The sequence below is a fragment of the Oceanispirochaeta sp. M1 genome (genome assembly GCF_003346715.1).
GTDB lineage: Bacteria > Spirochaetota > Spirochaetia > DSM-2461 > DSM-2461 > Oceanispirochaeta.
Genome location: NZ_QQPQ01000021.1, coordinates 57,672 through 100,035 on the forward strand (window position 1 = coordinate 57,672; position 42,364 = coordinate 100,035).

Here is a 42,364-nt window from a genome sequence, read left to right on the forward strand (position 1 = left end):
TGCGGGATGTTCTTGATCAGACGGGAACAAAGAATGGATGTGAAGAGGGTACCTGCGGAGCCTGCACGGTTCTAGTAGATCATAAGGCCGTTCGTTCATGCCGCTATAAGCTGAGCAGGGCCTTTGACTGTGAAGTTACCACAATTGAAGGGCTTCTCCGTGAAGACGGCAGCCTGCATCCTGTTCAGCAGGCATTTATCGATGCCGGTGCAGTGCAGTGCGGATTCTGTACCCCCGGAATGATCATGCAGACACTGGATCTGCTGCATAAAAATCCCGAACCCGACAGAGAGACTATCCGTAAGGCTCTAAAGGGAAATCTCTGCCGCTGTACGGGATATCAAAGTATTGTGGATGCTGTGGAACTGGCCTCAAAGAGGATGATGACTCCCCATATTACAAGGCAGTACGGGCAGTAATCAGGCTGCCGCCGTCAGTTCAGCAGGAGGCAATCCTGTAAAGATATGGCCAGGCGGACTTTCTCTCCAGTTATCCGTCTGCTTAGATCCCTGCTTTTTATCTTGATTATCTGATTCCCGCAGGCAATCTCCATATAGTGAAAATCTCCCCCGAATTCACTGTAGTGAAGTTTTCCACTGCAGCTGAGTTCCATATCTTTTTTTAAACTGTCTTCATCTCCCAAAACCCTGCAGCATTCAGGACGGAAAAAGAGCTTTGGATTATCCCTCTCTATGGTCTCTTTTATCCCTTTCACTGATGAGGGAATTTCATGCAGATCAAATTTTCCAAGCATACTGAAGCTCTGCTCCAGAGAAAGGATATTGGCATTGCCGAAAAAGTCCCCGGCAAAACTGTTTACGGGAGTTCTGTAAATCTCTTCGGGAGAGTCTGTCTGTATCACCCTGCCGCCGTTCATCAGAACAACAAGATCCGATATGGCCATGGCCTCTTCCTGATCGTGGGTGACATAGACAGTTGTGATGCCGGTACGTTTCTGTATCTCTTTTATCTGTCTTCTCAGGATTTTACGGAGTCGTGCATCCAATGCGCTGAGGGGCTCATCAAGGAGAAGCAGCTCGGGCTCTGAAGCCAGGGCTCTTGCCAGAGCAATCCTCTGTTTTTCTCCCCCTGAAAGCTCTTCTATTCTCCGTTCTTCAAAGCCTTTCAATTCCACCATCTCAAGAAGTTCAGCACAGCGGATATGGGCTTTTTCACCCTTGTGAGGCATCCCATAACAGATGTTTTTCTGAACATTCATATGGGGGAATAAAGCATAATCCTGAAAAACCATTCCAATTTTTCTGAACCGGGGATCTAGATTCGTTATATCTTTTTCACCCAGTATGATCTTTCCTTTTCCGGGACTGTATAATCCGGCAATGGATTTTAACAGACTTGTCTTGCCGCAGCCGCTTGGCCCCAGCAGTGTGGTCAGCTTAGCTGAGGGGAGATCCAGAGAACACTGGAGATTAAAATCTCCAAGAGTCAGTTTCAGCTTATCTATGGTAAGTTTCATATCAGTTCTCCCAGCCTTCAAAGGCATCTATCAGGATAAAAGCAGCAAGGCATATCAGGATCAGAATGGTTCCCAGAGCACAGGCGCTGTAGAATTTATATGTTCCGATCAGCCTTAGAATGGCAATGGGTATTGTGGGGATTCCCGCATCTGAGAGGATCAGAGTTGCATTGATTTCTCCAAGAGAAATTGCAAGTGCGAAGGCGCCGCCTGTAATGAGTCCCGGCTTGACCAGGGGCAGCTCAATACTCAGAAACTGCCTGACTCCACCGGCACCCATAAGACGGGAGGCGTCCAGCAGGTTCTGTCTTATCCGTTTCATGGCGGGTGTCAGAGCCCGCAGGACAAAGGGGAGGGCAATAACCGTGTGGGCAAGAATGATGGTCAGTACCGGAGGTACTGCTCCCAGCCGGCCTCCCCGCAGGAGCCAGAGATAACCCATTCCCAGAACAACCGATGAAACCCCCATGGGCATCATGATCACTGTTTCAACCATCCCGGAAAAGCGGAAGTTGAAACGCGCAAGAACCCAGGATGTATAGGAGCCGATGATCAGGGTCAGAATGAGTGTGGAGAATCCCAGAAAGAGACTGTTTCTCATGGACTGAGCCAGAAGGTGGGCATTGTTTCCTCTCAGTGATCCCGGTGCTGCCAGAATTTCTCTGTACCAGCGCAGTGAGAGTTCTACCGGGCCGGTTCTGGTTGTCTGAACCAGAAAAGACTGAGCCATTACCGTAAGAATCGGTCCGAAGATGATAAAGAGGATCAGAACAAAATAGGCGGCTGTAAAAAGCTTTGTCCTGAGGCGCAGATCCTTCCAGTGCATCTTGCTGCGTATCAGACTCTCCCTGTGAATGTTTCTGCCCTCCCTTCTTATATAGAACCAGGTCAGAAAGAGGGTCGCCGCTGTTTCAACAAGGGCAAGTGCACCGCCCTTACCGAAATCAAGAGAGTATTTAATCAGTCTGTATACTTCCACTTCTAGAGTGGAGTAACGGGGGCCCCCTCCCAGTACAAGAACTACCGCAAAACTCATAAAGCAGTAGAGGAAGATCAGAGATCCCGCACTGATCATCCCCGGGAGCAGCTGGGGCAGGGTTATTGTTGAAAAAATTCTCCCCTCAGAAGCTCCCAGAGTTCTGGCGGCCTGGTGCTGATTCTCTCCCAGACCTTCCCACCAGGCGGCAATAAGACGCAGGGCAATGGGGAAGTTGTAAAAGACATGTGCCAGCAGTATGGCTTTAAAAGAGTAGAGAATATCCAGAACAGGTTTATCCTGTCCTGTGAGTGTCATAAGTACTGAATTGACCACACCCTGACGTCCCCAGAAGAGGATGAAACCCAGCACCACAAGAATTGAGGGCAGTATAAAGGGAATCGTTGTCAAAGCTTTGAGGAATTTCTTTCCCGGAAAATCAAGGTGTGAAAGTATCCAGCCCCCCGGCAGGCCCAGAATCAGAGACAGGACTGTGCTCAGCAGTGCCTGGCCGAAGGTAAAGATAAAGATCCGCCTGTAGTAGGGGCTGAGGATAATCTCAGCCAGCCAGTCGGCGGTCCATCCGCCTTCCGACTGCAGTCCTTTTAGTAGAAGAACCGTCACCGGAAGGTAGAAGGTCAGAAAGAGGAAGAAAATTACAGGCAGAAGACGTATCTCACCCGATCTTTTAAGTCCCTCTTTCATCATTTTGAATCGATTCATCAGAGTCCTGATTTCTCAACCCATGACTGTACCCACTCTTGTTCACCTGCAGCAATCTCTTCCTTGTCCAGAAGGAGGGGATTGGCAGAGATAAAGGCCATATCAAAGGCTTCGGGGAGCTCTGTGGAGCTGACAGCAGGCATCATGATATTGTTTGTTGCAATGATAGCCTGTCCTTCGGCGGAGAGCATGTAGTCGATAAACATGCGGGCTGCTTCGGGGTGGGCTGCACCCTTGATAACACCTACACCTTCAACCTGAAGATAGTTTCCTTCTGCAAAATCGAGAGCCTTGTAACGCTCAGTCTCTTCCCACATTTTGTGGTAGACAGGAGAGGTGGAATAACTCAGCACAAGGGAAGCCTCACCACTTGTGAAAAGACCGTATCCGTTGCTCCAGCTTTCGGTAACTGTCAGAACTGAAGGAGCAAGTCTGTTCCAGTATTCCAGGTAGTCATCACCATAAACGGCACGGGTCCAGAGAAGAAATCCCATTCCGGGACTGGACGTTCTGGGGTCCATGAGTACCAGTGATTTTGCATATTCAGCCTTTGTCAGATCCTCAAGAGAGGCGGGAGGATTGCTCAGCACTTCAGAGTCATAGCAGATGGCGAAATATCCCCAGTCAAAGGGGAGGAGATGATTTGACTCATCAAAGATCAGCTCTTTGGAAACACCACTCAGCGCCGGAGCTTCGTATGCTTCAAGAACATCTTCGGCCAGAACTCTTGCAAGCAGGTTGTTATCGGGTCCGATCAGGAGGTCTCCTGCGGGATTTTTTTTCTCAAGGATTACCTTACTCAGCACAGTAACCGTATCGCCGGGGGCATTCAGTTTCACTTCGATACCTGTGGCGGCAGTGAAGTTTTCAACCAGAGCCGGACCCGGTCCCCATTCAGATGCAAAGGAATCGTAGCAGTAAATATTAAGTAATTTTTCCTCAGCCTGGTGATTCTCTTCAGCCGTTTCGGCTTTTTCACTATGACCTGAATCACTGTCATTGTTCTGGTCTTTCTCCTGACTGCCGCCGGCAAAAAGCAAAGCAGTCATCATGAGGAAAAAAAGGATAAAAATTGATTTTTTCATTTAAGAAGCTCCTGGTAATAAATTAACCAGGGGATGTTGGACGTATACGGCCTATTCCTTCGTCGGCATTATCCGAATCAGGTTCAATGGGTATAATCTCAGGCTCCTTTGTCGGAACCACCCCCGGGGTGACTAAATCATATAGACATGATCCCTACCGGTCAATAGCGATGATGGGAGTTATTTCTGTCGATTGATGGCGTCGTCGAATTCGGCCCAGGCCTTTCTTTTTTCCCGTGGGGAATAGGGACGCTCCTGAGGGCCTTTTGCACTGTAGCTTTTTACTCCCCCCTTTGTGGGTATTCCCTTGTTCTTTCTTCTCTTTCTGCGTGAGGGGGGTCTCTGTTTACGTTCCACAACAGGATCATCGGAGAACATGGATATATAGCTGTCGTAACGGCCTGTAAGCCTTAGAACAAAACGGCCGAACCAGCTCATCTCTTTATAGGATTTTTCAAAGAGGGAAAGGAGTTTCAGCTGGAACATTGTGTCCACATTCCTGAAATTCTTCATATCAGCGTGGAAGTAGAGTCCCATGGCATCCTTGATGCGGGAGTTCTTTTTTATTCCTTTTATATCCTGCAGATAGTGGAAAGCCGATTCTGCAACACGGGTGGGTTTTTGTAAGAGTTCCCAAAGCTGCAGCTCCTGCTCTTTCACCCTTGTAAGAATGTCCGAGCGGAAATTACTACGGCTGAAAAACTGGGAATAACGATCGGTTTTATTATGTCGCAGGAGGTCTGTCATCTGATCCTGATAGAGAAAAAGAAGATCCTTTCTTATATCGTCCACGGTTCTTGTAAAGTACTTGAAAAGGAAGTCCCTATGCATCAGCATATTGTTCAGAAGTACAAGATCCGGCTGCTCCTTTGATTCGCCCCTCACAAGAACAGAATTCTTGAATTCCTCTCGGAATCCCGGCCATTTTTCTTCCTTCTCTTTCAGCTTTTCATCCAGTAGACTTATATGAGTCCAGGTGGTCTCTTTTTCCTTGAATTCCTGAATGATCTCTTTCAGGGCCTCTTTCTTTTCCCTGTTTTCTATCTCAGCTTGTTTCATTTCGCTCAGAGTATTCTGAAAATAACTTTGCAGAAGTTGTGCTGATGTGAAGAGCAGAGGGTTCAATCCCTTGAGCCGCAGTTTAAGCTCTTCCTTCTGTGAAAGAAGTTTTTTACACAGATTTATCCAGAAGTCGGGAGATCTTTTGCCCAGACTTGTCTGGAGGTCGCTTATCTTTATTTCAGTAATCCGGGACATGTTCTCCATCACACTCGGACTTGCTGCTTCAGAACGGATATGACCGATCAGTGCGCTGATAAATTCCTCAATCATCCCTGAAGGAATCAGGAGGGGAGCTTTCATCTTCCGGTTTATTCCGATGATGATGAGCTCCTTGTTCTCTGCCGCATAGCCCGGACTGAGCATTGAAGTATCCAGGGGAGTAATCATATCTGCAGGGAGACTGATCCCTTCATCATCATAGGCCTTTGCTGTCAGATAGGGGTGGGGATTCTCATAGATCTGTCTGGCCAGGAGATCTTCTCCCAGGTAATAGTAGAAAGCCAGATCATCCTTTTCAGTCAGTATAATTTGTGAAGCCTTGAGCTCTCCTTCAATAATGGCATACTGAAGAACTCCGATATGAGCTGCCTTGAGCTTTCCCATTAGAAGTTCAAGCTGGTTGTTGGACGCTAGAAATGATTTGGAGCTTTTCAGAATAAACTGATTGTAGTCCAGAACAGGTTCCCAGAAATCACAGAGGTTATGAAAGAGCTGGTATTGAACCTGTGTGAAGCTTCCCAGCTGTGAGAGATACTCCTCTCTTCTGAAGGATTCCATGCGAAAATATTCTGGTGTATCTTTTCTTTTTTCTTCCATTTTCTCTTTTGTTCCGGGAAGCTGTTTCTGCAACAGCAGGGATGTTATAAAAGATAGGGCAGGATAAAGAACAAAACAATAAAAAAAGAGCCGAAAACTGAGTTCCGGCTCTTTCTGTCAGATTATAGTGTTAACGAATTGCATAAGACTATTTCAGAGCCTGATTTATATCCGCTTTAATATCTTTAATATTCTCTATTCCTATGGAAAGACGGATCAGATCTCCTGAAATTCCCGCCGCTGATAGATGTTCCTCAGAGAGCTGAGAGTGGGTAGTGGAGGCAGGGTGAATTGCCAGGCTTTTGGCATCACCCACATTGGCCACATGGGAAAAAAGATTCAGTTTTTCGATAAATCTCTGACCTGCTTCTCTCCCTTCTTTTACACCGAATACCACCATGCCCCCAAAGCCGCGCTTCAGGTATTTTACTGCCATGGTGTGACCGGGATCAGACTTGAGCCCGGGATAGCGTACCCAGGCAACGTCGGGGTGAGCTTCCAGGAATTCTGCTACAGCCATAGCATTTTCAGAATGTCTTTCCATACGGATGGCCAGGGTTTCGATACCCTGCAGGAACATCCAGCAGTTATCCGGAGATATGGCACCACCAAGATTTCTAAGGGGGACAGTACGCATCCTCAGAATAAAAGCTAAGGGGTTGAGATCTCCCAGATCACTGGCAAAACGCAGTCCATGGTAGCCTCCATCAGGTTCATTAAACTGTGAAAACTTGGGATTCTGCCAGTTGAAGGTTCCTGAATCAACTACAATTCCACCTATGGCAGTTCCATGTCCGCCTATCCATTTTGTCAGTGAATGGATAACGATATGGGCACCATGCTCAATGGGACGAAGCAGGTAGGGGGTGGTAAATGTTGAATCCACAACAAGAGGTATTTCATATTCTTTGGAAATAGCCGAGAAGGTTTCAAGATCAGCCACATCGAGGGATGGGTTTCCAATCGTTTCTGTATAAAGGACCCTTGTTTTATCATTGACCGCTGCTCTAATGGCCTCCGGATCTTTAGGGTCCACAAGATGGACTTTGATACCGAATCCCGGGAGGATCTCATTGAACATGGTATGTGTTCCGCCGTAGAGATTGCTGCTGGAAACAACTTCATCTCCTGCGGCGCATATGTTAATGATTGAGTAGAAAATTGCATTGGTTCCTGAGGCCAGCGCCAGTGCCGCAGCACCTCTTTCCAGGGCAGCAACTCTCTCCTCCAGAACTCCCTGAGTAGGATTTCCCAGACGGGTATAGATATTGCCCAGCTCTTTCAGGGCAAAAAGGTTCTGTGCATGTTCTGCCGAATCAAAGAGATAGGCAGTCGTTCTGTGCAGGGGTACTCCTCTGGACTTTGTAGCATCAATGGTCTGTCCGGCGTGGAGCGCCGCAGTTTCAAAAGAAGGATTTTGTATTTCTGAATATGGCATAATCTTGGGTCTCCTTGTATTCCAGGTACTACCTGAGTGAGTAAGATCACCCAGGCGTTTTATTTATTGAGCCCTTAGGGCTTAAGGTCTAAATGTTTAAGGTCTAAATGTCTTCAAAAAGCCAGGTACTGAGATAGCGTTCACCTGTATCACATCCGATGGTCACAATCATTTTACCCTTGTTTTCCGTTCTGTCTGCCAGCATCTCTGCTGCCCGGACATTGGCTCCGGCAGAAATCCCTACCAGGATACCCTCCTCTTTAGCCAGGCGTCTTGATCTCTCTCCGGCTTCAGACGAGGAAACCTGTATGACTCCATCATAGGCATCTGTGTTCAGGACTTCCGGAATGAATCCTGCACCTATTCCCTGGATTTTATGGGGCCCTGCAGTTCCACCTGAAAGGACAGGAGATCCTACGGGTTCTACGGCGTAAGATTTCAAATCAGGGTTTTTCTGTTTGAGAGCCTCACTTAGTCCTGTAATGGTTCCGCCAGTTCCTACAGCGGCGACGATAATATCTACTTTTCCATCAGTAGCTTCCCAGATTTCTTCTGCTGTTGTCAGTCTGTGAATCTCGGGGTTTGCCGGATTGGCAAACTGCTGCAGGATCAGTGAATCATTGATCTCACCATGCAGTTCTTCCGCTTTATCAATGGCAGCCTTCATTCCGCCGCTTCCGGGGGTAAGGACCAGTTCTGCTCCGAAAATCTGGAGCAGTTTTCTACGTTCTATACTCATTGTGTCCGGCATGGTAAGGATAAGCTTGTATCCTCTCTGTGCACATATATAGGCCAGGGCGATACCAGTGTTCCCGCTTGTGGGTTCGATAAGAGTTGTTCCCGCCTTGAGCTTTCCACTCTTTTCTGCGGACTCAATCATGTTTTTACCGATTCTGTCTTTTATACTTCCAAGGGGATTGAAAAACTCAAGTTTAAGGAGGATGTCAGCATCCTTTCCTGTCTTGTTCAATCTCACCAGAGGAGTTTTCCCAACCAGTTCTGTAATATTCTCTGCTATTCTCATAAGTTCCTCCCATTCATATATCTTCTCCTGTACTAAGGGAGCAAATAAAATGCTCTCGTACTCTTCTATCTATCAGCCTGAGGGGCTAGATAAAATACATTGGCACATTGCTTTTATTGACCTGTTTTGACAGATCGGCCAGGTTTATGTCTGCAAGGGTATCTTTAATCGCCTGACTTACCTTGTTCCATACATTGCGTGTAAGGCATTGTCCTGAACGACCGCAGTTATCCTCATCAGTAAGACAGTCCACAATATCCAGACCGCCCTCCATGACTTCTACAATTTCCTTCAGGGTTGTCAGTGCCGGATTCTGTGTCAGCAGGTATCCCCCGTGGGCACCTCTTACTGAACGTATCAGTCCGGCAGCTCTCAGGTTTATTACAATCTGGCTCAGATATTTTTCTGAAATCTCTTCTTTCCTGGCAATCTCGTTTAACTGAGACGGACCCTGTTTATAATTCCAGGCAAGATTGATCATAAGCCTTACGGCATATCTGGATTTTGTTGATAATTTCATAACCTAAATCCTTTAATTCCTATAAATGCTAGTGAAATAGTAGTAATTAAGATCAAAGGATGCAAGAGTTATTTAATGATTTTTTTAAAAAAAATGAAATATTCTGAATTTAATCAGTGTCTAAGCTGTTAACTACAAGCCGATCCAGGACGGAACGGAATACATCAAGCTCTTCCTGTGGGATGTCCTGAATAATTTTATTGTAGAAGGCGTTACATACAGGGAGCAGTTTAGAATACATGCTGTGCCCCTCTTCTGTGCAGAAGAGTTTAACCGCCCGGCGGTCTTTAGGATCAATTTTACGCTCTATCAAACCGTTTTTCACCAAACGGCCAGTGAGTCTGGCAATTGTTGTTTCCTTGGCATGCATCAGCGCGGCAAGCTCTGATTGTCTCAGTTCATCGGATTTCTCAATATAATAAAGTGCTATCCACTGAACCCGAGTTGCACCATAGTCTTTTAAAATCTGATTATAGCTCTCTGTTACCTGTTTGAGACCGAGTGTGGCCAGGTAATAAACGCAATTATCAAGCTGAAACATGGGATGATATTATCTGATAAATTAGATAATATCAAACACTCATTATATTTATTTTTTTTCATATGCCTGATTAAGTATATAAATTGAATTATCAGTATATCTCGTCTATGTTTATAAAATGTAGGAGTCCTGATAATTATGTCTGGAAAACTTGTTTTCAGTGAAAAAAAAGATACTACGGATACAACTAATCTCAAAAAAAGTTGGAAAATCCTTGTGGTTGACGATGATCCGGATGTTCATGAAGCTACAGAATTTGCCCTTAAGGGTGAAGTCGTCTTAGGCAGGAAACTTCAGTTTATACACGCAAACTCCGGAAAAGAATGTCTTGATATTCTGGATAGGAACCTTGACTCGGCTGTAATTATTATGGATGCGGTTATGGAAACCAGAGATTCAGGACTGCAGGCGGTCAGGGTCATCAGGGAAGATCGGCAGATGCACCAGATCCGAATCATTCTCCGCACAGGTCAGCCGGGGGATGTTCCCGAGCTGGATACAATTCATCTATACGATATAAATGATTATAAGACTAAAAGCGAGCTTACCAGAAACAGACTTCTCACATCTATTATCACCGCGATCCGTTCTTTCAGTCAGCTTCAGACTATTGCTGACGGGAAGCTCGGAATGGAACGTATCATAGAATCCAGCCGTTTTCTGCGGCCTGATATGAGTCTCAATGATTTTTCTATTGAAGCGCTGAAAAGAACTTCAGATCTGTATGGTTTTCTTAACAAAGGCCTTTTCTGCCGCTGTTCCATTGGGAGTGCAGACTTTGAAATCATTGCATATCAGGAGGGTTCTCAGGTCTTCCTGCAAAGCGGGGAATCTCCTGTTGTTTTAGAAGATGGAATGGAAAAGGCAATTCTGGATACTTTTCGAACCCGAAGATCAAGATATTTAAAGGACTCAAACAGTCTCTATTTTGACGATTCAGCAGAATACGCTTATGTGCTCTATCTGCAGAGTGATCATTCACTTGAGGATGATATCCCCCTGCTGAATGTATTCACATCTCACCTGTCTCTGATAATGCAGAATTTCCGGCTCTATCACAGAATGGAGCGTCTGGCTTATGAAGATATGAGTCTCGGGATTCCGAATCTCAGTGCTCTGATGCGCAAAATTGAATCTGTCAGAACTGAGTCGAAGGTACTCCACCTTCTGGATATAAATCAGTTCGGAATTCTGAATGATCTTCTTGGTCATAATTATGGAGATCTTGTTCTGGCTTCGGTGGTCAAACGACTTACAGACTCCTTTCCTCCCGGCTCTTTTATTGCCAGAGTATCGGGGGATGTATTTGGAGTTGTCGCCGGAGAATTTCCTTTCGAAAACCTGCAGAGATTCTTTGCTTTGCCCATTCCCGTAGGAGAGGGTGTACAGCAGCTCTCCATGAATGTCGGAATTGTAGTCCTCAATGATGAGAGTCTCAGTGGTTCTGATTATCTGAAAAATGCCCATATAGCACTTAAAAGAGCTAAAAGCGAAGGGATTGGCCGCTCTGTTCTTTATAATCCATCCATCGGTCTTGAGACGAGAGAGAGGATAAGGCTTCTTCAGAATCTTCGTACAGCATTTACCCATGAACAGATGTTCCTGATGTACCAGCCTCAGGTTTCATTAGATGACGGTAGAGCTATCGGGTTTGAGGCATTGATACGCTGGAAAACCAAGGATGGAAAATTTATTCCACCATCAAGATTTATCCCACTGGCAGAACAGGGTGGTTTAATTATCCCCATGGGGACATGGGTCATGAGAATGGCTATGCATGCTCTTTCAGACCTGAACAGCAGTGGATATAGGGACCTGCATATGGCTATCAATGTTTCGGCAATACAGCTCCGGGACCCTGACTTTATTGTTCATCTAAAAGAGTCGTTGAAAGATACAGGAATTGATCCTGCCGGAGTCGAACTTGAAATTACAGAATCTGTTGCTCTCCTGGGTGCCGATCGAGTCATCTCACTGTTTAAGGAGATTAAAACTCTGGGTGTATCCCTGGCAATTGATGACTTCGGAACAGGTTATTCGTCTCTTTCTTCCATCGACAGCTGGCCGGCCGACAGGTTGAAAATCGATAGAGCTTTTATCAGCAGTCTGGGATCAATGGAACCTGGAGGACGTATAGTCGATCTTGTTATTCCTCTTGGGAAAAAGCTTGGTATGAAAGTGCTGGCCGAAGGTATTGAGACCGAAGATGAGGCTCAAAAGCTGAAGGATCTGGGATGTCCTGAAGGACAGGGTTATCTTTACGGAAGGCCAATGGTTTATGATGATGTTTTGAAGTGGTTGAAGGAAAATATAAAAAGATGACCAGGCGTTTGAGAGCTGCCGCTCTGGCCGGTTTCTATTTTATATTTTTAATCTCCTGTTCTGAAAAAGAACCCTATGTTTTTGGTTTTGTCAGCAGTCTGAGCGGACCGAATTCGGATTTGGGTGCAGCAGGAAGAAACGGTGTCCTCCTTGCTGTTGAAGAGTACAATGATAAGGGCGGAATCCATGGTAGACAGATCGAGATTGTCATCAAAGATCATCAGATGGATTCAGCACAGCTGTCACATATCAGCGGAGTTTTTGCAGATGCAGGTATAGAGATTGTAATCGGCCCTTTTACATCAGAGATGACCAAAGCGATACTTCCAATAGCCGATGCCGGTGATCTGATAATACTATCTCCCACAGCTTCTTCAAAAGAGTTTTTAAACCTGGATGATAATCTTATCAGACTGAATTCCTCTACCCTGGAAAATACACAGTATTATGCTGATTTTCTGATTAAAGAGGCTGCTCTAATGAGCTGTGCAGTTCTGTATGATAATCAGAATGAGTCCTTCACAAAAAGCTGGCTGAATGATTTTACCCGGAATTATGAGAAATTGGGCGGGAGGATCGTTATAGCAAAATATTTTAATGCCCAGTTGGATACAGATTTCACTCCGGAATTGGAATCAGTCCTTAATTCTGGTGCCGAGACTCTTTTGATTATTGGAAATTCAATTGATTCTGCCACCCTGATTCAGCAACTGAGGCACATCGATCATACTTTTCCTGTCACTGTCTCTGAATGGGCCGGGACAAAGCAGTTTATAGAACTCGGCGGCAAGGCGGTAGAAGGGGCCATTGTACTTCAGTCATTTAATCCATTTGACGAGTCAGAGTCATATAGACAATTTTATAATAGATACCTTGAGCGTTTTCAAAGTGAACCGACTTTTGCAGCTATCATGAGTCACGATGCCTGCCATGTCCTTTTTCAGGCATTGAATTTAAGAATAGATGAACAGACTATTAAAACCGCAATAATTGAAAATGGTCCTTATGAAGGAATCCAGGAAACTATAGTGATAAACAGTTTTGGCGATACAAAACGCAAGGCTGTCTTTTCAGTTGTAAAGAATGGACAATTCAGGAAGATTGAGTGAAAAGGCGCAGAACAATACCTTTTCGAATTTATATGATTCTACTGTTTATTGTAGTCGGCATGATATCTCTCCTTCTGGTTTCGTCATTTGTTTTTTTCTACAGACTGCCTCAGCTTGAAAAACAGAATGAACAGTCTATTTCTCAAGCATCAGAAGCCCTGGCAGGAAGGTCAGAGCTGATGTTGGGTTCTGTCCTTGAAAAATTGAGATTATTTGCAGTAAGCAGTAATTTTCTGACTCAGGAAGAAATGAGTCATGTTGTTGATGATCTTATTGAGCAGAATGAAGATATTCAGGCTATTTTGTTACTTGATGAAAACGGAATAGTTGTTTCGGCAGCCATTAAGGGACCTGCCTACCAGAGTGGTGGCACAATGATAGGCAGTGATATGTCCTACAACCCCCTTTACCTTGAGGCAATAGATCTCGGCCGGCCTGTATGGAGTGATCAGTATCTTTCTCTGCTGGCAGGTGCTACCACTATAGGGGTAGCAGTTCCCGGTGGACATTATACTGCTATTGCAGAAGTTTCTATAGATTACCTGCTTTCAACCATCAGGCTGGCTGTGGGGAATTTAAATCTTGATGTCTGGGTTATAGACAAACGAGGTGAAGTTGTTGTCGATACGGAGAAGATCTACACACCCGGAGTTGATAACCTCTTCGGTATCGATTTTGTTCAGCAGGCATCCCGGGAGAGTATTACGATTCTGGATGTCAGCTTCAAGGGTGTCAGATATAATATCGCCTCCTCCCTTTCAGATTCCCTGGGATGGATCTTTCTTGTCAGAATGCCTGCAGGTCTGGCTCATCCGGATATCTATTCCCGCATAACAGATATGTTTATTCTCATTATCATCCAGGGCCTTTTTATAGTGGTTATCACTCCTTTTGCCGCCAATCCTCTCTCTCGAAGTATGAAAGATCTTGCAGATTATGCTGCAGAACTCTCAAGTTTCAAGGTACAGGCTCCCTGGGTGTATCAGTCTGTCAGTGAGATCAATAGCCTGGCTGATAATCTGAAGTTTATGGCCGATGAAGTGCAGCAAAGGGAAACTTCTCTCAGGGATCTTAATCATGAATTGGAAGTTCGTGTCATACGAAGAACAAGAGAGCTGAGGGTTGCCAATAAAGATCTTAATATCAGCCTTAGAGATCTTAATATGATGAAAGACGAACTTGTGGAATCAGAAAAGCTTTCTGCTCTCGGTGCTCTGGTTGCCGGAGTCTCCCACGAACTGAATACTCCCCTGGGGAATGCTCTTATGGCAGTATCCACCATGAATGACAGGCATGAGGAGTTTAAGAAAATCAGGGAAGGAGAGCTGACTGTCAATGATCTTGAAGATTATAAGGAACATATTGGAACAGGTCTGGCTATCTCTCAAAGAAATCTGGAGAAAGCCGCAGAACTGGTCCGCAGTTTCAAACAGGTTGCCGTTGATCAGACCAGTTCTAAAAGAAGAAGCTTCTCCCTGGATGAAATGCTCTCAGAGCTCCTGCTGACTCTCCAGCCTCTGATTAAAAGAACACCCATAAAGATAGTCCGTAATTTTCAGATGGGTATTGATATGAACAGCTATCCAGGTATTTTGGGACAGATTATCACCAATCTCATTACTAATGCGGTTGAGCATGGATTTAACGGGAAATATAAGGGAGAGATTTTTCTTTTTTCTGAGCAGGAGAGTCCTGATGAAGTTCTCATCCGTGTTCAGGATAACGGCAGAGGAATGAGTGAAAGTGTCTGCAGGAAAATATTTGAACCATTTTATACCACCCGCCAGGGGCACGGCGGGACAGGACTCGGACTCAGCATAGCCTTTAACGGTGCCAGACAGGTTCTGGGCGGCTCACTAGAAGCCGAGTCCGAGCTCGGTAAAGGATCAACATTTACTCTCAGACTGCCGGTCAATGCACCTCAGCTGGTCGATGAGTAAGTTAGTACGCCATTCCATTTTCTGCTTCTTATATTTTTAAATGAGAATATTAAATGGGAATATTAAATACTGATGTGTCTACAATCTTCTTTCTTTCCTGCATAGGGGCAGTAGTCGTTCAATGTTTTTGGGGAATTGCAGTAGAACCTGATCAGTTTCTCTGATATCCCCTTGGTGGAAAGTGCGTCTCCCCCTTCAAGCAGGGCGGCTAGATTCAGACTCTTACAATGCGGGCAATTTATGTTCATTCCGATATCCTCCTCAGGTTCAAAACTGAGCCTAAGGATGGAGTAATATTTTAATGATACGAGGGTGAGTTGGTGAGTTTTGTGTGGAATAACTTGTTTATTTTGTATTCATCAGGGCTCGCAAATTTGATAATGAGCCGAATATAGCCCATTATCGGATCAATATATGAGCCGAATAGAGTACCTGATCAGCTCATGGAGGTACTATGCCTGTCTGTGGATTTGAACTGGAGTGGCGGTGCGGCTGTAATGAGCGCAGGCAGTCAGGTAATCTGCTTAGGATTATTCGTTCCAGGGAAAACTTGTGTAAGAATAGTACCTTCACTGATTTCAATGATACGAAAACTTGTCCTACAGTCAGACTCAGAGGAGATCCCGTTTCTATTTGTCTGAATAGACATTGGCGGGGATACCATCTGCGTGAGATTGCATACTTTCTGATCATGAACAAAATGATAGTGACCGCAGAGAATGAAAACTTCTTTCTTCTGCTTCATAAGGATTCGGCTGATTTCATCCCTGTTTTTCAGAGAATACTCTCTGTCCATTTCAGTATTACCACAGTCCAGAACAGGATGGTGAATAATGACAAACACCCGCCTGAATCCGCCCTTTTCCAGATGCTTCTGTATCCAGGAACATTGACAAGGGTCGAGTGAGCTCATACTGGAATCGAGAGATAGAAACAGATTCCCATTCTTCAAAGAAGAACTGTAGGCGCGACCTCCTTCTCTCTTCGGGAAATCCCCGAAAGAATCATAATCACGAAAATCGTCATGATTCCCCATAATATATCTATATTTCAGTTTTCGTTCTTTCAATATTCCGAAGAGCCTGTGTACCGATTCTGGGTCTCCCATATCTCCGGTAATAATTATCTCATCAACACTCAATTCATTAAATTTCCCCAGAAGAGTGCTCAGATCCTCAGGGATATCACAGCTGTCCTGAAGAATAGAACGTTCATCCAGATGTAAATCTGTTATATGTGCAATTTTCATTATATCCATTGTTACCTGAGAACCAGTTTCAAGGTTTTTATCTCAAATCGATGAAATCTGAGGGGAAGATTCTTCCCTGTAAATGAGAGAGGAGTTCCCGACCTTTCAAGCATATTGGTTTCTTTGACCCAGAGAATCTCTCTGGCAAAAGTTAATACTGTCTCCTGCTCTGCTCCCATAGCTTCATATATTCTTACAATGATCCCATCCCCATCTTCGGCCTCCTTGATATTCTCAATAATAACAGAAGGATTATTCCCCTGAATAAGGGAGAATTCCATATCCGAATCCTCTCCCGGGGCAGCCTTTGATAAAGAGAGAGACTGATTCAGATCATATGCGGGTCTAATTACTGATTCGCTTGAAAACCCATCATTGAAAGGAAGAAACGAATAAGTGAATTCATGGCGGCCTTTATCCGCTTCAGGGTCAGGGGCCTTTGAAGACTTCAAAAGTGTCAGATTGATAGTATTATCGTTTACATCATAGCCATATTTACAGTCATTAAGGAGTGCTGCTCCATAGGAACCCTCTTCAAGGCTTACCCATTTATGAGCACAGATTTCAAACTGAGCACGATCTGACGGCTGATTCCTGGTGGTATTTCGAGTTACATGTCCATACTGGATTTCACATTTTACCGTACTGGAGTGAATATTGAGGGGAAAAGAAGCCTTAAGGAGCCTATGACTCTCCTGCCAGTCGACCTGAGTTTCAAAATCAATTCTTTTCTGATGACTATAGAGTATCATATCCTGGAATAGCTCCGAATGATGTCCAATACTGAAACGGCTGCGAATTTTAATAAAACAAGGTCCGATTGAAACAACGCTCCAATCCAGGAGCCGTTCCTCCTGCTCTAATTTAAGGCGATAATCTTCATCAATATCCCAGGCATCCCAGCGTACAGGAACATCCTCGGCGGAGAAGAGGGTATTAAGGGAGCTTCCAGGAGACACATATTCTTTATAAGTATTCTTGTCCTTTATGCTGCTTATCCGCCCCAGAGTATCCAGTTCTATTAAGTAAAAGGGAGTCTTAAGAGTCCTGTTTTCCAGGGAAAACGGTACTGCGGGGGGCTCAGGTATCCTTTTCAAAAAAACATGCCGTCCACCTAATGCAGGGGCTTCAGGAAAACTTCTGTATAAGGGATTTCCATCCAGGGAGATATCTTTCTGAACTGGATAAATCGTTTTTCCATTCAACAGGGCGTACTGTTCTCCGTCTTTAAGCTCAATAGGGAGAGACACTCTGGAGCGGCGTTCCCAGGAAAGAGTGTTGCATATGAGAAATCCCGGCTCTTCTGATTCAGAATCCCTTTCTTTGATATAAAATCCCAGGATTTTCTCTTTTAGAAGGGCCAGTTTTTTCTCTAAATCACGATACTCCTCCTCGGCCTCCTGGTTGACCTTCCGAATAGAAGAACCGGGAATTATATCATGGAACTGATTCGTAAGGAGAATCTTCCATGCCTCTTCCAGAGACTCTCCGGGGTACTCTCCTGTAACACCGTTCTTCCCGGGGTAGAGAGTCATCACCGCCAGGGCTTCAAGTTCCTGAAGTGCAAATTCCAATTTCCGGTTATACCTCTTCAATCTCCCCTGACTGGTATAGGTACCCCGATGCAGCTCCAGATACAGCTCTCCCTGCCAAATGGGGAGATCCTCGGGATTAGAGAAGACTGCTTTCAGCCCGTCACTGATTTTTGACCATTTTACTCTGGGACAACCTTCAAGATCAGAGAGACGCCGGGCCATCTCAAGGTCGGATCTGTGAGTCCCTCCACCGCCATCTCCTTCCCCAACGGCCATAAGCACATTGTCCTGTATCTCCTTATGCTGTACAGCATTCCAGGTTTTACTCAGTCGTTCGGGTTCAACAACACCGTTATAGCTGACATGAAGATAGGTCGTTTTAATCCCTGTCCCATCAATTCCCTTCCAAAGAAATGTGTCGTAAGGAAAGCGAGTCGTATCGTTCCAGTTTATCTTACTGGTCACAAAATAATCGACTTCGCATTTTTCCATAATTTGCGGAAGAGCGGCTGAATATCCGAAAACATCCGGAAGCCAGAGAGTATCCCCTTCATAATTGATAAGCTTTCTACTACTCTTTTTTCCTATTAGAAACTGACGGATAAGAGATTCTCCGCTTGGAATATTACAGTCTGCCTCAACCCACATCGCACCGTTGGGTTCCCATTGTCCCCGCTCAAATGCTTCCAGAATTCTTTTATAGATAGACGGGTACTCTTCTGCAATCAGTTCCAGCTGACAAGGCTGAGACTGCAAAAATATAAATTCCGGAAACTCCTCCAGATATCGGCACATATTGGAGAATGTTCTGGCTGCTTTGCGAACAGTTTCCGATTTAGTCCAAAGCCATGCGTGATCAATATGAGCATGACCGACTGCCTGGATAAGGGGGACTGTCGATCCGTTTATGCAAGACAACAGAGGTTTTATCCCCTTCAAGGCTTCTTTGATTTGATCTGTTATCTGCCCATCCTGTGCCGTTAAGTGAATTTTCATGAGGTTTTCATATAGATGTCTGAGTATCCTGTTCCTTCGCAGTGAGGTCTCATCAAGAGTCATTGCAAGCTTGTATAAAGCGTTTACATCATAGAAGAGTGTATAAGCATCTTCATCCTTTATACAAAGCCGGGACGCCGAGAATGTGTTAGGATATTCCGGAATGGAATCCTTTATTGCCAGAAATATCTTCTCTTTCTCAAAGGGATGACATCCCGGATATTTATGACCACCATAAGATTCGATATGGATTTTGTACTCCCGTCCTGCCTCTCCACTTCCGGTAAGACGAATCTTCTCATGATGCATATTCAGTGCACCCACCGGCTCCCCATCAATGAAGACCAGACTGTCTGAATGAGGATGCGCCTCAAAAAAGACCTGGGCACCTTCTGCCGATTCAGGAAGCTGAAAGATTGTCTTGAACCAGAATGTCACCCACTCACGGCCGTATTGATAAGGAAGATCTATTGATTTCCACTCCAGGTTGTCAGGAACCTTCCTGTATGTATCTTCAGTCTCAACGGCCATAAATGCCGGATATCCGATAGTTTTATATTTTCGATCGTCAAGAAATACAAGATATTTCTCTATTCTCTCTTCAACTTTCCGTAAAAGCATAGTTCACCCCTTCCGGCTCGAGATGAGCCTGTCTCTTTGAATGAGTATTATTTTGACTTAATAAGCAGATCTATCAGATTCTGGAGAATCCCTTAAATCATCCTTTAATTCCCGCACCGGCAAGTCCGGAACTTAGATTGTTCCGCAAGCGCAGATAAATGATTATGGGAGGTAAAGCATATAAAATTGAAAATGCAGAAAGGAAACCATAATTCACATCACCATACAGTCCAAAGGAGCTATAGAGCCCTACTGCCATAGGCCACTGAGTAGGCTTGCGTAAGAAGATCAGCGGGAGCATAAACGTCCCCCAGCCGGTCATAAATGTCTGGAACCAGACTACAGCAGCACCCGAGCGGCAGGCTGGAAAGATAATTCGTATCAGAGTTCCCCACATACCGGCTCCATCAATGCAGGCCGCCTCTTCATAGGTCCGGGGTATGGAGTCATAGAAATTTTTCATCAACAAGAGCCCGAAGGGTAGGTTGAGCAGTGAACCTGCCAGAATAACACCAGTATGGTTCAAAAGACCCAATTTAACAGAGAGTAAATAGAGAGGCAGTATAAATGCTGAGGCAGGAATAATTCTGATAAGAACCAGTCCCCAGAGGATGGAATCCTTCCCAGGGAAATTGAGCCTTGAAAATGGGTAGGCAGCCAGCATGGTAACTACAAGCACTACAGTGGCAGTGCCGGCACCTATTATCAGACTGTTCACAATCCATTTCAATGAGTCAACCTCAAAGATTCTTGCGAAGTTAATGAGGGATAGCGAATCCGGTAGAGCAAAAGCCCCTGTTGCGGCGGGATCGAAAGCCGTAAACACAAGCCATGTAAAGGGACTGAGCCAAAGTAAAGCCATGGCTATCAGGGCACTGAAACTCAACGCTGAGGGTTTCTTTTTTTTAATCGACATCTTCTGTCCTCTTAAGTGCAATAAAGTAGATAAAAGAGAAAGATCCTACGATAAGGGCCATTACAATACTGATGGCACTGCCATAGCCGATATTGAAAGACTCGAAGGCCTCTTTGTACATGAGAATCGGGAGGATCTCAGTTGCGTGTCCCGGACCACCACCGGTTATTCCATAAACAAGGGGGAAGTATCCGAAGGTCCATATTGTAATCAGCAGCAGATTCATAATGATTTTCGGAAAAATCAACGGGAAGGTCACGTTCGTAAATTTTTGCCAGACCCCGGCTCCATCTGCAATACAGGCTTCAAACAATTCTTCCGGAATAGTATCAAGAGCCGCCGAAAACAGCAGATAGGACCAGGCTGTTCCCTTCCATATGTTGGCGATGATTATAATCATCAATGGATTGGATGATAGCCAATTGATGGGGTTCAGCCCGAAGGGAACTAAAAAAACAGTGTTCAAAAAGCCCGATTTTGATGCAAAAGCGCCCCACATGAAGGCAGCAACAATATCAGGAATAAGCCATCCCATTAAAACGGAAAACTCAAGAAAGGATCTTCCTTTTCTCTTCTTTTTGAGACTTACTGCCAGAGCCAGCCCGATGACCGACTGCCCCAGAATGCCTGAAAAGACTGAAAAGATCATGCTGACCTTCAGAGAATTTAAAAAGGAGGGATGATGCAGCAACCGTGTATAATTTTTTATCCCTATAAAACTGGGATATATAGCCGCTTTACCTATAAGGGCTTTGTCTGTAAAGCTTGTGAATACTGTCCATACAACACAGACAAGAAGAACTGAAATCAGAATAATAAAGGGAAGCATAATCCACAGCATGGGCCGCTTCGACATTCCTACTATCATGGTAAAAAACTCCGTTGAACATTTTGAAATGTACGGCCCCGTTTTATATGGGAACCGTACTTATTGATTATTTTGTTATGACTTGATCTTTACCGAACTCAAGTACCAGATTATTGTAGTAGTTTTCCATCACCTCATTGGGACTTTTCCCGTCAATGATTTCTTCGGTGGCAGACTGAATATAGGCGGAGACCTTGGAATATCCAGGATAGGTGTCTCGAGTCGTAGTATGGGCCACCAGATCTGTGATAGCCGCAAGATAGGGATCTTCCTTATATATGTCCAGGGCGGCAACATCTTTACGTGTTGCAATTTTTCCAATTGAAGAAAACCAGTTTCCTACATTTTGAGTACTGAGGATTCTTTCAAGAAGAGACCATGCCAAATCAGGATTCTCAGTTTTGGCATTCATGGCAAAAGCCCATCCGCCTGAGACACAGGAAACCTCTGGAGTACCGGCTTTTCCGCTGCCCGGCATAGCTACCCAGCCGATAATATCGTTGAACTCTTTTTCTGTGGGATACTGATCTTTCACCATCTTCCACATCTTGGCATAATCCCAGGAACCTCCAAGATAAAATCCGATATTCCCCTGAAGCATGTTTCTCCTGCGTTCACCGCTTCCATCAGGTGAGTAGTAAATATCAACAAGACTCAGTTTATCGTTTACAAAAACATCCTGGTAAAATCCAAATGTATCAAGGAGGGCTTCACTCTTTCCAATCCATTTACCGGCATTCCAATCACGCAGACGATTTTTATCTTCATCCACCGTATCGGCACCGAGAAGTACCATATAGAATCCCTGCATAGTTGTGGCCTCACCGGCTTTGCTTCCTACAGTAAGAAAGAAAGGATACTCTACATCGGGAGCAGCCTTTTTAATCGTGAGGGCAGTACTCATGACTTCTTCCCAGTTTGAAGGTTGCCAGGGGAGGGGGATACCAGCCGCTCTGAATACCTCTTTATTGTAATATAACATCCGAACATCGGTATCCACAGGAATCCCATAATGGGCACCATCAAAGGAAACCATTTTCTGCATGGATTCAAAATAGCTGTTCCAATCATCCCACTCGGCAAGATAATCATCAATATTGTATAGATACTGGGCTTCTGCAAACTCAGGCAACCTATAGCCGTCCACCAGCATAATGTCCGAGGCAGTTCCACCTGCAAAGTCCAGTGCTACTTTTTCATCAAAATTCATTCCTGCCGGAGCCACGTAGGCTTCAATCTCTACACCCGTTTCCTGTTTGAATTGTTCCAGTACCGGTTCAATTAAGCCGGCCCAGGAGTCTTTATAGGTTATTGAGATTTTTTTTTCTCCCTCTCCGGCTTCCTGATTACCGGCAGCATAGAGATTGCCCATGGTCAATAACACAAGGCATCCAGTAGTAACCCACATTCTAAGATTGCTTTTTCTCATAATTCCTCCAATTGAAGAGACAAGTGCATAAACGCCCCTGTCCCTACTTGTACGTACAGGTATGATATATTCGACTTTCTATCTTGTCAAGAAATTATTTTATCTGTTTTTTGATACTGAATTCTGATGAACAGAATCGCGAATAATTAATTCTACTGGAACCTTTACAGTCACACACTCTGAAGTGCTGTTAAATATCCGATTTATAAGTAGACGGGTAGCCTCGGCACCTATTTGATAAGCATCCTGTGCCACTGTAGTAAGAGGTACACAATAGGAGGCACCGATTTCTCTGTTATCAAATCCGAATACAGACAGTTCTCCCGGTATAGATATTCCCTCCGATCTTGCGACCTCCATGATGTTGAGAGCCATTACATCATTCATGGCAATGACAGCTTTCTTTCTGGGATTTGACTGAAGAAAATCAACAATGCCACAGTACTCATCAGATCCCTCAGTAAGAGGAAATTCATTTAATGAGAGCTCACGATTTTCCTCGCCTACAAGTACGGGGTCATAAGGGCGGTAACCGTAGTCACGCATAGCCTGCTGATACCCCCTGAAACGTTCCGAGATGGATGTTATAGACAATATGGATCTGCTGACAAAATAGATGTCCCGAGAGGCATTCTCTATCAGGAATTTTGTCGCATCGTAGGATCCTGAGAAGTTATCACTCATTACCGAATCAAAATCACCTCCGGAAATCATTCTATCAAGCAAAACGATTGGAATGCCGCTCTCTCTGATCTTTAACAGAAATTTAGAATCATATATATCCTGTATAGCCGGCCATAGAAGAATCCCTTTCACACCATGGTCTTTGAATTGCTCTAATAGAACCTGTTCCTCAAGAATATCATGATGAGAATTACCGAACATGATATTGAATCCTCTTTTTCGGGCCTCTTCCTCCGTACCGAGAAGGATCTGCTGATGATAGGGACTCTCAAATGCGGAGGTAATGATGCCAAGGAGATTTGAATCCTTCTCATTTCTTCCACAGACAAAGCTACCCTTTCCCATTATTTTTTCAATGAGACCTTCATTCATGGCGGCCTGGAGTGCCTGTCGTACAGTACTTCTGCTGACGCCTAACTCACTTTGAAATTGATTCTCCGAGGGGAGTTTGAACCCCTCAGACCATCGATTGGTTTTGATCATGTTTCCAATCTGATCAAACAATTGAGTATGTTTAGGAATCTTACTGTCATGATCTATTTCAATATTCATCTAACCTCTACCTACCACTACCTACAAGTATGTAAATTGTAACTAGGATGGGCATGAAGTACAAGCTATTCGGATATTTAATACGGAGATGCTGAGCTGCAGCTTCTTTACAAAGGTAATGAACTCTTCAATCAGTTCTGGAATTTATTTTGTAAATGAGATATCCCCCATCTCAGGAATATGAAAACTTGTTACAATAAACAAGGCAGATATATTGGACCAGACGAAGAAAGAGTTGTCTCAAGGAGAAATGATGCAAATAGTTAAATCTAAGATATTAGAGAATCTCTGTTATACAGAACTTGTATATGGACGAATAAATAAGAAGTTAAAATCTCAGTTATCAAAGGATCAGATTGAAAATAAAATTTACCAGTCTATACTTGATACACCCGTTGAAGATTTTCATAGGAAAGGAAAAAACTACTACATAATGAGTCAAAACATTAAAATAACAATAAATTCAAATACCTTCAGGGTTATTACAGTAGATCCTGTTCAAGGGTGATCATTGATGATAATTATCTGTTCTATCGACTTAGGTGGCTGTGTGCGGAATCCGCATGTGGATAGGGTAGGGATTTACACGAAACTTTGTAGGCTCAAACTAATGAGAAACTACAGATTAACTGCTATAGGGAGTCACAGTCACTGTTCCAACACGACTAAGTCTCCTTCTTCATATTTATTGTGTCCAGATAGGGATCTTTTATATTTCCAGCATTTTATTACATCTTCTCTTTTTGCATTGGGATTTTCATTGTAAAAATCTCTTGTATATTGATTGTATTGAAATTGAGACGAGATTTCTGTTTTCTTCCCTTTTTTCTTTTCATCCATAATTCTGTACCATTCAGAAATTGCATCCTTATACATTTTTCCTGGATTTGCTTTCATCCAGTTCATAAATGGAACGTTAAATTTGAAATGTTCTCCTATTTCTGATTTAAAGAAGGCTCTATGGCGTTCATCATTTATATATCCTTCTGGTATGTTAGCATCAAGATTAAGCACATATTCTTCAATTGCTTTATTTGTGCTTTTTTTAGGTGGTTTGATAATGTCACCCGTTTTTAGATACTTATAGATCCTTTGCGTAAGTTCATCTTTACTACCACTTCCAGGGATTTTGTAATTCTTACAGAAAGAAAAAAGCTCTTCCTTCAACCAATAAAAATTCAAAAACTCTTCTGGATTTATTTCTCTATCAAGAGTTGGTCTCATAAAAATCTCCAATAAGTGTATTGTTCAGTGCAGCTAATTTTTCCTGAAATAGTTTGCATGGTAATAATACCTCTTTCTGACAACTTCATAATTCTAAAAAAAGAAGAAATGTCCACGAGGCATGGTTCTCACTAGACAAAAAAGCCTTAAACAATGTTTGAAGGCGGTTTCAAGTACATTCAAGAGGATTCGAACCTCTGACCCTCTGCATGAATATGGCATGTATGCATCGCAAGAATCCAATTCCAATTGTTAATAGATTCATGATCCGTTCCCTTCGCGTTATAGTTTTTATATTGTAACAATTGTACTGATTTGACAATGAGCCGAAATCATTTCATAATTAGCTCATAATATGAGCCGATTAGAATACTTATTCGGCTCATGGAGGTGAAATGGCTTATCTCTGGGAATTAAAACAATGGCCTGGTTTCTCATATTCTTTGGATAATCTTCTCCCATATATTGCTCAGGCAAGAAAACTACAAGGACAAATTCAATCCCTTGCTGCCAGTCTGGAATTGAAAGATCAGGGGGAACTGCTTTTCAGAGAAGCTTTGCACACTTCAGCCATTGAAGGTGAGAACCTGAATCCTCAAGATGTGCGTTCTTCCATCGCCAATCATTTAGGCCTCCCTTCGGCTGGGCTTCCTGTGACTGCTGAGAGGCATCAGGGACTGATTGAAGTACTGGTTGATGCAACTGCAAATTATGAAAAGGTATTAACAGCCGAAAAGCTATGGGCCTGGCATTCCGCTTTGTTTCCAACCGGATACTCGGGAATAAAGAAGATAATTGTCGGAGGATGGAGATCTGGAGTCACTCCAATGAATATCATTTCAGGTTCCATGGGTAAAGAGAAGATCCATTTTACTGCTCCTCCCTCCAATCAGATGGATAAGGAGATGCTTCAGTTCATGAAATGGTGGGAATCATCCCTGGGTAAAGTCGATGGACTTCTCCGTGCTGGTATTGCCCATCTATACTTTGTGACGATTCACCCATTTGAAGACGGCAATGGACGTTTGGCCCGGGCTTTGACAGATCTTGCGCTGGCTCAGGAAGAAATGACGGGAATCAGGCTCTACAGCCTCTCTACTCAAATACATAAAGAGAGAACATCATATTATACAATTCTGGAAGAGGTTCAGAAGGGCGGGGGAGATATCACTCTCTGGCTTTCCTGGTTTTTGGACATATATTCTCATAGTATTGAAAGCTCGATGGAGATCATCAAGGGTGCTCTGATGGCTCAAAGGTTCTATACCAATATTTCCAACATTGTGCTAAATGAAAGGCAGTTGAAGGTTCTGGAGAAAATGGTTCAAAAACTTCCTGAGAATTTCACTGGAGGGCTGACAAATAAAAAATATTCAGCGATTACCAAAGTGAGTCTGGCAACCGTGAAGAGAGACTTGAAGGAAATGGCTGACCTTGGAATTCTAATCATTGGAGAGGAGAGAGGGCGTTCAACCAACTATCAGATTAATCGGTCTTTGTTGGAGTAAATTGGGGTAAAGAGATTTCATTTGATAATAAATACACTGGATGTTTCTTTAGTCTGTTAATACTGATAACCGGCCTACTGTGGACTTCTATTCAGGTACATCCTATTTAAAGGGATATATGGAATTAGTAAAATTAAGATCAAATCCCCATGATGAGATTTTAGATAAGATAGTATCCTCATGGACATTTAATCCAACAAGAGAGAGGGTTCATAATAGAATAGAGAAGCATTTAGAAGAAGACCAGCTGTTCGTGGCTTCTGATAATGGTACAATATTTGGCTCCTTCGCTTTACACAAGATTGATGATGATCTGATTGAAATCACAGGAATTGGAATACTTAAAGAATATCGAATGAAGGGACTGGGAAGAGATATATTGAATCAATTTCATGAATTAACTTTCGCAGCAAAAATAATTGTAGAGACAGATGATGAGGCTGTTGGTTTCTATATGAAATCTGGGTTCATTATAAAAAGCGAAAAAATACTTGAAAATGGAATAATTCGCTATGAGCTTGAATTGAAATCCATTTAAACTACTGTTGATAAATAGCTTTCTATACTCTTTTATAAAGACGGTACTAGAGACCTAGCTTCAGAATGAACATCTTTTTGATAATGGCATTTCCCATCTAACATGCAGTTCTTTGTGTATTCACCAAAGAGATCTGAGGAGTGATGGAAGTTGATTTTAGATTTTATTTGTTTTAAAAAGTTTTAATACCAGAGATATTGCTTCGGATTTATTTCGTGCGTTTATAGTTTTTTAATATGTTCCTGTCTTTTCACTGATGGTAAAAGGGCGTTTCATTTATTATCGTGTTTTTATAAACAGGATATACCACATATCCAAAAAGACAAAAAAAACCGCCTTAAACAATGTTTAAAGGCGGTTTTAATTACGTCCAGTAGGGTTCGAACCTACGACCCTCGCCTTAGAAGGGCGATGCTCTATCCAGCTGAGCTATGGACGCAGAATGAATATTCTGGAATCATTAACCATAGGTTATTGGTCCCTATAGGTTTTTAAGCCTATTATCGGGATAGAAGGACTCGAACCTTCGATCTCCTGCTCCCAAAGCAGGCGCCTTAGCCACTAGGCTACATCCCGTAATGTGGAGGAAGTATATAAACCAAATGATATTTGGTCAATATACATTATTAAAAAACTGTATTAATCTTTTTACTCTTAATTTTACTCTTAATTTTACTGTTGATATTGCCTTCTGCTGTACTCTTTTCCCATAATATAGGCATGACAAAAGCAGAGAAAGCCCGCATCGTAACCGAGATCCTGAATCTGGAATATCCTGATAGAAAACCCCTTCTGAATTATTCAAATCCCTTTGAGTTATTAATTGCTGTCATTCTTTCAGCCCAGACAACCGATGCCGGAGTGAATAAAGTAACACCGGAGCTTTTTCGCTGTTACCCCGGGCCTGCTGAACTGGCTGTTGCAGAACAGAATCATGTAGAGGAGATAATCCACAGCACAGGTTTCTACAGAGTGAAGGCTGCCAATATCATTAAGACAGCCGCAGCTTTAAAAGAGAGGGGAGGTACAAGTCTTCCGGATAACATGAAAGATCTCACCGCACTTCCCGGTGTGGGGAGAAAAACAGCCAATGTGATCCTCTATCATATTTTCAATCAGCCGGCGATTATCGTGGATACTCATTTCAAGCGTGTAAGTAAGCGATTGGGTTTTACCAAATTCACTGAACCGGAAAAGATTGAAAAGCAATTGTCTAAAGCCATTCCCAAGGAGATTCAGTCAGATTTTTCCATGACGGTGAACCTTCATGGGAGAAAGTACTGCCACGCACGGAAGCCCGACTGTGGGAGCTGTCCTTTGAGGGATATTTGTCCCTCGGTCATACTTTAATTATTGCATGTCATAATTGTAGAGAAAATATCCATAACCCTCAGGATTATGTATTCCACATACATAAATTTCCCCAGTCGCTTCATCAGCAATAATTTTTTTCAGAATATAATCTTCTCCAAGTTCAGCAGGAAGACTTGATGTTAGAGTTACTTCTCCTATTTGCCTATATCCGCCATTTCCCTGGACAGATAAGCTGATGCTGAATAGGGATGAATCACCTACATTTCTAAGTGTTGTGAAATAAAAAAAGTAATTTTCTGAGGCTACAGCTGCCTGCGATATCGTGTATACCGCAGGATTTACATAACTTTGAAGTTCAGCATACTCGACAAGAGGAACAAGTAAATCATCATCTGGTATATAGAGGTAGGATTCTAATGCATTGGAGGCTACTATATATTTGTTACGGTAGACTGATAAGTATCTAAAATACTCCGTAGTACCGTTGTCCAGAGAAAAAACCAGATCCAGAGCTCCTGATCCTGCAGTCCATCTATAAACATTTTTGTCTGCATAGATATACAAATCGTCCTCTAAAGCACAGACTTGAAGTTCATCAATGATAGTAGGGTTGCTTGTGAAGCCGGGGACGGATAAGGTTCCTTTGTCCGGAGAGTCAGGACCTGATCCAGCCAGCAGTTCCAAGTTATTTGCAGCGGTGAGGTAAGCAATGAATATTGTGCTGCCAGAAACTGCGATCCTGTAATTTTCTATAGGAGAATTATGTTCAGTATTAGTATTTTGCCATTGGGTATATTGATTGGCAGCAGACCCATCTGCTGCATTGTATACGGCCACTCCTATATCATCAAAAGGAGGAGATGTTGAGCTTGTCAGTCTCTGATCGATAAGACAGTACACAAGTCCATTTATGTAATCTATATCAGCCACTCTGGCAGGAAAGCTTGTATCTGTTCCAATTGATTTACTGATCAGGGAATGTAGTGTCCAGATTGATCCACCATCACTCGATTCCCGAAGACCTCCTAAGTCTGCTACGTCTGATGAAGCCTGCTGATCAGTAGATAGCAGTTTATCATACCCACCAACCACTCTCCAGTATTTTGCATTTGAATCAAGATCCCCTTCCTGTGTAGAAAAAGTAACACTAGTGAATTCATTTAGCCGATCAATCCATATCAATCCGGGAACAGAATAATCATGAGGATTGTAAAAACAGACAACCGCTCCTGTCGAATCTGAAGGTAGAGTAAAACTCAGCACACCATAATCACTGCCTTGAATCTCTTGAGAGTCCAGGATTACACCTGATGTTGTAATTACTGACATAAGCGGAGGTTCGGGGCTCTCTACTTCCTGATAGATATACATCTCATATTCAGCTCCAGCCACCAAATCAGGAAGCTCCAGATAGTATACAGCTCCCGGTTGAATCAGACCGTTTATATATTCAGCAGGATTGCCAATTTCCAGATAAGGACACGATTCTGAAATACTCAGAGTAATGGTTGTCTGGTTCTCCCCGGAGGCAAGAACCAAGGTTTCCTCACCATCACAGAGAATCTCACCGGCTGCGTTGAATGTGGAGACATTGACCACACCCTCTACTCCCACAGGGAGCCCCGTTAGAGTTGCCGTTCCAGTCAGATTTTCACCATCGGTATTGAGTTCTAATTCCAGAGTAGTGGTATATTCCTGTTCACCTACAACATAACTGAGGCTTATTGATTCGTTGGTGGGTCCGACAAAACGGCCGCTACTATCCTGGAGATATTCTCCCTGGTAGAGGCTGCGGTTGACGGCGACAGAAACACTCAGGCTTCCATCCATTGAGTTATTTAGATCCATCAGGTTTTTACGACAGCTTGTAGAGAAGAGCAAAGTGAGAGACATAAGCAGACAAAAAGCAATTCGTTTCATAGGAAACCTCTTTTCTTGTGGCTTATATCTCTTAGATTATAACTCTTATTAGGGATTTCTCAACGGAAACGGGCGGCTAAAGTGGCTCATTTTCCCGTTTCCATCGATTGAATCTAGAAATAGCCGTGAAAGTCGCTTATTTTTGTGAAACCGGCTTCTCTCATATATTTCTTGATTCCCGCAAGGACTTTTCCTGATGTGTCAGGGTCTATGAAGTTTGCAGTTCCAATCTGCAGAGCCGAGGCTCCGGCCAAAAGGTATTCGACTGCATCATCTGCATTCATAATACCTCCCAGTCCGATGACCGGGATATTAACCGCTTTGCTTACTCGGTAGACCGCAGCTATACCTACAGGTTTGATGGCAGGTCCGGAAAGACCTCCTGTTCCTGCAGGGATAGCAGGTTTTCTTTTATGAATGTCCACAACCATGCCCATTACAGTATTGATACAGGCAACAGCATCGGCACCCCCGGCTTCTGCGGCTCTGGCAATGGCAGTTATGTCTGTAACATTGGGAGTCAGTTTCATGATAAGAGGTTTGTCTGTCAGTTTTCTAAGAGTTGAAGTTAATCTTTCCACCTGAACAGGGTCGGTTCCGAAGGCGAGGCCTCCATGTTTGACATTGGGGCAGGAAATATTTACTTCATATCCCCATATGGCATCCTGAAAATCGACTCTGCGGATAACTTCGGCGTAGTCTTCTTCCAGACTCCCGGCTACATTCAGGATGACAGGGCAGCTGAGAGTCTTTAAGAAGGGGATCTTTTCTTCAAGGAAGCCTTTGGTTCCTACATTGGCAAGGCCGATGGAATTGATCATCCCCGCAGGAGTCTCAACTAGACGGGGCAGGGGATTTCCCGGACGGGGTTCTACTGTTACTGCCTTTGTATAGATGGCTCCCAGTTTGGAAAGATCTGTGAGGGGAGCATACTCTTCTCCGTAACCGAAGGTTCCCGAAGCTACTCCCACAGGGTTGGGGAGGGTTTTGTTTTTTATCTTAATACTCAGGTCCATTTGATTATCCTGGATTGAAATACCGGGCCGTCTTTACATACCCGGGCATACTGTTTCTCCTGACCTTCGGCCAGTTCCACCACACAGCCCATACAGGCTCCCACACCGCAGGCCATCATCTCTTCCATGGCTGTTTCGCTGGGAATGTTTTTTGAAACTGCAAAGTTATGACAGGCTTTCAGCATTCCTGTGGGTCCGCAGCTGTAGACATATGCATTTTTCAACTCAGAAGAGTCCAGACAGTTCAGGTAATCCACTGAACTACCGTGAAATCCTTCAGAACCGTCATCTGTACAGAATTGAATCCTCCCGTTTTTAAGAGGAGGAAGGTCGGGGATCAATGATTTATCCCGGCAACCGAAAACCAGTATGGGGCTGTATCCGGCCTTATCCAGTTCTCTTGCAAAATAGAGGATGGGGCCGAGGCCGATTCCTCCGGCAACCAGGAGGGGAGTCTCTTTTTTTTTCGGCATGGTGAAACTGTTACCCAGGGGGCTCAGTACATCAAGAGTCTCTCCGTCTTTCATGGAAGAAAGAATTTCTGTTCCGGTTCCCCTCACCTGATAGATGATGGAAGCTGATTTTTCTTCCTGGTTATAAGCGGACAGAGCGAAGGGGCGGCGAAGCAGCGGTATGGGCTGTTCCTGGATTTTGATTGTCAGAAACTGTCCCGCTTTGGGTGTCTCACAGTCTTCAGGCCAGCTGAACTTCATCTCCATATACCCGAGGGCTATGGATTTCTGGCTGAGAATTTTTGATTTAAAGTTTTTCATGTCTATCCCAGAATTATTTTTTCAAGATCTTTATCTGAAAAGTTCTTAGTGAGGTAGCTGCTCAGGTTCTCCAGACGTTTTGCTGTTTCCTGATCAATGGAATGTTCAATCCGGCAGGCTTCTGCAGCCGCTTTTTCAGGTGCGAGAAAAAGAGTCTGTTCCAGAAAGCGGAGAAGAATCGTATGTTTTTTCAATACGGCTTTGGCTAGAACCTTACCCTGGTCAGTCAGATTGATAAATGAATTTTTTTCATACTCAATCATCCCTTTTGATTTGAGATTCTTTAATGCACCCGTAACGGAAGGCATCTGTACAGAAAGTTTTTCTGCAATGTCTTTTACTCTGGCAACCCGATTTTTTTCTTCAAGCTGAAGTATCGCTTCAAGATAATCTTCCAGGCTGGGTGTGAGTTTAATGTTTTTATCCATATATCTTTTTTAACAGAAACACCATGAATTATCAAGAAAAATATGAGGATAGGCTAAGAATATTAGGATCTAAGCCTGTTCTTTTATACTATTACGAGGGTTTTCGAACTTTCCAGAGGCTTGTGAGGCTTAGATCTTCCCACCAATTTCTTGTTTCATCATATCTTAATTTATACAGACCAAGCTGCCAGCTGGGGAATTGAAAGATTTTTTCAATCTGCTGATTCTTGGCTTGAAACTGGCCGGCTGCCTCAATTCTTCCGGGCTGCAACAGAAGCCCCTCCCAATTAATAAAAGAGACTTTCTCCTGAGGGGGGATGTTTTTACCGTGTATTTCTCTGAACATTACAGAGTTTTCAAACTCTTTTCTGTCCTTCATCTGCAGAATAATATTGTCCTCTTTTAAAACAGGACCTGTCAGTTTCAGAGGGGGGAGTGTTTTCAGTTCGGCACTATTCACACGGTCTCTAGGGAATGATGCTGACCAGAGAGCCAGGGGAACCATAAGGGGGAGGGGAGAATGCCATCCGAAATCTTCGGTACAGGATATCTGGTATCTTTTGAGATCCCCGTCTGCACCCTTTTCCGGGCATAATGCTGTCATATAGACGCTTTTCATCTTCCTGTCCACCTTTACCGTATGATCATCTTATATTATAAAAGACTATAGACTATGAATAGAAGTTATTTATATATACTGGGAATCCTCCTCATTTTTTCAACTTACCTCCCTGCTGAGGAAGTATCTTCCTATTCAATCAGGAAAGAGCAGAGGGACTTTGAAAGTAAACGGACAACCACTCCCTATCTGATGAAGGATGGGGCAAAGCATCACCCCGGTCTCAACAGCAGGGAAAAGAGTTTTTTTCCTCCTCTGGAAGACTGCAGTCTCTATCTTTTTCTTCCCCGGACAGAGAAGGCACAACTGACTATAGATATGGGAGATGAAACGGCAGAGCTCAATCTGCCGGTATCTGAAGAAAAGCAGATCCTTACATTGATCATCCCTGAAGGTAAAGCTGTCAGATCTATAAATATGCCTCTGACCCAGGAATATTCTCTCAGTCCTTATCTCTCGTTGAATAGTGCAACAGAAATAACAGTATTTCTGGACAGGCCAGATGAATATCTTCTGAGTCTCCCCTCCATAAATCCCGAAGGGAAAGAACTGAGTATAACTCTGGATAACAGGGACATTATCAGCATTCAGGATAAAGATGGTGAGAAATACAGGCTTGAATCTTTTGAGGGACGGCGAAGTTTTCACTTTCCCTTTCCTCAGGATAACTCAGCAACATTGACCCTCTCTTCATCCTCCGGTCCCGATTATCTCTCTTTTCAGGCAGTGGAAGAGCCTGCCTTTCCAGATCCAATTGTCAGGAGCGGAGCTCAAATTCTCAATCGTTCCTTATCCACATGGCGGAATGAGAACTTTGAGATTTACAACTGGTCTTCGTTTCCGGAGATCCTGATTCTGGATTGCCTTGACTATGATGTGCAAAACCGTTTTTTCAGAAGACTGGCCTTTTTTGTTGAAAAGAAAGGTTATAAGGGAAAGCTGCTCAGTAATGCTGAACTTGAGGGGAAGCATGCCTGGAATGCCCATGATTACCGACCCTATGATCTGGCGGATTTCTATAATCTGGTGCAGGAGAGGGATTTTACGATTTATCCTGAGGAAGCACTGCTGAGGAATCTGCTGATCAGCAGGGGAATCCTAATTGAGAATGACGGTGGAATCCTGTCACCCGGGCAGGGAGCAGTCCTTTCCATATCAAGGGAATCCCCTGATGACCTGAGATATCGCTTTTTTGTACACGAATCATCCCATGGAATCTACTTTATATCCTTTGAATACAGGGAGTTTGTAAGAGAACTCTGGGAATCTCTCCATGAGGATGACAGGGCAATGTGGCGATTCTTTCTGGGATGGTATGGATATGATCCTGAAGAAGAGGATCTTATGATTAATGAATTTCAGGCATATTTAATGCAGCAGAGATCAGTAGAGGCTCCAGGCTATTTTGGACCCCGAATGAGCTCTCTGGCGGGGAAATATCCGGCACAAAGAGATCTTCTGGAAAGGGGGATTGGAGCTGGAAGTGCAGGTTTCCAGGTCTGGGCTGAGGTTATTGAAGATTGGCTCTCTGCAAAATGGGGTCTGAAAGCAGGAAATTTCTTCCCACTGCATAAGGAATTGCATTAAAGTTTGATGAAAATTGGAATTCACCGAATATTAGGTGGTTTTCGACTTTACATAGTTTTTTCTATTTGATATATTTCAGATCGCTCAATTAATATGAAAACAAAGGTAGGATAGATATGTCTCGAAAATGTGAAATCTGTGGAAAAGGTACCGTTGCGGGACACAGTGTACCCAGAAAGGGTCTTCCCAAGAAAAAAGGTGGAGCCGGTCAGCATATCGGTGTAAAGTCTAAAAGAACTTTCAAACCTAACCTTCTTAAGATAAAAGCTCTTATTAATGGTACACCAAAGTCCATGAAAATCTGTACCCGCTGTCTTAAGGCAGGGAAAGTAGTAAAAGCTTAATTTTACTACTTTCATATTTAGTTATTCAGGGATGTTTATTTGTAAACCGTCCCAGGCTGGTTCTATTCCTTCGGGAAGAGCAGCCTTTAACTGGAAATGATCGACATCATGACTTAAATGTGTCAGATAAGCCCTTATGGGGCTTATTTTTTTTATAAATTCCAAAGCCTCGGGAATTGAGAAGTGAGTCTCGTGGGGTTCATTCCTTAAAGCGCCCAGGATCAGAGTATCCAGGCCCATCAGTAATTTTGCAGATTCTTCAGATACAGCACTGCAGTCAGTCAAATAGGCAAATTTTCCGAATCGATATCCCAGAATTCTTATCTTCCCATGAAATATAGGTATAGGTCTTACCGTTATATTTCCAGCTTGAAATTCACGGCTCGTATCAATTGTCTTTAAGCTGATATTTGGTGTTCCGCCGCCCTCTTGTACAGGAGGGGTGAAGATATATGGAAAGCGGGCTTCAATTTCATCACATACATCCTGCTGGGCCCATATAGGAATTTTCTTTTTCCAGCTGAAGGGTCTCAGGTCATCTATACCATGGAGGTGATCTGCATGGGCATGAGTGACAAGAACAGCGTCAATATCTTTAATTCCACTGCGCACAGTCTGGAGTCTGAATTCGGGAGATGTATCAATAATCAGGTTTGTTCCGTTATGCTGCAGCCATACTGAACAGCGGTAACGTTTGTTTTCTTCAATCTCCGATGTACAAACGGAGCAGTCACAGTTGGCAATGGGAATTCCATGGGAGGTTCCGGTGCCGAGAAGGGTTATTATCATAGCCGTCAGTGTATCAGATTACCCCCGGAATGTGGATTCTCCCCGAACTTTTCTCTGATTACTGAATTTAAATTCAATATTAACGGTTCTGATGGATTTTTTTGTGAATATTATTATATCTATGAATCACGAATCTGTGGTATTTTGATGTATACTATAAGAAGAACAGGAGGAGAACATTATGTCCTCCCAGCACAGATTCTATCTCTCAGTTATCAGTCTCGTAATGATTCTCACGGGTTCTTTGTCTTCTCAGGAGGCAGTCCCGGAGCCTGTCGGAACTACCGGCGCTGTCAGAACTTACGGGATTAACTACAACAATAAGTACCGCAGTCCTATTGCGGTCGGACTTGAATATCAGAGCATAAGTCCCATTAAGATTACATATGATGAAGAATATCGAATCAACGATTTCAATCTGAAGGGTACTTACTCATTTAAGTCCATTCCTCAAATCCAACCATTCGCAGGGCTGGGTATTCAGATTGTCGCTCCTTTGAAAGCCGGTGATACGGGGGATGCAGAGACATTTTCCCATAACATCTATTACGGGGTTCTCGGTGCTTCTTATATTCATAAATTCAGTAAACAGATTGAGGTCGGTGGAGATCTCTATTTCGGCTTGGGACAGGCTGTATATCCCAATATTGATACCCAGTATAATGAACCCAGGGGCGCCCTGGAGTTCCTGGCGGGGGCCGGAGGATCAGCAGCCTTTAATATTTCCTACAACTTCAGTCTCAGTTTTCATCCCACTCTGCGATATCAGCGCTCCTTCTCTGCCCTTGAAAGATTTAACGGCCTATCATTCGGATTGGGATTCGGTGTTGCCTACAGGATTGGAACCGACCCGGATGATCCCAGGGCGGAAATAAAGAGTATCCGTTTTGGTGAATTTGAACTGCCCCCCATGTTTGCGTCCATGCAGAGTTATTATTCAAATAATCCTATAGGCCAAATTGAGCTGACCAATACAGAGAAATTCCCCATAAATGATGTGAATATCAATTTTATGCAGGCCGGATTTATGGATGCTCCCACCAAGTCCGACTCCATTGCAGAGATTGCCCCCGGAGAATCCGTGGATGTCGATATCTATGCTGCTTATAATCAGGAAGTCTTTTCCATAGAAGGTATTTCTCCATTGACTGCAGAACTCTCTATCGACTATTCCGCCCGTGGAAATATAGGACGTCAGATGATGACCGTATCCTATGACCTCTACGATAAAGAATCTCTGACCTGGGATGACGACCGAAAAATGGCTGCCTATATTACTCCCTCCGATTCAGCACTTAGAAACTATGCCAGTTTTGTTCGTCAGAGTGCGCGGGATGTTGTGAACCCGGGTCTCAATGAGTCCCTTCAGATCGGACTGCAGATGTTCTACGGTCTGACAGAAATCGGATGTATCTACCAGAAGGATCCGACATCTCCCTTTGATGCCGCTCAGGAAGATCCTTTTGTAATAGACAAGGTCAGTCTGCCGAGAAACACCCTGAAAAGAGGAACCGGTGACTGTGATGACCTGACAGCTCTGTACTGCAGTCTTCTGGAATCTGTAGGTATCGAGACTTCCTTTATCACAACTCCCGGACATATTTATGCCGCCTTCAACACCAAGGAAGAGGCAAAAAACTTCCAGCAGATCCACCCCGATAAATCAAGAACACTGAATATTGACGGTGAACTCTGGGTTCCCGTGGAAATTACCCTGATCGGGACATCCGGTTTTGAACAGGCCTGGGAAGTAGGGGCCGAAGAGTTCAACAAGTATGAGAATGAAACTGAAAAGAGAGGGCTCTATAGAACAAGAGAGGCCCAGCAGATATTCCGTCCTGTAGGTCTGAAAGAGACTGACCTGGGACTGCAGTATGGTGAAAAAGCCTCTATCGCCAGAGCCGTTGATCAGGAGATTGGTCAGCTGGTGAATAAGATTATCGCCTACTATGACCAGCAGGCTCGTGAGAAAGACAGCAAGAGCGGTTACAACAGCCTGGGTACAATCTGTACAAAGTTCGGCGAATACAACAGAGCCGAACAGGCTTTCAACTATGCCCTGGCTCTGGACAGAAACTATCTTCCCTCCAAGGTCAACCTGGCTAATATCATGTTCCTTAAGGGACAGTATCAGAATGCACTTCGCCTGTATCACAATGTTGAACAGGATTATCTCTCCCGCTCCAGAACCTCATCGGCTGCTTACTCCCGCATTGTTCTCAACCTGGCAAGATGTTACTACGAATTACAGAATTTCGATAAATCGGCTGATTATGCAGATCAGCTGAAAGAACTTGACCCTGCACTGCTCAGACAGTATTCCTACCTCTCCGAGGATGGAACCACCACAGCAGTAGAAGGGTGAAAGGAAGGTCCGTTATGAAAAAGTATTTAATATTGACCGCCACCATAGCTCTTACTCTGCTCTTTGTTTCCTGTCCCGAACCGCTGACTGAGGATATTGTCACTTCGGCGCAGGATTCGATTGCTCCTGTTATTGAGATTTATAGTCCTTCAGGAAATGCTGAGTACCTGTCAGTTGTTGAGTTTGAGATTCAAATCAAAGATGATGCTGAAAATGAAAATGATGAGAAAGGCGATATTTCTACAGTTGAATTTTCTGTTTCAAATGATGATTTTCGCGGAGGACGAATTCTCATAAGTCCTGATGGTATTGTTACTCAGGATGAAGAGGGAGGTTCTGACTTAATAAATTATGATCCTGAGACAGGACTTGCTTCTTTTTCAATTTCTACAATAGAACCTAATATATTAAGCGGTTTGATATCTGTCACAATAACTGCTACAGACCGAAATAGTAATTCCAGTCAGGAGAGTATAACCCTCTTTGAAAATGAAGGTCCCTGGTTCGAATTAAGTATCACAGATGAGGATGATAAATCTAATAGATACCTGGCCAGTGAATTCCTCTGGATCAGTTGTAAAATCGGAAATTCTAGTTCAGATAAACTATCAAGCAGTGAAATTATAAGTATTGAGTGGAGTTTAGCCGACTCTATCATCGGAACCCTGTTTCTGGATAAAACTACAAGCTATGTAGATTCATACTCAGGTGAAACTTTAACTTATTACGATACGGCAGAAGGAGTTTATAAGAGATCAATTGATGGATTTGCTTCTGAAGACTATGTCACAGATAATATCTTTGATCCTGTCACAAATACCCTTACTGCGGTTGTTCGTGTAAATGATAACCTGGAGGATAAAGGGTCCATTCTTTTCAATCTGACCATTGAAGATCAGAATGGTCATGAAGTTGAGGAAACAGTTTATATAACAGAAAATAAAATAGGGCCTAATATTACTCCCTCTTCAGTTGATGATGGTATTTACGGATATTTTTCGGATAATGGAAATGCAGATATTATTACTGGTGGTATGATTGAGGATGAAGATGATCTTAGTGAATTTGTCTTTAAGCTGACAAACGGTACATCTGGTACTGATTATGAGGAAATTACATCAGGAGTAACGGCTGTGGGAGTGACCTTTGATACAGTTGTTAATGGAGAAACAGTTGACTTTGCAATCGATATTGAGAGTCATCTTACTACTCTTCTTGCAGATGTAGATTATGATCCGCTTGAAGAGACATACATAGATATTAAAGCAACAGCTACGAATGGAGTCTCAACATCTTTACGACGTCTTTTGGAAGAGGATAGTACAGCTCCTGATATTTCTTCTGTCTCTTTTGAGAGTAGTAATGACGAGTATCCATTTTATAGTAAAGAAACTCATGATTTAACCCTGAGATTCTCTGCTAATGACCTTATTAGTGAAGATGATGATCTGAATATTGAAACAAGCATTGGTGGAATTCCACAAACTAATATTGCTACTGATTCCGGAGACTATGAATTTATATCTGATAATTGGTCTGGTGGCTCTGACAGTGATGAATATGTACCTGTTATAGTTATAGTTTCAGATCGTTTGGATAATTCTTCAACCTATGTTAGTAAAAATTATGATAGTCCTCCGGCTGGATATACAGAATTTGTCCAGAATGTGATGTATTACAGTGGAGCTCCTACAGTAAGCTTTACAGTCACAGGAAATAACAGTTCTAATTCGCTATTTGCTAAGGATGATACAACAGTTTCAGTGGCGGCCAGTTCATCACGTGATCTGGTTACTCCTACGATCTCAATAAATACGAACAGCGTGGATCTTGAAGAGGCAGGATCAATTAAATCTTATTCCAAGACTCAATTGATCAGCAGTCTTGCTGTCGAGCCAACTCAAGATACGACAATATCTTTTGCGTCAACAGTCTATGATAGAGCCGGTAATGATCTCTCTGTAAGTGATAGCTCTATTACTTATGATAATGATGCACCTGAGATCAGTTATTTAACCCTTACATTTACAGATACTGATACTATTGTCACTGATGGAGTCGTTGTGGATGGCCTGACGACTTATATCAATAGTTATGCGAATGATACGGATACAGATATATCACTAAGTGTTAATGATGGCAGTGGCGGCACGTCATTGTTGGATCTGGATGATAATTTCCGCGGTTATCAATATACTTTTGGTAGCTTTACTGGATCTGAAACCAGTGCTGATGACATTAATGCCGATTCTATCGACTATTCGACTTACTCGGCGGATGCTTTAGAGGGAAGTAATAGTCTTACGCTCCGGGTATATGATGAGGCAGGTAACTTTGATGACACATCAATAATTTTTACTCTGGATACTGTGGCTCCTATAATAAACGTTACTGAGTTTACAACTCCTGGTACTACCTATACAGCCTATGCAAAAGAGAACGAAAAGGTTGAATTAGACTTTACAATTGTAGAAGCAGTATCTGGAATTGATACAAGTGGTAGTTTTGTCAAAATCAATAATTCTACTGAATCTCCTACTACCTATTTTGGAGATGGAACATCTATGACATCTGATTATAATACAACAGGTGTTGCTGGTTCCAATGATTACATCGACTTTGAAATAAGCATCCTGGATAAAGCAGGAAATAGTAGTATTACTATTGATGATGAAGCTGATCTTGATTCTGATGGTTATCGTGATGCGTCAACTAAAAATGTGATGTATTACAGCGGTGCTCCTATAGTAAGTTTTACAGTCACTGGAAATAACAGTTCCAATTCGCTATTTGCCAAGGATGATACTACAGTTTCAGTGGCAGCCAGTTCATCACGTGATCTGTCCGTTCCTACAGTCTTAATCGCTACGAACAGCGTGGATCTTGAAGAGGCAGGATCAATTAAATCTTATTCCAAGACTCAATTGATCAGCAGTCTTGCTGTCGAGCCAACTCAAGATACGACAATATCTTTTACGTCAACAGTCTATGATAGAGCCGGTAATGATCTCTCTGTAAGTGATAGCTCTATTACTTATGATAATGATGTACCCGAGATCAGTTATTTAACCCTTGCATTTACAGATACTGATACTATTGTCACTGATGGAATCGTTGTGGATGGCCTGACGACTTATATCAATAGTTATGCGAATGATACGGATACAGATATATCACTCAATGTTGATGATGGTAATCCTGGCATAGATACTCTGGATGATTTGGATGATAATTATCGCGGTTATCAATATACCATTGGTAGCTTTTCTGGGTCTGGTCTCAGTGCTGATGACCTGAGTGCCAATTCTCTCGACTATACGGATTACAAGACGGATACTTCACAAGGAAGTAATACTCTTACGCTTCGGGTATATGATGAGGCAGGAAACTTTAATGAGACATCAATAAATTTTACTCTTGATACTGTGGCTCCTATAATAAACGTTACTGAGTTTACAACTCCTGATACTACCTTTACAGCTTATGCAAAAGAGAACGAAAAGGTTGAATTAGACTTTACAATCGTAGAAGCTGTATCTGGAATTGATACAAGTGGTAGTTTTGTCAAAATCAATAATTCTACTGAATCTCCTACTACCTATTTTGGAGATGGAACATCTATGACATCTGATTATACTACAACAGGTGTTGCTGGTTCTGATGATTACATAGACTTTGAAATAAGCATCCTGGATAAAGCGGGTAATAGTAATATTTCTAGAGATGATGAATCTGATCTTGATTCTGATGGTTATCGTGATGCGTCAACTAAAAATGTGATGTATTACAGCGGTGCTCCTATAGTAAGTTTTACAGTCACTGGAAATAACAGTTCCAATTCGCTATTTGCCAAGGATGATACTACAGTTTCAGTGGCAGCCAGTTCATCACGTGATCTGTCCGTTCCTACAGTCTTAATCGCTACGAACAGCGTGGATCTTGAAGAGGCAGGATCAATTAAATCTTATTCCAAGACTCAATTGATCAGCAGTCTTGCTGTCGAGCCAACTCAAGATACGACAATATCTTTTACGTCAACAGTCTATGATAGAGCCG

34 protein-coding genes, 2 tRNA genes and 1 riboswitch (1 of these 37 running past the window's edge) are annotated in these 42,364 nt (G+C 43.2%); of the genes, 12 read left to right on the forward strand and 24 right to left on the reverse strand.

From position 1 onward, the window contains the following. On the forward strand, nucleotides 1-419 hold the 3' portion of the coding sequence (locus DV872_RS15530; RefSeq protein WP_114630867.1) for a (2Fe-2S)-binding protein. It extends 76 nt beyond the left edge of the window; only the last 419 of its 495 coding nucleotides appear in the window; the start codon falls outside the window, past its left edge; it ends in the stop codon at nucleotides 417-419. 14 nt (nucleotides 420-433) lie between these two features. Here DV872_RS15530 and DV872_RS15535 read toward each other — a convergent pair whose 3' ends face one another. From DV872_RS15535 to DV872_RS15570, 8 genes are all read right to left on the reverse strand, one after another. Next, a complete protein-coding gene (locus DV872_RS15535) occupies nucleotides 434-1,477 on the reverse strand; it encodes an ABC transporter ATP-binding protein (protein ID WP_158547001.1) in 1,044 nt (347 codons plus the stop codon). Nucleotide 1,478: 1 nt separating this feature from the next. Further along, nucleotides 1,479-3,176, reverse strand: coding sequence for an iron ABC transporter permease (locus DV872_RS15540; RefSeq protein WP_114630869.1), 1,698 nt, complete (start codon nucleotides 3,174-3,176; stop codon nucleotides 1,479-1,481). After that, nucleotides 3,176-4,261: a thiamine ABC transporter substrate binding subunit gene (locus DV872_RS15545; RefSeq protein ID WP_114630870.1), complete on the reverse strand. Its 1,086-nt coding sequence runs from the start codon at nucleotides 4,259-4,261 to the stop codon at nucleotides 3,176-3,178. The genes DV872_RS15540 and DV872_RS15545 overlap by 1 nt, the downstream gene beginning before the upstream one ends. Before the next feature lie 37 nt (nucleotides 4,262-4,298). Next, a riboswitch (TPP riboswitch) is annotated at nucleotides 4,299-4,396 on the reverse strand. Between the two features lie 45 nt (nucleotides 4,397-4,441). After that, nucleotides 4,442-6,172, reverse strand: coding sequence for a hypothetical protein (locus tag DV872_RS15550; protein WP_147283185.1), 1,731 nt, complete (start codon nucleotides 6,170-6,172; stop codon nucleotides 4,442-4,444). 115 nt (nucleotides 6,173-6,287) lie between these two features. Beyond that, entirely contained in the window at nucleotides 6,288-7,577 is a 1,290-nt protein-coding gene (locus DV872_RS15555; RefSeq protein WP_114630872.1) for an O-acetylhomoserine aminocarboxypropyltransferase/cysteine synthase family protein, read from the reverse strand. 103 nt (nucleotides 7,578-7,680) lie between these two features. Continuing rightward, the gene (gene cysK / locus DV872_RS15560) at nucleotides 7,681-8,601 is read right to left on the reverse strand and encodes a cysteine synthase A (RefSeq protein WP_114630873.1); all 921 of its coding nucleotides are present in this window, start codon (nucleotides 8,599-8,601) and stop codon (nucleotides 7,681-7,683) included. Nucleotides 8,602-8,686: 85 nt separating this feature from the next. Next, nucleotides 8,687-9,121, reverse strand: coding sequence for an Rrf2 family transcriptional regulator (locus tag DV872_RS15565; protein WP_114630874.1), 435 nt, complete (start codon nucleotides 9,119-9,121; stop codon nucleotides 8,687-8,689). 109 nt (nucleotides 9,122-9,230) lie between these two features. Beyond that, entirely contained in the window at nucleotides 9,231-9,662 is a 432-nt protein-coding gene (locus tag DV872_RS15570; RefSeq protein ID WP_114630875.1) for a MarR family winged helix-turn-helix transcriptional regulator, read from the reverse strand. Between the two features lie 138 nt (nucleotides 9,663-9,800). On the opposite strand from DV872_RS15570, the gene DV872_RS15575 reads away from it, so the two are divergent. From DV872_RS15575 to DV872_RS15585, 3 genes are read left to right on the forward strand one after another with little or no spacing between them, the layout of a single operon-like run. Then, on the forward strand, nucleotides 9,801-11,984 hold the full coding sequence (locus DV872_RS15575; protein WP_114630876.1) for an EAL domain-containing protein: 2,184 nt from the start codon (nucleotides 9,801-9,803) through the stop codon (nucleotides 11,982-11,984). Continuing rightward, nucleotides 11,981-13,093 (forward strand): ABC transporter substrate-binding protein, encoded by a 1,113-nt coding sequence (locus tag DV872_RS15580; protein ID WP_114630877.1) that lies wholly within the window; start codon nucleotides 11,981-11,983, stop codon nucleotides 13,091-13,093. Before DV872_RS15575 ends, DV872_RS15580 begins: the two co-directional genes overlap by 4 nt. After that, nucleotides 13,090-15,033 (forward strand): sensor histidine kinase, encoded by a 1,944-nt coding sequence (locus tag DV872_RS15585; protein WP_114630878.1) that lies wholly within the window; start codon nucleotides 13,090-13,092, stop codon nucleotides 15,031-15,033. Before DV872_RS15580 ends, DV872_RS15585 begins: the two co-directional genes overlap by 4 nt. Nucleotides 15,034-15,095: 62 nt before the next feature. Here the strand turns inward: DV872_RS15585 and DV872_RS26400 are convergent, their stop codons facing one another. The 7 genes from DV872_RS26400 to DV872_RS15615 all read right to left on the reverse strand — a co-directional run bounded on the left by DV872_RS26400 (nucleotide 15,096) and on the right by DV872_RS15615 (nucleotide 23,883). Beyond that, nucleotides 15,096-15,281, reverse strand: coding sequence for a hypothetical protein (locus DV872_RS26400; RefSeq protein ID WP_147283186.1), 186 nt, complete (start codon nucleotides 15,279-15,281; stop codon nucleotides 15,096-15,098). A 263-nt stretch (nucleotides 15,282-15,544) separates the two neighbouring features. Continuing rightward, nucleotides 15,545-16,282: a metallophosphoesterase gene (locus tag DV872_RS15590; protein WP_158547002.1), complete on the reverse strand. Its 738-nt coding sequence runs from the start codon at nucleotides 16,280-16,282 to the stop codon at nucleotides 15,545-15,547. 11 nt (nucleotides 16,283-16,293) lie between these two features. After that, complete coding sequence (locus DV872_RS15595) at nucleotides 16,294-19,434, reverse strand: glycoside hydrolase family 38 C-terminal domain-containing protein (protein WP_114630880.1); 3,141 nt, start codon at nucleotides 19,432-19,434, stop codon at nucleotides 16,294-16,296. A gap of 97 nt (nucleotides 19,435-19,531) precedes the next feature. Then, nucleotides 19,532-20,350 carry an ABC transporter permease subunit gene (locus tag DV872_RS15600; RefSeq protein WP_114630881.1) on the reverse strand — a complete coding sequence of 273 codons (819 nt, stop codon included), beginning with the start codon at nucleotides 20,348-20,350 and terminating at the stop codon, nucleotides 19,532-19,534. Continuing rightward, on the reverse strand, nucleotides 20,340-21,218 hold the full coding sequence (locus DV872_RS15605; protein WP_114630882.1) for a carbohydrate ABC transporter permease: 879 nt from the start codon (nucleotides 21,216-21,218) through the stop codon (nucleotides 20,340-20,342). The genes DV872_RS15600 and DV872_RS15605 overlap by 11 nt, the downstream gene beginning before the upstream one ends. A gap of 67 nt (nucleotides 21,219-21,285) precedes the next feature. Continuing rightward, complete coding sequence (locus DV872_RS15610) at nucleotides 21,286-22,647, reverse strand: extracellular solute-binding protein (RefSeq protein ID WP_114630883.1); 1,362 nt, start codon at nucleotides 22,645-22,647, stop codon at nucleotides 21,286-21,288. Nucleotides 22,648-22,746: 99 nt separating this feature from the next. Further along, a complete protein-coding gene (locus DV872_RS15615) occupies nucleotides 22,747-23,883 on the reverse strand; it encodes a substrate-binding domain-containing protein (RefSeq protein ID WP_114630884.1) in 1,137 nt (378 codons plus the stop codon). Between the two features lie 253 nt (nucleotides 23,884-24,136). Between DV872_RS15615 and DV872_RS15620 the strand changes: the two genes are divergently transcribed. Next, nucleotides 24,137-24,391 (forward strand): DUF3781 domain-containing protein, encoded by a 255-nt coding sequence (locus tag DV872_RS15620; protein WP_199563493.1) that lies wholly within the window; start codon nucleotides 24,137-24,139, stop codon nucleotides 24,389-24,391. 140 nt (nucleotides 24,392-24,531) lie between these two features. On the opposite strand, the gene DV872_RS15625 is transcribed toward DV872_RS15620, so the two are convergent. Further along, nucleotides 24,532-25,107: a DUF6434 domain-containing protein gene (locus DV872_RS15625; RefSeq protein ID WP_199563494.1), complete on the reverse strand. Its 576-nt coding sequence runs from the start codon at nucleotides 25,105-25,107 to the stop codon at nucleotides 24,532-24,534. Nucleotides 25,108-25,502: 395 nt separating this feature from the next. On the opposite strand from DV872_RS15625, the gene DV872_RS15630 reads away from it, so the two are divergent. Next, entirely contained in the window at nucleotides 25,503-26,615 is a 1,113-nt protein-coding gene (locus DV872_RS15630; RefSeq protein ID WP_114630886.1) for a Fic family protein, read from the forward strand. Between the two features lie 118 nt (nucleotides 26,616-26,733). Continuing rightward, nucleotides 26,734-27,153, forward strand: coding sequence for a GNAT family N-acetyltransferase (locus DV872_RS15635; protein ID WP_114630887.1), 420 nt, complete (start codon nucleotides 26,734-26,736; stop codon nucleotides 27,151-27,153). A gap of 365 nt (nucleotides 27,154-27,518) precedes the next feature. Here the strand turns inward: DV872_RS15635 and DV872_RS15640 are convergent. Further along, nucleotides 27,519-27,592 (reverse strand) — tRNA-Arg (locus DV872_RS15640). A gap of 64 nt (nucleotides 27,593-27,656) precedes the next feature. Further along, nucleotides 27,657-27,729: transfer RNA gene (locus tag DV872_RS15645), tRNA-Pro, on the reverse strand. Between the two features lie 144 nt (nucleotides 27,730-27,873). On the opposite strand from DV872_RS15645, the gene nth reads away from it, so the two are divergent. Then, nucleotides 27,874-28,503, forward strand: coding sequence for an endonuclease III (gene nth / locus DV872_RS15650; RefSeq protein ID WP_114630888.1), 630 nt, complete (start codon nucleotides 27,874-27,876; stop codon nucleotides 28,501-28,503). On the opposite strand, the gene DV872_RS15655 is transcribed toward nth, so the two are convergent. The 5 genes from DV872_RS15655 to DV872_RS15675 all read right to left on the reverse strand — a co-directional run bounded on the left by DV872_RS15655 (nucleotide 28,504) and on the right by DV872_RS15675 (nucleotide 33,223). Next, nucleotides 28,504-30,387 (reverse strand): hypothetical protein, encoded by a 1,884-nt coding sequence (locus DV872_RS15655; RefSeq protein WP_114630889.1) that lies wholly within the window; start codon nucleotides 30,385-30,387, stop codon nucleotides 28,504-28,506. It abuts the gene before it with no gap. A 113-nt stretch (nucleotides 30,388-30,500) separates the two neighbouring features. Next, nucleotides 30,501-31,403 (reverse strand): dihydroorotate dehydrogenase, encoded by a 903-nt coding sequence (locus tag DV872_RS15660; RefSeq protein WP_114630890.1) that lies wholly within the window; start codon nucleotides 31,401-31,403, stop codon nucleotides 30,501-30,503. Continuing rightward, the gene (locus DV872_RS15665) at nucleotides 31,394-32,176 is read right to left on the reverse strand and encodes a dihydroorotate dehydrogenase electron transfer subunit (protein WP_114630891.1); all 783 of its coding nucleotides are present in this window, start codon (nucleotides 32,174-32,176) and stop codon (nucleotides 31,394-31,396) included. The genes DV872_RS15660 and DV872_RS15665 overlap by 10 nt, the downstream gene beginning before the upstream one ends. 2 nt (nucleotides 32,177-32,178) lie before the next feature. Next, nucleotides 32,179-32,604, reverse strand: a complete 426-nt coding sequence (locus DV872_RS15670) for a metal-dependent transcriptional regulator (protein ID WP_114630892.1) — start codon at nucleotides 32,602-32,604, stop codon at nucleotides 32,179-32,181. 91 nt (nucleotides 32,605-32,695) lie between these two features. Then, entirely contained in the window at nucleotides 32,696-33,223 is a 528-nt protein-coding gene (locus tag DV872_RS15675; protein WP_114630893.1) for a hypothetical protein, read from the reverse strand. Nucleotides 33,224-33,277: 54 nt separating this feature from the next. On the opposite strand from DV872_RS15675, the gene DV872_RS15680 reads away from it, so the two are divergent. After that, a complete protein-coding gene (locus DV872_RS15680; protein ID WP_114630894.1) occupies nucleotides 33,278-34,810 on the forward strand; it encodes a hypothetical protein in 1,533 nt (510 codons plus the stop codon). 116 nt (nucleotides 34,811-34,926) lie between these two features. Further along, nucleotides 34,927-35,154: a 50S ribosomal protein L28 gene (gene rpmB, locus DV872_RS15685; RefSeq protein ID WP_114630895.1), complete on the forward strand. Its 228-nt coding sequence runs from the start codon at nucleotides 34,927-34,929 to the stop codon at nucleotides 35,152-35,154. 21 nt (nucleotides 35,155-35,175) lie between these two features. On the opposite strand, the gene DV872_RS15690 is transcribed toward rpmB, so the two are convergent. Then, nucleotides 35,176-35,943 carry an MBL fold metallo-hydrolase gene (locus DV872_RS15690; protein WP_114630896.1) on the reverse strand — a complete coding sequence of 256 codons (768 nt, stop codon included), beginning with the start codon at nucleotides 35,941-35,943 and terminating at the stop codon, nucleotides 35,176-35,178. 181 nt (nucleotides 35,944-36,124) lie between these two features. Here DV872_RS15690 and DV872_RS15695 point away from each other — a divergent pair, with 181 nt between their 5' ends. Together DV872_RS15695 and DV872_RS15700 are read left to right on the forward strand one after the other, a co-directional pair. Further along, nucleotides 36,125-38,308, forward strand: coding sequence for a hypothetical protein (locus DV872_RS15695; protein WP_114630897.1), 2,184 nt, complete (start codon nucleotides 36,125-36,127; stop codon nucleotides 38,306-38,308). 14 nt (nucleotides 38,309-38,322) lie between these two features. After that, a partial coding sequence (locus DV872_RS15700; protein ID WP_147283187.1) for an Ig-like domain repeat protein occupies nucleotides 38,323-42,364 on the forward strand: 4,042 nt, incomplete at its 3' end.

Bases quoted from the DNA above. Each gene is read 5' to 3' on its own strand.
- DV872_RS15535 (WP_158547001.1), bottom strand. From the start codon at position 1,477: ATGAAACTTACCATAGATAAGCTGAAACTGACTCTTGGAGATTTTAAT.
- DV872_RS15540 (WP_114630869.1), bottom strand. From the start codon at position 3,176: ATGAATCGATTCAAAATGATGAAAGAGGGACTTAAAAGATCGGGTGAG.
- DV872_RS15545 (WP_114630870.1), bottom strand. From the start codon at position 4,261: ATGAAAAAATCAATTTTTATCCTTTTTTTCCTCATGATGACTGCTTTG.
- DV872_RS15555 (WP_114630872.1), bottom strand. From the start codon at position 7,577: ATGCCATATTCAGAAATACAAAATCCTTCTTTTGAAACTGCGGCGCTC.
- cysK (WP_114630873.1), bottom strand. From the start codon at position 8,601: ATGAGAATAGCAGAGAATATTACAGAACTGGTTGGGAAAACTCCTCTG.
- DV872_RS15565 (WP_114630874.1), bottom strand. From the start codon at position 9,121: ATGAAATTATCAACAAAATCCAGATATGCCGTAAGGCTTATGATCAAT.
- DV872_RS15570 (WP_114630875.1), bottom strand. From the start codon at position 9,662: ATGTTTCAGCTTGATAATTGCGTTTATTACCTGGCCACACTCGGTCTC.
- DV872_RS15575 (WP_114630876.1), top strand. From the start codon at position 9,801: ATGTCTGGAAAACTTGTTTTCAGTGAAAAAAAAGATACTACGGATACA.
- DV872_RS15580 (WP_114630877.1), top strand. From the start codon at position 11,981: ATGACCAGGCGTTTGAGAGCTGCCGCTCTGGCCGGTTTCTATTTTATA.
- DV872_RS26400 (WP_147283186.1), bottom strand. From the start codon at position 15,281: ATGAACATAAATTGCCCGCATTGTAAGAGTCTGAATCTAGCCGCCCTG.
- DV872_RS15590 (WP_158547002.1), bottom strand. From the start codon at position 16,282: ATGAAAATTGCACATATAACAGATTTACATCTGGATGAACGTTCTATT.
- DV872_RS15595 (WP_114630880.1), bottom strand. From the start codon at position 19,434: ATGCTTTTACGGAAAGTTGAAGAGAGAATAGAGAAATATCTTGTATTT.
- DV872_RS15600 (WP_114630881.1), bottom strand. From the start codon at position 20,350: ATGTCGATTAAAAAAAAGAAACCCTCAGCGTTGAGTTTCAGTGCCCTG.
- DV872_RS15605 (WP_114630882.1), bottom strand. From the start codon at position 21,218: ATGATAGTAGGAATGTCGAAGCGGCCCATGCTGTGGATTATGCTTCCC.
- DV872_RS15610 (WP_114630883.1), bottom strand. From the start codon at position 22,647: ATGAGAAAAAGCAATCTTAGAATGTGGGTTACTACTGGATGCCTTGTG.
- DV872_RS15615 (WP_114630884.1), bottom strand. From the start codon at position 23,883: ATGAATATTGAAATAGATCATGACAGTAAGATTCCTAAACATACTCAA.
- DV872_RS15620 (WP_199563493.1), top strand. From the start codon at position 24,137: ATGCAAATAGTTAAATCTAAGATATTAGAGAATCTCTGTTATACAGAA.
- DV872_RS15625 (WP_199563494.1), bottom strand. From the start codon at position 25,107: ATGAGACCAACTCTTGATAGAGAAATAAATCCAGAAGAGTTTTTGAAT.
- DV872_RS15630 (WP_114630886.1), top strand. From the start codon at position 25,503: ATGGCTTATCTCTGGGAATTAAAACAATGGCCTGGTTTCTCATATTCT.
- DV872_RS15635 (WP_114630887.1), top strand. From the start codon at position 26,734: ATGGAATTAGTAAAATTAAGATCAAATCCCCATGATGAGATTTTAGAT.
- nth (WP_114630888.1), top strand. From the start codon at position 27,874: ATGACAAAAGCAGAGAAAGCCCGCATCGTAACCGAGATCCTGAATCTG.
- DV872_RS15655 (WP_114630889.1), bottom strand. From the start codon at position 30,387: ATGAAACGAATTGCTTTTTGTCTGCTTATGTCTCTCACTTTGCTCTTC.
- DV872_RS15660 (WP_114630890.1), bottom strand. From the start codon at position 31,403: ATGGACCTGAGTATTAAGATAAAAAACAAAACCCTCCCCAACCCTGTG.
- DV872_RS15665 (WP_114630891.1), bottom strand. From the start codon at position 32,176: ATGAAAAACTTTAAATCAAAAATTCTCAGCCAGAAATCCATAGCCCTC.
- DV872_RS15670 (WP_114630892.1), bottom strand. From the start codon at position 32,604: ATGGATAAAAACATTAAACTCACACCCAGCCTGGAAGATTATCTTGAA.
- DV872_RS15675 (WP_114630893.1), bottom strand. From the start codon at position 33,223: ATGAAAAGCGTCTATATGACAGCATTATGCCCGGAAAAGGGTGCAGAC.
- DV872_RS15680 (WP_114630894.1), top strand. From the start codon at position 33,278: ATGAATAGAAGTTATTTATATATACTGGGAATCCTCCTCATTTTTTCA.
- rpmB (WP_114630895.1), top strand. From the start codon at position 34,927: ATGTCTCGAAAATGTGAAATCTGTGGAAAAGGTACCGTTGCGGGACAC.
- DV872_RS15690 (WP_114630896.1), bottom strand. From the start codon at position 35,943: ATGATAATAACCCTTCTCGGCACCGGAACCTCCCATGGAATTCCCATT.
- DV872_RS15695 (WP_114630897.1), top strand. From the start codon at position 36,125: ATGTCCTCCCAGCACAGATTCTATCTCTCAGTTATCAGTCTCGTAATG.